This is a genomic window from Vibrio neptunius, assembly GCF_000967495.1.
Taxonomy (GTDB): Bacteria; Pseudomonadota; Gammaproteobacteria; order Enterobacterales; family Vibrionaceae; genus Vibrio; species Vibrio neptunius.
In genome coordinates, this window is the sequence record NZ_JXXU01000019.1 from 1 (window position 1) to 57,671 (window position 57,671).

The following is a 57,671-nucleotide window of genomic DNA, read 5'->3' on the forward strand; positions in this document are numbered from 1 at the left end:
CAGCTTCATCTGAAGAGCAGGTGCGACTTCTAAAACACTTAAAGCAATTGGTGAATGTTATAGAAGAAGAGTAAGTAGTAATAGGCTCCCTAAACAGGGAGCCTGTGTATGTATTGGGGTTCAGCAACTGTTGGTGAATCACAAAGCCGGAACCTTAATTGAATTAGTTTATCAGCTTTGTAACAGTTTAAAGCTGACTGACTTTCTGCATTATCTCTCTGCCTTCAGTCTCTACATAGTTGAGGAAAACTTTAGCGAGTGGTGATAAAGGTGTATTTTTCGCCCAGTAAAACGACCATTTAGTTTTAATGGGTAAGGATTCCACGTTAACCACTTTTACATTGTAGACGTTACCAAAAGCCAAAGTATGTGCCGACAGAATCGAAACACCCAGTCGCGATAAGACCGAGTGAATGATGGCTTCGTTACTGGCTATAGTCATTTTAATGTTGGGCTGATACGGGTGGTCTTTAAAGAATGCTTCTGTTGCATATCTTGTCCCTGAGCCAACCTCACGAATGAGAAAATCCTCCTCACAGAATTCTTGCAGCGAAACGCTCTTTTTTTGGGCAAAAGGATGACTGGCTTCTGCGATCGCAACGAGATCGTTTGACATGAATTCTATCTTTTCAAGCTCCTGGCTGTCTGGTAAATGGCTAAACACGTAAAAGTCATCGACTCCATTTTCATAACGATCAATAACTTGCTGCCTGTTGGCTATCGTGAGCTGAATATCTATCCCCGGATAGCGCTCACGAAATGGCCCCAGTAGGTGCGGTGTGAAATACTTGGCCGTCGTGGTAACAGCCAACCTCAGAGTTCCTGATTCCAGTCCCCTCAAACTGGAAAGAAGCATGTCCAATTCTTCGCAACTGTGTAGTATTTTTTTTGCCGTTTCTACCGTTGCCAGACCAGCATCGGTAAACTTCATTTTTTTGCCTACCTGTTGATAAAGTGGCAAACCGATCGCTTCTGTTAGCTTTTTTAGCTGCATAGAAACCGTCGGCTGAGTTAAAAACAGCGTCTCTGTTGCCGATTTTATGCTGCCCCCTTCATAAACTGCGAGCAAAATTTCCAACTGACGAAACGTTCCGATATATGCGTGTAGCCTCGACGCCATAATCCCTCCGACAACAACTGATAATATAGATAAAAGTAGATTATTTTCATTAATATTATCTATTTTAATCTATTATATTTTAAAAGTAACATGCGCTGAAAATTTAAGGAGACTGTTATGAATTATCGAAATATGGCCCTGTCAGCGATCACTATTGTTATGTTGACTATGTTTTATTTTTACGGTGTATCAATAGGTTATAAGCCATCTGGCTTCGTCACTATCGCCGTAGCACTGATGGGGTTCACCTCGTTGAACGCAGTCATATCTTGTATACGTAAAATGGGGTTCAGTACTCACACAGTAGCTGTGCCGTACTTGAGCAAGGGCAATTAAATTATGGTCATAGATGCGGTCGTTGCATTTTTCATTCTCGGTATCGTCATTCAATTGGTGGGAGCTAAGATCCCATTCCCCGAAAATCTGTATAAAGCGCTCAGTCTAGTTTTAATGATCGCCATTGGTCTCAAGGGAGGCATAGCGCTGCAAAAGCATCTTGACCCCGACCTTCTCACTATGTCAGTGGCGGTAGTGGCATTTGGCCTTACTATTCCATTAGTGGCTTATCCAATACTTAGGTTTTTCGGTCAGTTGGATAACATCAATGCTGGTGCGATTGCAGCCCATTACGGTTCTGTAAGTGTCGCAACCTATGCCGTCGCAGTCGCCTTACTAGAGGCAGGAAACATCAGTTATGAGGCTTACTTCCCACTTTTTGTCGTTTTACTCGAAATGCCCGCCATTCTGGTCGGTCTTTTATTAGCAAAAGGAAGCCTGAGGCATATCAACACGACCTTTATCCGCAAGGAACTAATCGCTAACCCAAGTATTCTTCTTATGATGGGTAGCTTAATCATCGGCTATATTGGAGGGGAAAGTGTACACAAACTCTCTCCATTGTTTATAGAACTGTTCTCTGGTGTATTAGCTTTGTTCCTGTTGAAAATGGGCCTAACGGCTGGCAAACAGTTAACTGCGTTGAAAAAAAATAGCCTATTTTTAATCAGCTTTGCGGTTTTGATGCCAATGCTCGGAGGTATCGCAGGTACAGCCCTTGGCCTAGCACTACAATTAAGTGCCGGAGGCATTACCCTAATGGCAGTATTGGGAGCCAGTGCTTCTTATATCGCCGTACCAGCAGCGATGAAAGAGAGTTTACCGGAAGCGAACTCGGGCATGTCGATTACCGCGTCACTTGGGATCACTTTCCCTTTCAACGTTTTGTTTAATGTCCCTTTCTTTATTGCCGTTGGACAGCACTTGGGCAGCTAATTTGTGCGTGCTTTAACCTGAGGTGATGAGGGTTTTCATCACCCTGTTTCAATAGACCAAGACGGCGGTAAATCTAAAACTTTGCGCGCCGCTTGGTCGGGCTGTATGTTCGAGGGGTTTCAGGCCACCTACTATCACCCACACAATACCACCCAATCTATAGCTGATTGAGTTCTTCCTGATCGCCATGATAGCGGGAAGTGAGATAGAAGAATGCGGCAGTTCTTGAGGTGTATGTCCTCGAGTTCTTGAGGTGTATGTCCTTAATTTCCTGCAATCGAATCTGTAAGTGTATTCGCCCTCGGATAGGAGCCTATTAAATATCGGTTAAAGTCGAAACCGGGTAGTATGAATGACGATCACATTCTCAAACCCTTGGTTTGCTCCAAGCTTTTCGAGCTTTTTCAATAAAGCGCTGTCCTTGGCCTTAAGGGGTGTCCAAGTATTCATCTTAAGCCCCAACGGTTTAATGATGCTATCAAGCAAATACTTGTCTACAAACTCAAACAGAGATATATCATAGCTCAAGGATCGCATCTGCTGAGACTTTAGTTGGTCTTGAAGTTGGCTCACATAAGCTAGGGTCTGCTCTTGGCTAGTTAGTCTCTGAGGTAATGAGGTTGGTAGGTAATAACTGGTTTTCCACCCCTTTTCACTAAGCTCTGAGATCCTAGGAGAAATCGAAGAGGTTTCGATCAGAGTTCTTCTTTTAAGCTGATATCGGCTATCAAGGTTTTCCAGAGTCTCAAGTACGAAAGAGAGGTTCTGCTCATTAATATTCTTGATGTCAAACCAGAGCGCTTCAAAATATCGATTTTCATACGCTAAATACGCTTCTAGACTCTGACCAGTTAAGGTTTCATGATCATGCCCAACTTGCATGATTCCATCACTAATAATTAAATCTAATTCTATACGTTGAAAGCCTTGATGTTTGGCGTCGTCCATCGCCCCAATAGTATTGACTCGATGCGCCATCAAGTTTTTATTTTTGTTAAGATTAACCTTGGTTTTATGCCGTGATAAGCTCGAGATTGGCAGGCTGGCATGCAGAGTTTTCGCTTGGTGGAGCGGCAAGGAGTAGCGGTCTGACCCTATATCGAGGTGTTCTGCTTTTAGATCGCTATTGATTTTGGTGATACCAAGTAGATAGTCAAACAATAGGTCATTAGTAAAGACTTTATCTTGATTGCTTACAAGGTTAGGCCTTGGCTCTTTGCTCCAAACCAGAAAAGGGATTTCAGCCATTGTCTCTTTAAACCGTCGAGAATCGTGACCTAACTTTTCAAATACTTCTTCTCCATGGTCGGAGAAAAAGGTCATTGAGGAGAAGTGAGGTGTATTGGAAACCAATTCATAAACCTGAGACAGGATCCGGTCGGCAAATGCTACCGTTTCATCATAGCAGTCGTTTTGTTTGCCCTTGTATAAATAATTAGGAGCTGGTGGAAGAGAACGTGCTTGCCCTTTTATTCGGTCACAATATGCAATATGACTTCCCATCATATGCAGAACGATGAAATGGTTTTTATTGAGGTCTTGCGTCGCTAGATAACCTCGCAGTTCATCTATCAAGGCATCGTCCTGCTTTCGGCTAAAGTCGGATCTACCAACATTGGTATTAATAAACCGAACATAGTCACTTTCAAAAGCAAGTGCGGATACGTGGTTGTCCCATTCACCAGCTGACATTTGATTGCTGATCCAAGCCGTTTGAAACCCTACTTGATTAAGCACATCAATAAGCGATGCACTGGCAAAGTAATCGAGTTGGTTATATTGATTACTCTGAGTAAGAGCTAGGGTTAGTACCTCCATGGTATGGGTGTGATTAGAATACGCATACTGCAATTGAATAGGCTGTGATTGTGCTATCCATGGTGTCGTTTCTCTACGATAGCCATAATTAAACATATGAAATCTAGAAAGCGATTCACCAATAACCAATAGATGCAGACTATTCTCACTACTTGTAGTAACGCTATATTTGGATGCTGAAGATTTTCGTTTGTCAATAACGGCGCGAAGTTGTTCAAGCTCAAAGTAATACTGCTCGATATGACTCAGGACATTGCTAAAGCCTTTGAACGTATTTGGTTGCAAGAGTGAAAAGAAACTCAAAGGAATGAGTACCAGTGCAAACAATGGCGAGTTGGCTCGTTTTTTATTGACTGAATAGCGTAACCAGAACCCTGTCAGCACAACACTTATTGCAAGTATAATGAATGCTTTGGGCTCTGCTATATAACCAAGAAATTCCGATGCTTCTTGAGTGTTCGTTTGAAGCAGAGCAAAAACGAATTCCTTATCCAAACTGCCGTAGTAAAGACCTGTCAGTAGAATCACAACTGAGCTAATTACAAATATCGTAACAAGCACTCTACTAGCTATTCGAAGCAACCCATATTCTGATTGGCTAGATAGATACAGCAACAACCAAGTATTACTGATGATCACAAAGGAGCTGAGTTCGAGTTTGACAGCAAGTAGCTCTTTATAAGCGGATAGACTAAGCAGGTTGAGCAGGAAAGTAATGAACAACAACTTAGTTTTACATGAGTAAAGCAAGCAGCAAGCAAGCCATAAAACGCCACTGCAAGCAACAAGGCCTTGCATGAATAAAGAGGCAGAATTGACGTAGCGTACGTTTGTGACTAGCAACGCAGTAAACAAGATCAAGAATAACAATTGTGGCAAGCGTGAGATAAAGCTTGAAAGAGACATATCCATACATCCCGTTATTTTCTTGGCGTTTTAAGTATTGGAGCAATGTCACCCATGGGGTACATCAGCAATTGTAGTCAATAATGGCTTACACTAACTTGTGAATACACGCGTGACCAAACTTTAAACTCAATATGCTCTTTTAATGCTCCTAGTTGGTTGACCTTATTGACATCTTTTATTCCATCGACAAAGCAGATGATAAGCATCGTGGTTTTCATGCAAGCCAGCCTTCAAAGCCCTATCCGAAGGGCTAAGGCTTTCAGGCCACCTACTATCATTCACACAATACCACCCAATCTATAGCTGATTGAGTTCTTCCTGATCGCCTTGCGCGTAACTACCAAGATGAGTAGAAAAGCTCTTGGTCTTAATCAGTTCCAGTACTTTATCTTTAAGCTCTTTCGGATACATACGTTTGTCGTTCAGTTCAGATAATGGCACCCATTGCACAGACTGGATGTATTCTTCATCGTTAAGCCCTGCAAGGTTCTCGATATGAGGCTCGCCATGATAGCGTGAGACATGATAGAAGAATTCGGAGTGATAACGGTTTCTGTGTGTTTCAAGAAACTCACGTACACAAATCAGTTCTCCGGCTTCAATATCTAGCCCAGCCTCTTCTTTAAATTCTCTCACGACACAATCTTTTGAGCTTCTGTCGCCCTCTTCCATGCCACCACCCGGTGGGATCCAATACTCTCCTGTAAAGTCTCTGACTTTCAAAAGCAGTATCGCGTCATTGTCGATGAGTATACCTGCCGCCCGAATTCTCTGTTCCATTGTTAACCTTTATTGATTGCCATAGACCTGAAAGGCCGCATTAAGTAGCTGCATGTGGATCGGTACCAATTCACTGTGATCCGTTCGATAACCGCCTCCAACAACACAACCTATCGGAAGTGAGTTTGTCTTTGCCAGCTCAAACATGGCAACGTCTCTTTGGTAAATAGCTTGAGTAGAAACATTGAAGTAACCCAGCTCGTCGTCTTGATGGATGTCCACGCCCGCATCATAAAGGATCAAATCCGGTTGATGCAGAATAATCGCCATTTCGACAACTGAGACAAACGAGCTAAGAAACTCTTCATCACAGGTTTCACGGGGTAAAGCCACATCCATATCTGAGTCTGGTTTGCGAGCAGGAAAGTTTTTATCACAATGAAAAGAGAGCGTTACTATGTCATCGTGATCGGCACATAATGTCGCTGTTCCATCACCATGGTGAACGTCACTATCAACAATCAGCACTTTGTCGATACTTTCATAGGTTAATGCTCGTTTCGCCGCCAAAACCAAATCATTGAGTAAACAAAAACCACTGCCAAAATCATAATGCGCATGGTGATATCCGCCACTTAGGTGGATAGCCACACCATATTCAATCGCTTTTTCAGCCGTCAGGCAAGTTCCACCTGCCGAGGTCAACGTACGTTCAATAAGGCACTCACTCCACGGAAAACCAATACGTCGCATCCGAGCTGCAGGCAAGTGGCCAGAAAACAGTTCAGACACGTATTGCTTACAATGCGTTTTAATCACTTCATCAGGGGTCAACGCTTGGGGCTTACAATAGTGAAAAAATGTTCGCCACTGCTCGTCACGAAAACGCACTTTTTCGATTTCATTGAATAACAGTCGGTACTTATGGATCGGGTATCGGTGACCTTGAGGTAACGGCAGCTCTGAGTAGATGGAGTGATAAATCAGTGGAATCATTGATATCCGTCGATATTTGAGTTTTTAGTATGGTAACAAGTTGCATCATGGTTTGAAATCACCTTAAATGATAATAATTTTCATTTAATTGATTTGAGATTTTGCATCGTCTGAAACTGTTTGTACTGCTAGGAGTCATCGTCGGTTCAGTAGGCGCTATATCTTTGTTTTCACTGATACTGTTCTCTGCTTGGTGGCTGGTTGATTTTACGTTGACCGCTTAGCAAAATAGCCTAAATACTTTTACAGGAGTTCTCCATGAAAACTGTTCTAATCACCGGAGCTAACCGTGGTATCGGGCTGAGCTTAGTCAAAAACTATCTTGCTCAAGGCTGGCAGGTTCACGCAACCTATCGCTCAGAGAAAAGCTCGCAGGAGCTCCTTGAGCTGGAAGGTGACAACCTGACGTGTCATCTGTTCGAAGTGACGGATTATCAAGGTCTGAGTGAGTTCGCCAACGCTCTACCAGCACTTGATGTACTGATCAATAATGCCGGCTATTACGGGCCAAAAGGATACAGCTTTGGTCATACCGATATCGACGAGTGGCGCAAAGTACTTGAAATTAACACCATCGCGCCACTCAAACTCGTTGAAGCACTTTTCCCCAATCTACAAAGAGGTCAGCTCAAAAAGATCGCCTGCCTCTCTTCTAAAGTGGGTAGCATGACGGAAAATACGTCGGGTGGTGGTTATATTTATCGCTCATCCAAAGCCGCGCTTAACTCGGTAGTGAAAAGCCTGAGTAACGACCTTTCCAGTCAAGGTTTCACCGTTTTAGCGCTTCACCCAGGTTGGGTACAAACAGAAATGGGCGGACCAAACGCGTTAATTGATACGCAAACCTCTGCCGCGGGACTGGTTGAAGTGATCGAGAGCGCCGATATCAGCCGCTCTGGTAAATTTATCAACTATGATGGCAGCGCACTTCCTTGGTAATATCTAAATCAACAAAAAGTATCACTTTTAACTAACATTAGATTGAATGTGATACTTTAAGGCCCAACAATTCAGATTGAGCTCGTTAAACTTACATAAAATCAGCCCAAACATCACTGACACAAACTATCACCCAGTACCTTTCCATCGCTCCAGCAGACGATCATTCTCTTGAAGGAGTTGCTGATCATTTTGGTATGAGCCGGGCAACGCTGATCCGAAAGCTTAAACTGGAAGGTAGTCAGTATCGGCAATTACTGGCGCAGGTGCGCCTTAGCCATGCATTGCAATTGATGCAAAAACATCCATATGATGGCTACCAGTTAGCGCAAATGTGCGGTTATCAGTCGGAGGAGCGCTTCCGTCAGCGCTTTAGAGAAAAGTTTGGCGTCACACCAAGAAAGTATCAGCGAACTATAGGCAATAATCATTAACTGCTCTTACGACGCGTGGTCGCACGTTTCTGGCCACCAGCTTTCGCACTGCTTCTCCGCTTACGCTTAAAGGCAGGTCGTTCCACCTTAGGAAGATGACGTAGCGACTCAGGCACTTCGCCGCCTTTGACTTGCTGCATTAAACCGTCAATACGCGTTTGCAATGCCTGCATAAATGGGCTGTAGGCTTGATTACGTTCAGCCATTCCTTGAAGCTGATGTTCCCAATGTGCCGTCATATCGGGATAAGTGGACTCGGAAGGCAATGCATGCACTAGCCCTCTTCCCGCTGGTGAACTGAGGATTGTTTTGCCCTGTCGTTGCAGCAGTTGACGCTTAAACAGCGTATCCAAAATCCCTGCGCGAGTCGCTTCGGTACCTAGGCCATCGGTTTCTTTGAGGATTTTTTTCAGCTCTTTGTCTTCAACAAAACGAGCAATGCCTGTCATCGCTTGCAGTAACGTCGCTTCAGTAAAGTGCTTGGGCGGCTCAGTTTTACGGTCTTTAATCTCGCCTTCGCGACAAGTCAGCACTGTGCCTTCATCAAGCGGGGGAACCGCGTCAACGCCTGTATCGTCATCGTCCACTTTTCCCATTAACGCTTTCCAACCAGCCGATACAAGCTGGCGACCTTTGGCAATAAAAGTCCCTCCAGCGATGTCAAACACCAGCTTCGCCTCTGCATAAACCGCGGCTGGATAAAACTGCATTAGATACTGGCGAGCAATTTGCTGATAGATTTTCATCTCATTACCTGATAGCGCATTAACGGAAGCCTTTTTAGGTGTGGGAATGATCGCGTGGTGCGCGTCCACTTTTTTATCATTCCATGCTTTTGATTTGAGGCTTAAATTGGCACCATGAACCGCCTGACCTAGCTCGTTGCAGTTATTCGATATCGCATCACAGACACTGTTGGCTTGTCCATAATGTTCCAGCGGCAGGTATCGGCAGTCCGACCTAGGGTAAGTAATAAGCTTGTGCTTTTCATACAAAGATTGACAGGTATCTAAGACCTGTTGAGCACTCATACCAAAACGCTTGGCAGCGTCAATCTGTAACGCAGAAAGAGAATAAGGCAAAGGAGCCGATTGCTTAGTTTGTTTTTGCTCCGACTCAACCACCTTGGCAGGCTGATTCGTAATGCGATTGGAAACATTCTCGACCAGTTTACGATTGAGAACCCGCCCCTCTTCATCTTGCCAAGGCTTACATGCTTCACTCGGTTTCCAGCGAGCACGGATATCAAACGCACTATTGCCATCCTGATAGGGGATCAAGGCATGCAAGGTAAAATAGTCACGAGGAACGAAGTTCTCGATCTCTTCATCACGACGAACCACCAACCCAAGCACGGGCGTCTGAACTCTGCCGACTGACAACACCCCCTGATAGCCCGCTTTTTGCCCCAGTAGCGTATAAGCGCGGGACATATTCATCCCATACAGCCAGTCAGCTCGGGAGCGAGCAAGAGCGGAGACCGAAAGAGGAATAAACTCGCGGTTACTGCGCATCTGATTTAGCGCGCGCTTAACTGCTGGTAAGTTGAGGTCGCTAATCAATAAGCGTTGCGTGGCTTCTTTTTTCGTCTTACTGACTTTGCAGTAATCCAACACTTCATCCACCAACAACTGACCTTCACGATCAGGATCGCCAGCATGAACGATTTCAGACGCATCTTTGAGTAGTTTCTTAACTACTGTCAGTTGTTTAGAAGCCGACTTGCGAGGACGTAATTGCCAGTGCTCAGGAACGATTGGCAAATCAGCCAGATTCCATTTTTTGTATCTGTCATCGTAGGCGTCTGGTTCTACCTGCTCTAGCAAGTGGCCAATACACCAGGTCACCACGTCGCCATTTCCACAACGAATAAAGCCTTGATCTTTCTTCTGCGGATTAGGCAGGGCCGCAGCGATAGCTCGACCCAAGCTCGGTTTTTCAGCAATAAACAGACGTGACATAAAACTTAATCAGGCAGATACAATAAGGGCCACATTATCGAATGTGGCCCTTAAAAATCAAGAAAAACTGTAAATTTAGACAGTGGTTTTCAGTTATTCTTCATCCGTACCAGCACGCTCGGCTGCTTCTTTGATAAGAGGCTGAAGTTCACCTTTCTGGAACATCTCAATAATGATGTCACAACCACCAATCAGCTCACCTTCAACCCAAAGCTGTGGGAATGTCGGCCATTGTGCGTAGGCAGGTAGCTCAGCACGGATATCTGGGTTTTGTAGAATATCTACGTAAGCGAACTTTTCACCACACGCCATTAGTGCTTGTGATGCCTGAGATGAGAAGCCGCAGCTAGGTAGCTTTGGAGAACCTTTCATGTAAAGAAGGATAGCGTTCTCTTCGATTTGTTGTTTGATTTTGTCGATGGTTTCCATTACTTCCTCTTCATGGAGTGACTGCCAGTGATTCGCCCATTTTAAACCATTGGCTGAGAATAAAAAGCCTATAATATCTGCGGTTTTATAGAAGAAAGAAATTTGTCGAGGCGCTTTTATTAAAGTAAAAACTTGTTAGACTATACCCAAGTCAGCAAAATTACATGGTTGGCTTTTGGCGAGCCATGAATAATAAATAACACTGGAAGCAATCGAGAGAGTTTAACTCTTTCATATCAATGGAGAATCGAGCAATGGCATTTGAACTACCAGCTCTTCCTTACGCAAAAGACGCGCTAGAACCACATATCTCAGCAGAGACTCTAGATTTCCACCACGGTAAACACCACAACACTTACGTTGTTAAGTTGAACGGTCTTATCCCAGGCACAGAGTTCGAAGGTAAATCACTAGAAGACATCATCAAGACTTCTACTGGCGGTGTATTCAACAACGCTGCACAGATCTGGAACCACACGTTCTACTGGCACTGTCTAGCGCCAAACGCAGGTGGCGAGCCAACAGGTGCTGTTGCAGACGCAATCAATGCTGCATTCGGTTCTTTCGAAGAGTTCAAAGCAAAATTCACAGACTCTGCTATCAACAACTTCGGTTCTTCTTGGACTTGGTTAGTTAAGAAAGCAGACGGCTCTCTAGAGATCGTAAACACGTCTAACGCAGCGACACCTCTAACAGAAGAAGGTACAACGCCACTTCTTACTGTTGACCTGTGGGAACACGCTTACTACATCGATTACCGTAACGTTCGTCCAGACTACATGAATGGTTTCTGGGCACTAGTTAACTGGGACTTCGTAGCAGAAAACCTAGCTAAATAATCCTTGCCTATAGGATGATAAGTTTAGTCGCTTAAAAAGCCAGCACTTCGCTGGCTTTTTTCTTTTCTAGTCAGTTATTTCCCCTAAAGTTCACCTCGATATTGCCGCTACATAGTCATCAAGCGAGGTAACATGCAAACTCAGATTCACACTCTAGACAAAGCAGGCATTATTAACGAACTTCAGTTCGGCAAGGGGATTAACCATGCTGTTCATGAAGGACGTCGCGCCGACTTCGCCTTGATTCTGTCGATGTTTTCTGACGACGTTCGTGATAACACACCTATCGAGAAAGTAAACGAACAAGATACGACAGAAAAAGCGTTGCGGCGTCGCTTCGAAATACAGCCTCCCCAGCAAATTCGTTCTGACCAAAGCTCCTACCCAATTTCAGCGATACAAGCCGATATGTTTCATCGCGCGGGATTGCCAAGCGCCAAACTCACTCACTACCTTCACCCAGAAGTTTTGGCCTACATGCCTGAAGATACACACGACCTTCCCGAAGAGATTTACAATAATTTATCTGGGCATCAGCGCCGACAACTAGACGAAAAAGAGGCTAAGGAGCTGATACCAATCGATCTCTACAACCAGTTGATCAAAGCTCAGCGCACCTTCCAGATCCAAACGCAAGTTTAAAGATCTAGCGAGATCACATAATTCTGTGGCTTACGCCACTCAATACTCAACCTGTCACTTATAAATGTGAATAAGCGCAAATTATTTGCTTTAAGCACAAGATATGCACAAGTTATTTGAGCTTATTCACACTTAAGCAACAACTAATCTACCATGCTATGTGGACAACCTTTTCAGCTATGGACGGAGGCTCTCTATATGGATATAAAAAGTGCCGTGATTTTAATCACTTCGGCAGGCTCACAGCTTGGTAGTACACTCGCTACGCACTTTGCTTCACTAGGCGCCACCGTCATTTTATGCGACAAAAGTGCAGTGCAATTGAACGAAACCTTCGTGCGTTGTAAAGCCATTTCCCCTGATATTTATCAATATGCTTTGCCAGATCATTCCATGGATTCTATCCACTCACTGTTCAGATTTATTGATCAATCGGTTCATCAATCACCCAATGTGTTGATCAATGCGTTGACCAGTCAGGCGATGCCCAAGCTCTTTGATGAGCGGGCCGGAGATGTTTTTACGCAGCATTTATCTCTAATGGCCGCAACATTGTTTAGCTTTGGCCAAGCTACGGCAGAAAAAATGCGTCAAGACAAAAAAAATGGCGTGATTGTAAATGTGATTGCTCACGCGAATTACCATGATTTATCAGGGTTTGAGAACGCAACCTCTATGGTTGCCGGCTTTACTCAGAGCTGGGCTAAAGAACTAACGCCGTTTAACATTCGCGTCGGTGGTGTGGTCCCTTGCTACGAACAAGAAGACACACAGTGGGCTGAAATCCACGATGAACTGATCCGCAATACAGAATACATTGTCTCAAACGATTATTTCAGCGGCCGCGTGATGGCCGCCTAAACTAAAGGGACCGAAGAAGCTTTTCTGACGCTTCTTCGATCAAGTCCAGCACCAATTCAAATCCCTTGTCTCCTCCGTAATAAGGGTCTGGGATTTCCTCTTCAGCGGCTTCGCCGAAACTAAGAAACAGTCGGATCTTACCTTGATGTTGCAAAGGGCATTGTGCTTTTAAATCGGCTAAGTTGTCTTTATCCGCTGCTAAAATCAGATCGAAATACTCAAAATCGTAATCGACCACTTGGCGAGAACGAATCCCTTGAAATGAGTAACCTCTTTGTTCTCCCGCAGCTTGCGAGCGGGGATCTGGAGGGTTACCTTGGTGGTAGCCAATCGTACCAGCCGAATCGACTTCGACATCTACGCCCATTTGCTCTGCTTTCGCTCGCAGAATCGCTTCTCCGGTTGGAGAACGACAAATGTTCCCCATACACACTACAAGTATTGATGGTTTATTTCTATTATTCATAGTGTTACTCCTAAAATTGTTATGCCCAACATGCACATTATTTTAGCATTAAAACCTGCTATCAAACTTCGGCTTAGATGAGGCATTTTCATCTAAAGTAACCCACACCATTGTTACAAAGTCAGAGCCCATCGTCTGTTTTTGCGCACATCGATGGATGATCTTTTTAGCCCAACCTTCCGTGGACCAAAGGGCAATTAAAGTCGCAACGACTGAAGAACCCGCATTGATTGTGACGCTCATAGAAGAGGGATAGCAAAATGTAGAAATCGTGTACGACTTGGTCTTAAATACATGAGTGGGTCCCGACCGGGCAATACTAGTCGTAACGCTAAATCTCACAATATCAAGCTTTCTCACTAAGCTGATGGCCATAAAATATCATCGACTTTGTCACAGTGAATGAACGTTTGCTACTTGCAAGAGAATGAACGAGTTTACCGACCCACTTTGTGACTCATAAACCGGATAGGACATCAACCATGCATTACGTCACCGTCAGTATTGGCAGCAACATCGACAGGGAATTTCACGTTAGTCAAGCGTTGAGCGCACTTGAGCACTTTTTCGCGCCTCTAACCGTTTCCAACTTTTACGACTGTGTTCCTGTGGGTTTTAAGGGCGAAAACTTCCTCAATTTAGTCGTAGGATTTGAGTGCTCTCAATCCGTAAGCGAACTAGCAAAAATACTCAGACAGATTGAAGATGATAGTGGTCGTATACGAATTGGAGAAAAATTCGCCTCCAGAACACTGGATCTCGACATACTTACTTTCGATGATCTGGTCGGTATCATTGATGGCGTAGAACTCCCACGAGGAGAAATTACTGAAAACGCCTTTGTACTTCGCCCGCTTGCAGACATTATCCCTGATGATATCCACCCGCTCACAACAGAGACCTATGCACAACTTTGGAGAGAGTACGACAAAGACACTCAACAGGTAACAAAGACTGATCACATATGGCATAAATCATCACTGAAGCGTGCTTAGATTCACATCTACACCTTTCCAAATGCAAACTGATCTCAGCAAGCTACTATTACGTAGAGATTACCGTAATCCTAAATTGGGAAGTTAAGATGAATCACAATGCCATAATAACAATCACTAACCTCAGACTTCGTACCTATATCGGGTTCAACGAAGAAGAGAAAACCAAGCAGCAAGACATCATTATCAACGCAGAAATTCACTACCCGGCTAACAAACTGTGCTTAGAAGACAATATTGACAACGCTTTGAATTACAAGACCATCTGTAAAGGCATTATTCACCACGTCGAAAACGGCCGTTTCTTACTGCTGGAAAAATTGACCAGCGATGTTCTTGGGATCTGTGTCGATCACCCTTGGGTCTCATATGCTCAAGTAAAAATCGACAAACCTCATGCTTTGAGATTTGCAGACTCTGTTTCTCTTACCTTGAACTACAAAGCACAAGCAGGAGAGTAAGCATGATTTCACCAGAAGCGCACAAAGTACAACAAGCGTTAATCGCACGCGGGTTGGAAACACCACTCGTTCCATCCGACATGACGCCAGATGAAAAGTACCATCGTATTCGAGGCCTACTTACTGAAGTAGTCAGTACATTAGGGCTAGATCTTACTGACGACAGCTTGTCTGAAACCCCCCACCGCATTGCAAAAATGTACGTGCATGAGATTTTCTCTGGTCTGGATTACCAAAACTTTCCTAAGATCAGTGTGATTGAAAACAAAATGGCCGTGGATGAGATGGTCAAAGTATCAGATGTGAACCTCACCTCGACCTGCGAGCACCACTTTATCACTATCGACGGCCTAGCTCAGGTCGCCTACATCCCAGACAACAAGATCTTAGGTTTGTCCAAAATCAATCGTATCGTACGCTTCTTTGCACAGCGTCCACAGGTACAAGAGCGTCTCACCCAGCAGGTCTTAGTCGCGATTCAGACCCTGACGGAAACAGAAAATGTTGCGGTGTCGATAAAAGCAACGCACTACTGCGTCAAGTCCCGAGGTGTAATGGACACCAGCTCGGAAACATCGACTACAGCACTGGGCGGTATTTTCAAAACCAATCCACAGACCCGTGCGGAGTTTTTAGGATGAAAGGAACGGTAGTGATCACGGGCGTTGGTAAAAGATTGGGGTTAGCCTTAGCACAAGATTTTCTTGCTAATGAGTACAGGGTCGTTGGTACTTATCGTACCGACTACCCTGAGCTCGAATCTTTGCAAGCGCAAGGGGCCGATTTACATCAGGTTGACTTCTATCATCAACAAAGCATTGATGCCTTTATTCAATACCTCAACAATGAATACGCCCAGCTAAGGTGCATTATTCACAATGCTTCAGACTGGTACCCTGATAAGCCAGCGGATTCTAGTAATCACGCTCAAATATTACAAAAAATGATGGCGATTCATGTCAGTGCCCCGTATCAAATGAACTTGGCACTGCAAGGCTTACTCAATCAGGGGCCAGACAGTAGTGACATTATCCACATCAGTGATTATGTCGCTGAAAAAGGCAGTAAAAAGCACGCAGCCTATGCTGCAAGTAAAGCTGCGCTCAATAACCTAACACTTTCATTCTCAGCTATGTTAGCGCCAAATATTAAGGTGAACACCATTTCCCCAGCCCTGATCAAGTTTAATCAGCATGATGATGAAGCCTACAAACGAAAGGCCCTCGCCAAAGCGCTCATCCCCAGAGAAGCAGGCTTTGAAGAGATAGTAGAAGCCGTTCGTTTTATCATGTCTAGCAAATACATGACTGGCAGGAATATCCATCTCGATGGTGGTAGACATTTGAAATGACACAATGATTGCTGGTATTTAGCAGCATTTTTTTTGGTTATGATAAGGCTAAACTCACTTAGGGAATGATTCATGCCTGATCAAAATTCAAAGCAAGAACGACATAAAGCGCGTCAGCAAAAAGTAAAAGAGCAAATCGACGCAAAAGTAGCGGCTGCTCAGGAAGAAAAAGGTTTGCTACTGGTCATCACGGGTAACGGCAAAGGTAAATCCACTTCCGGATTTGGTACTATTGCCCGTGCTGTAGGTCATGGCCTCAAGTGTTCCGTCGCCCAGTTTATTAAGGGGACATGGGACAACGGTGAGCGTAATTTGCTAGAGAAGCTCGGGGTTGAATTCCAAGTGATGGCGACGGGTTTTACTTGGGAAACTCAGAATAAGACCACCGATACTGAAGCCGCACAAAAAGTCTGGCAAGAGTGTAAACGAATGCTGACCGATGAATCTATCGATGTGGTTCTGTTCGATGAACTAACTTATATGGTCAGCTACGGTTACGTTGAGCTTGATGAAGTCGTAGAAGCATTGAACAAGCGACCCAAAATGCAATCCGTTGTGATCACTGGTCGTGGCGCACATCGCACTTTGATCGAAATGGCAGATACTGTCTCTGAAGTGAAGAACGTTAAGCATGCCTTTGAGTCCGGAGTGAAGGCACTTAAGGGTGTTGATTGGTAATCATCTGCGGTGTTAAAAAATGAAGACTAGGTGATAGAACAACGTTTTCATTTTCCCTCCCTTGAACCTAGGCACATTCGTCCGGTGAATCTGCAAGCATTTATGGTAACGTTATAAACGGACGCCAAATAAAAAGCGCACCCTTGGGTGCGCTTTCAACTGCTATCCAAATCGATTAGTTGAACAAACCTTTCAGTAAACCATTGATCACTTCTTTGGTCTTTTCATCTTTGATTTTGTCACCCAGCTTCTCATCAAGTTTCTTCAGACCGCGATCAATTTCTTTCTGCGCTTTTTGCTTCAGAACATCATCGAAAACCAGCTTGAATTTAGGCTGCTGCCAAGAGCCAGAAATGTTGATTGGAATCGTCACATCACGCAACTCATCAATGTCTTTGCCACCCTGCCCCTCTAAAGAACCGACAATTGAAGTACTGACCGTGAAATCAACGGTTTGAGTCAGGTAATTGGCACTACCGTTGCCACGAATACGCAACAGTGGTGATTGCATCGTTAAATCGTTGGTCGAGACATTACCCTTGTTCAGTTTCAGCGTCGCCTTCATCGCACTAAAGTCCGTCTTTTGTGTCTCATTGCTAGACTCAACTTTCTGGCCTTTTATTTTGGCGTAGTTTTCACGAATCAATTGTGCAACGTTGATACCGTTAACGGCGCCATCGGTGAAGTTAATACCTACAGTCCCGACCAAGTTTTTCTGAATACCCGTTGGGGTCAGACTGGTGCCTTTAACGTCAACATCAATGTTGCCCGTACCTTCCAGCATGTCATTGTTTGCCACGTCTTTGAGTAGTGGCAGAACTTTAACACCTTTGATTTGCTTCTTCGCTGTGTAAGACGCTGGGCTCTTACGTGCATCCAATTTAGCGGTTGCAGTAATTGAACCTTGGTACAAGTTTGACGAGAACGATGTCAACTCTGCAACCCCTCGATTGACATAGAAGCTCGCTGTAACGTTTTGCATTCTGGCGTTGCTGGCTTTGAACTTATCAATAGTGATATCACCTTTGACGTCCAACGTCTTCAACGCTGACAAATCAGGTTCTACTTCAGCTTGTGGCTTACTTGACGATGCGGCAACACTATTTGTGGATACAGGGTCGCTATTAGAGCTTGTCGAGTCTGTATTTGCTGGAACCGATGTATCAGGTTGTGAAGCATTCTCTGCTGGCTTATTCAGACCAAGAAACTCATCCAAATCGATGTTAGGACTGTGCAGAGCAAAACGTACTTTTGGAATATCACCTAGCGTTACATCCGCTTTACCATCAAAAGCCAGAGCATTGGCGGTTAATTTCTCTAACACAAAGCTCAAGTGGCTTTTCGTCAGATCAAACGTCAAATCAGAGGCCATATCCACTTTCATTGGCGATTGAGGCAGTGCATCACCTTTGAATGTCGCATCCAAAGTCAGCTTATTCATCACCACTTTAGAAATCGCGGTGTCTATCGTCAGCGCACCTGCACCTTTCATATCGATGTCGAGACCAGCAGCTGTACCTGCAACGCTGTAAGTCAAAGCGTTTGCTTTATCAAACTCAAACGTTTCTAACCCAAGCTTGATTGAATCCATCTTGGTTGCTGGATCACTAAAGCTCGCATTGAGAGCAATATTGCGCAACGCATACTCAGCAAAGCCTTTTGCTAGCTTAAATTCAGCACTGCCTTGCGCCGTGAATTTTTGCTGGTTGTTTTCGCCTTTGGCAGCAAATTCTGCTTTGGTCCAAGTGTCGATAGCAAACTCAGACAAGTTAAGCGATACGTCGTAAAGCTTAGTGTAAGAGCCTGCCTGTTTATCTTGGATTTCAACCGCAGCATTGGAGACGGTGACTCCTGCAAGATTAATCGTCCAAGCAGAGACAGGACTTGGGCTTGACTCTGACGGAGCGTTTTCCGCAGATGCTTCGGGGCTTGGTGTATCCGTTACCGTTGCGGCGGCCTCCACCTGCGTAGTTTGAGCCTGAGTCAATACATCAATGTTCTTTCGACCATCTTTGAGTGTTTCGAGGTAAAACTCAGCACCCGTGAGAGTAACATTGCCAATTTCAAGTTGTTGACTGAGTAAAGGCATAACAGAAACATCTACGCCTACTGTGTCAACTTTAAACATATTTGGCTGGCTAAAACCCTGCGGATTACGCAGTTCTGTTTTGCCTAGCTCAAAGCCGATAGACGGGTAGAATTGCCAGCTGATATCGCCTTCAATGATTAGCTCAAGGCCTGTTTGTTTTTGCGCCTGCTCAACAATGAGGGGTTTAAATTGGTTTGGGTTAACCAACAGCACCAGTGCCAATAGTGCACCGATAATGATTACTAGAGGAATCGCTATATATAGCAACAGTTTCTTCATCAGCATTGTCCTTGCTATTCGGGTATTGGTGGACAAATACCCCAATTATAAGTCTTGTCGAAAAACGTTTATGAAACATAAAAAGAAAGTGGCACTTAAAGTGCCACTTCTTGCGTAAAAAATAAAGCGTCTGAATGAGACAAAGGGTTAAGCTTTCAAAAGTTTTGCAATGTGCGCTTTCAGTACGTCGATCGCAATACGGTTTTTTCCACCACGAGGGACAATGATATCCGCGTACTGTTTTGACGGTTCGATAAACTGCATAAACATTGGACGTACCGTTTCTTGATATTGCTTCAGCACAGATTCCATAGTACGACCACGCTCTTCCACATCACGCTTCACACGGCGTAGCAGACAAATGTCGAGAGGGGTGTCCATAAACACGGTCGCGTGCATCAAATCACGTAAGCGTGGATCAGTCAGGAGAAGAATACCTTCCAGAATGATCACCTTTTTTGGTGTCATCGATGAGGTATTGTCTGTGCGTGTGTGGTGCGTGTAGCTATATTCTGGTACTTCGACAGCTTCACCACGAGTCAGCATTTCAAGATGCTCACACAAAAGATCGTGATCCAGCGCGCTCGGGTGGTCGTAGTTGGTCTTAACACGCTCTTCCATGCTCAGGTGACCCTGATCGTTGTAGTAGCAATCTTCCGTAATCACACCAATTTGATGATCGCCCACTTTCTCACGAAGTTCGTTATAGATAGTACTGGCGATTAAACTTTTTCCAGAAGCAGACGCGCCAGCAATACCGACGATGACGCATTGATTATTATCAGACATTATTCTTGCACCCGATGAATTGAATTGGTGTCATATTCTAATACTAGCAGTGTGCATAAAGCGCACATTGTGTATTAGTGTGTAATAGATAAACCGCCTGATTATAGGGAGTTCGGCTTGCAGTTACTAGTGAGTATTTAACCCAAACCTACAAATGGAATAAATAAGCTCAACGCAAACGTTTACAGGCCATAAGATGAAGAAACGAGTGCTTAAAAAGCACTCGTTTTATCGTTACTCGACCATGGTAAATTGGATAGAAGCGGGCTTTTCTTTACCATGCCAGTACATTCGAGCACAGACAGATTCAGCTAGTTGAATGTATTGAGCGGCATGTTCGGAGTCTGGGCGCGCAGCCACCGTTGGACAGCCATTATCAATGTCTTCACGCATAGAGATGTGCAAAGGAATTTGGGCCAATAAGTCCAGACCATACTCACTCGACATTTTCTCAGCCCCTCCAGCACCAAAGATGTGTTCTTTACCACCACAGTGACTGCAAATGTGATAACTCATGTTCTCAACTAACCCTACTACAGGTACTTGTACCTTCTCAAACATAGCCGCACCTTTGCGCGCGTCGGCTAATGCGAGATCTTGTGGCGTAGTGACTATCACAGCTCCAGTCACTGGAATTTGCTGCGCAAGTGTCAGTTGGATATCTCCTGTCCCCGGCGGCATATCGATCACCAAATAATCTAGCTCTGGCCATTCCGTCTCATTCAACAGTTGAGCCAGCGCTTTGGAAGCCATCGGCCCGCGCCAGATTGCTGCTTCATCCTTCGACACCAGATAACCAATCGAATGTGTATAAATGCCATGCGCAGCAATAGGCTGCATCCACTTGTCATCGCGAACGACTGGTGTTGCCTGTTGCTGACCTAACATCATGGGTACGGACGGGCCATAAATATCCGCATCAAGTAGCCCGACTTTTGCTCCAGATTGCGCCATGGCAAGCGCTAGGTTAACTGAAGTTGTCGATTTGCCGACACCACCTTTCGCAGATGTGACTGCAATGACATTTTTGACACCTTTGACTTCATGAACAACATGAGTTTCCAATGGTTTAGGTTCAACAGAAACCTCACACTCAAAAGCGGTGACCCCACCACTTTGCTGCTGATCATGAACCCACTCTGACAAATCGCTAACCAACGCTTTGGCGGCGAAGGGAATCGCGATTTGGATAGCGTTAGCTCCAACCGTGACAATATTTGCCACAGATGCCCATTGCGGAGCTAAACTCGGGTGCTCAAATTGGTTTAACCAAGTACAGAAATCTTGCTTTGAAGTGAACTGACGCATAGGTCCTCCTTATGCATCTAATCGTAGCACTGAGCGGCGCAGGACTGAACCCCGAAAAAACTAAGGTAATCACGCTGATGACTCCTTGGAGTCATTGGTGGGATAAGGTAGTATTACTCTCTATTTTTATACACCTTAAGAAGCGATTATTAAGTATGGCAAACGATCCAAGAAAACTACTGGTCACTTGTGCCCTTCCGTACGCTAACGGTTCGATTCACCTAGGTCATATGCTTGAGCACATTCAAGCTGACATCTGGGTTCGCTACCAACGCCTACGTGGCAACACTGTAAACTTCATCTGTGCTGACGATGCTCACGGCACGCCAATCATGCTAAAAGCACAACAGATGGGTATTACGCCAGAAGAGATGATCGCTGCAGTAAGTGAAGAGCACCAGAAAGACTTCGCTGGCTTCGATATTAGCTTTGATAACTACCACAGCACACACTCTGAAGAGAACCGTGAGCTGGCTTCACACATTTACCTAGAGCTGAAAAAGAATGGCTTTATCTCTAGCCGCACTATCTCTCAGCTGTTTGACCCTGAAAAAGAGATGTTCCTACCGGACCGTTTCGTAAAAGGCACTTGCCCTAAATGTAAGTCAGAAGACCAATACGGTGACAACTGTGACAACTGTGGTGAAACGTACAGCCCAACTGAACTGATTGATCCTAAGTCAGCAGTATCTGGTGCGACACCAGTGATGAAAGACTCTGAGCACTTCTTCTTCGACCTACCTCAGTTCGAAAGCATGCTCCAAGAGTGGACCCGCTCTGGCTCACTTCAAGCTGAAACAGCAAACAAGATGCAAGAGTGGTTTGAGTCTGGTCTTCAACAGTGGGACATCTCTCGTGATGCGCCGTATTTCGGCTTTGAAATCCCAGGTGAGAAAGACAAGTTCTTCTACGTGTGGCTAGATGCCCCTATCGGCTACATGGGTTCATTCAAAAATCTATGTGACAAGCGCGATGACCTAGACTTCGACGAGTATTGGAAGAAAGATAGCACAACTGAGCTTTACCACTTCATTGGTAAAGACATTGTTTACTTCCACTCGCTATTCTGGCCAGCAATGCTTGAAGGCAGTGGTTTCCGAAAGCCAAACAACGTATTTGTGCACGGCTACGTAACCGTAAACGGTGCGAAGATGTCTAAGTCGAAAGGCACATTCATCAAAGCCTCGACTTACTTGAACCACCTAGACCCAGAGTGTCTACGCTACTACTACGCCGCTAAGCTAAACAGTCGTATCGATGATCTCGATCTTAACCTTGAAGACTTCACTCAGCGTGTGAACGCAGACGTGGTCAACAAGATTGTTAACCTAGCGTCTCGTAACGCCGGCTTCATCAGTAAGCGTTTCGAAGGCAAGCTGTCTGAAAACTTCGCTGAGCCAGAGCTATACAACGAATTCGTTGCTGCTGCTGATCGCATTGCAGAGCTTTTCGAAACTCGTGAGTTTGGCCGTGCTATCCGTGAAATCACGGCACTGGCAGACAAAGCCAACCAATACGTTGATGAAAAAGCACCGTGGGTTGTAGCCAAAGAAGAAGGTAAAGACCAAGAGCTACAAGACATCTGTTCTGTGGGTATTAATCTATTCCGCGTTCTGATGACTTACCTAAAACCAGTCATGCCAGAGCTTGCTGCGCGAACGGAAGGCTTCCTAAACGAAGAACTGACTTGGGAAGGTATCGCTGCACCACTAACGGGTCACGAAATCACTAAGTTCAAAGCACTGTTCAACCGTATCGATCCTAAGAAGGTTGAAGCCATGGTTGAAGCTTCAAAAGAAGATGCAGCAGCAGAAGTTGCAGCAAAAGAAGCGGCAGAAGCAGCAAAGAACCAAGCAAGTCAGACTGAACTCGATAAAGAGCCAATTGCAGATGAAATCGAATTCGATGACTTTGCCAAAGTTGATCTTCGTATCGCTAAGATCGTTGAGTGTGAAGAAGTGCCAAAAGCAAACAAGCTTCTCAAATTGCAGCTGGATATCGGTGGTGAAGTCCGTCAGGTATTTGCGGGTATTAAGTCAGCTTACAAACCTGAAGATCTGATTGGTAAGCACACGGTTATGGTGGCAAACCTTAAACCACGTAAGATGAAGTTTGGTATGTCTGAGGGCATGGTACTAGCAGCGGGCCCAGGTGGCAGTGATCTTTGGATCCTTGAGCCGCACGAAGGTGCCCAGCCAGGCATGCGCGTCATGTAAGCCAGCTGACTTTCAGTTACTCAAGCCCCGCTTTTATAGCGGGGCTTTTTTGTGCCCTATTTCACACTTTTGGTGAGTTCGTGCACCTTCTGAGAGCATAACTGCACACCTAAAAACAATAAGTAATTGAAATATAATAGATAAAATTCTGGCATCAAAGCTGCTCCTAGCATTGAGAGGTATCAAGCAACAAGGAGTCAGTCATGTTTGTACTCATTTCTCTCGTTATATCCATTGGCATTTTGCTGGCGATGTTTCACTTTTCAAAACACCGTCAAACGACACTACAGAGAAAATTCGACATTCTCGTATTACTTAGGCAAGTTTTGCTGCTGAGTCGACAGCACAGATCGCTCACTCATCAAGCACTGTCCCTTCAAGATCAATCTCAGAGCTTTCCTGAGTTAGAACGAATCTATGACCAAATGATGGAAAAATCGGGAGAGCTTATCGCTGTGGCACAGTTTGAAAACAAACCTATGTATCGAATACTGCAGCTCAAACTGAAAGGACTGCATAAAGAATGGTCCCAACGTTCTGTTGCGCGCAATCAAGTCATTCATGGGCATGCCATCCGTCATTGTATGTTCATGATGGATGAGGTGGCTATTGCATGGCTGATTGAATCCGGAAGAGAAGAATTGAGTGACGAATACCATCTAAACTGGCAACAAGTGTTAGATAGTATGGAAGTGCTTACTCAGTTACGCGTATGCATTCAAGAAGCACACTACCCGGAGGGAATGCTAAGAGTTAAATACTATTGTGAGAAGTCGAGACGAAAACTTAATCAACTCTCTTTAATTTGTCCAATGTCGATTGCCTCACCGCTAAGCTCAAAGTCCATGCATACTTTGTCCGAAATAGGTGCTTCTGATGATATGGCGCTTTCAGTGGAAGAGCTCTACCAACTGACGACAGATATCTCCCTGATTATTTCTCAGGTGTATGACCAAATGTTGTCGAACATGACAGAAAGTTTGTATTTACCTCTCCCTAAAGTGGCTTTTAGTTAGCCGAACATCCCGTTACAGGTGTATTGCGAGAAAAAAAGCCCTGCTCAAAGAGCAGGGCTTTAGAAAGGGAAAATTTTGCTATTAAAGCATCTTGCGTGCAGCTTCAACCACAACTTTGATTGAACGCGCTTCTGTCTCTTTCAGCGTTGAATGGTCTGGGATCTCTTTCTGAGTACGGTTGATGATAACACCCGCAACACAGCCCGCTTTCAAGCCTGAGCTTGCACACATGGTAAGTAGCGTCGCAGACTCCATTTCAAAGTTCAGCACGCCCATATCTTGCCATTCTTTCATCGAGCCTTGGAAACGCTTGACGACGCGACCTGAGAATGTATCGTAGCGTTCCTGACCTGGGTAGAAGGTATCACTAGATGCAGTAACACCCATGTGTACATTTGCACCAGACTCTTCAACAGCGGCTTTCATCGCTGTCGCCACTTCAAAATCAGCCACTGCTGGGAATTCCATCGGAGCAAAGTGAAGACTAGCGCCATCTAGGCGTACAGAACCTGTTGAAACAATCATGTCACCAACGTTAACGTGTGGCTGAATTGCACCCGTTGTTCCTACTCGTAGGAAAGTACGTACACCTAGTTGCGCCAACTCTTCGACAGCGATCGAAGTAGAAGGACCACCAATACCAGTAGAACAAACAACAACCGGCTTACCATCTAACTCAGCACGGTAAAGTGTGTATTCACGGTGGCTCGCCAAAAATACCGGATTCTCCATTTCTTCTGCGATCTTTTGAACGCGTGCAGGGTCACCTGGGATGATCGCCAACGTGGCACCAGCAAGATCAGCTTCAGTAACGCCTAAGTGAAATACGGCTTGAGACATAGGGGGCTCCTTAGTTTGACGAAACTTGATTCAACACACGAACCTGTTCGTTCTATAAATTTCATTGGGTACTGGAATACTTTATCTGACTCACGCCCACCAAAGAGTGATAAAACTCACATTGATGAGCGCAAACAGTATTAACATTACACATAAAATCGTTTGGCATCACATTTTTATACAAATAGGCTACTCATGTTGCATAAAAAACAGCCTCTATACCATGGATACAGAGGCTGAGAGTTTAGTTAGGAATGTAATGAATCGCTATTCCTGATGGGACTTAAATTTCAATAGTCGAAGTGCATTCAAGGTCACAATCGCTGTTGCCCCACTATCCGCTAATACCGCCACCCAGAGACCAGTAATCCCCAATAAACTCGTGACTAAGAAGACACCTTTCAAACCCAGAGCCAAGAATATATTCTGACGAATATTGTTCAGTGTCGCCCGCGACAGCTCTATCATACCTGCTAACTCCATCAAACGATTGTGAGTAATTGCAGCATCCGCGGTTTCAAGAGCCACATCTGTTCCGCCCCCCATAGCGATACCGATACTTGATGCCTTCATCGCAGGTGCATCATTGATACCGTCACCGACCATAGCAACGTTTGCATTAGCGGAAAGCACCTCAACATAGGTGACTTTGTCCTGAGGCAGAAGGCTGGCTTTGAAATCAATGTCGATCATTGAACTGATCGCTTGCGCGCTGCGAGGGTTATCACCTGTTAGCATAATCGAATTGATACCTAAACCTTTCAGCGCTTTCACAGCTTTGGCGGAATCTTCTCTTAAAGTATCTTGCCAAGCAATCAAGCCCAGTACTGTGTCTTCGTTTTGGACAGCAACTACCACTGTCTTACCTTGCTCTTCCATCTGCTGAATACGAGACTCGATGTCACCGCTCAACTCAAACCCAAGCTTACTTGGTGCAATCGCTTGATACACAACCCCATTCACTACACCTCGAACACCACTACCAATCAACGCCTGTTTGTCCGAAGCCTCTGGTAAGTTAATACCCGTTGATTTTGCTTTGTTCACCAGCGAGACTGCCAGTGGATGGCTTGAGCCCACCTCAATAGCCGCGATACTTTCGAGCACTTCCGACTCTCGAACATCACCCAAGGTGATGATGTCGGTCACTTCTGGTTTGCCTTTAGTCAAAGTACCCGTCTTATCGAAGGCGATGGTTTCAATCTTTCCAAGCTGTTCTAACGCCGCTCCGCCTTTAATTAGAGCCCCACGTTTTGCTGCTGCAGCCAGCCCCGATGTAATCGCTGCTGGTGTGGAGATCACCAGAGCACAAGGGCATGCAATCAATAGCAACGCCAGACCACGGTAGACCCAAGTCTCCCAAGGCTGAGCAAAGAACATGGGCGGTACAATGATCACAAACAGTGACACTAGCATCATGAGTGGTGTGTACCAGCGGCTAAATTTATCTAAGAAACGTTCCAGAGGTGCTTTGCGTGACTCAGCTTCTTCAATTAAATGAAGAATACGATCAATGGCGTTCTCTCCTTGTTTGGAGGTAATCGTAAAACGTACAACCTTATCGACCACAACAGCCCCAGCCATCACAGATTCATTTTGATAGCGCTCGACTGGAATCGCCTCACCAGTGAGTGCACTTTCATCGAAACTGGCGACATCACCGATCAATTTACCATCTGCAGGCAATCTTGCTCCGGGCGAGACCTCGATGATATCGCCAGGTTGCAGCTCACTGGCAGAGACTTCAACACGTTGGCCGTCAATAATTTTGGTCGCGGTTTCCGGCACCAATTCCATCAAGGCTTGCACGCCGCTACGGGCACGAGAAGCTGCAAAAGCCTCTAACTGCTCACCAATCAAGAACAGCAGTAATACCATGGCCGCTTCAACGGTCTCCCCCAGATAAAGAGCACCAAGTGCTGCCACACTCATCAGAGTTTCAATAGCAAAGGGCGTACCTGATTTGGCTAATACAATCGCTTTCTTACCGATGGGATACAGGCCAGCTAAACACGTCAGGATAAACATCCATTCGCTGACTAGAGGAAGAGCCGGTTTGAGCACTGCTGCAACCGCCATCGCCGATGCAATAGCAATAATCTGGGTGTTTTGCTTGAAGATATGTTTCCAACTAGAAGTCGTTTTTTGATTAGAAGAAGAGTTGGGACTGGCAAAGCTAAAGCCAGTATCAAGAATCGTTTGTTCAACCAGTTGCGCCACACCAGAGTGGTCTACTTTTACAACCAATTTTTCTGTCGCAAACAGAACTTTTGCTTCAACAACACCATCAACTTTGTTAACGGCAGTTTCAATTTTTCGCGCGCAGGATGGGCAGTCCATACCACCGATTTTCCAGCTTTGTGTCATTCGAGGGTTTTGTGACAGGCCGGAGTCACTTTCCTCATCGGCTGGATCAGTGCCACTGCCACAACGGTCTGAGCTACAGCAGTCCGAATCTGACGTTTCAACGCCTGCCATCTTAATGGTCGAAAATTTTGGACTGGCACAAGAGTGAGTATTTGATGGGTTAACCGCTACTTTGTCTGAACGACATGCTTGATGTTTAGTGCACATAAACTTATCTCCATTGAATGTACACCTTAATCATAAACCTTGGAGTCAGCTCCAAGGTCAACTATTTTTTATGTCTTGAGGAGAAATTTTTTTCTGTCTCGCCACTTCATCAATCAAGACAGCGTCATGAGTGCAAAACGGTTGCGAATTAATACTGGTGATCGAGGGGTCCTCCTCCACTAGCTCTGCAGTCCCACCTTTGATTAAGTCGGCTAAATGCATGCGCAATGCCAAAGTGGCTAGGATGCCGAACACAATCGAACCAAGCGCTTGACCATACAGCACGCCCAATGCCCCGAACCAATTCGATCCTAAATAGACAAACGGTAACGTCCCTAACGTCGCTTTACCTAAGTTTAGCGCTGTAGAATAGAGCGGTTTACCGAGATTGTTAAATGAGGTATTGGCCACAAATTGAGCGCCATTAAAAATAAAGCTTGCGGCCACATAGGTACAAAAGGCAGAGACAATAACCGCCGCATCTCCTTTTAAACTGAACCCAGAAATCACTAAAGGTTGTGCGAAGTAGAGAATAAGACAAACCAAAATCGTGTAAGTGGTCGTAACAATCAGCGAGTTGTTTAACGTATCTCGTACCCGATCAATCCGCTCCGCTCCGAAGTTTTGACCTATGATAGGCCCGACCGCACCCGACAAAGCAAAAATCACAGCAAAGCACACTGGGATCAAGCGTCCGATTACCGCATAACCTGCAACAAAATCTTCGCCGTATTGTGCAATCGATGTAGTGACAATCGCGTTACCAATCGGAGTCGCGATATTAGTAATCACGGCCGGAATTGCAATCGTCAGAATAGCTTTAAGGTTGTTGCTCCACGCAGATAGCGAAAGTGGTGCCACCAACCGATGAATACGAATTAAAGGGGTGATGGAGAAAAACAGTACGGTAAAACGAGCAAAAACAGTGGCAATAGCCGCACCTTCCACATTCCAGCCAAAACCAAAAATGAAAATCGGATCGAGAATGGCGTTTGCAATACCGCCAGCCAAGGTCGCCCACATTGAACGCTTCGCATCTCCCGCAGCTCTTAAGCCCGCGCCCGCGGACATAGCAATCGCTATTACTGGCCCACTCGGAATAAGAATCCTCAAATAAGCTTCTGCACGCTCTGCTACGTACCCTTTTGCACCAATCGCGTGCAGCAATTCAGGAATGTAGAGAAACATAACCACGCTGACCACACTACTGATAACAAAAGCCGTGGCAATAATACTGCTACTCAATCGCCTTGCATGATCACGCTGTTTAGCCCCTATCGCTTTAGAGACTAATGCCCCCATAGCGATCGAGGTACCAATAGAAATAGAGGTGGAGAAAAACACCAATGTACCAGCAAAACCGACCGCAGCAGCTAATTCAACTTGCCCTAACATGCTGATAAACAACATATCCAGTAAGTCGACAACAAACAGGGCCATTAAACCCACAGAGCCTGCCCCTGACATCACTAGTATGTGGCGCATGGTTGAGCCTTCAACAAATTTAGCGCTCTGATCCTGCATGCTCCTCCTAAGGGTTTTGCTGATATCAATAACAACAAGAGGCGCATCGTTGCGCCTCTTTCTAAAATTTATAACACGCCACTATACTGGATGTTTAAAGCAATCGTCGAGATTCTTCGCCACCGCTCTGAGTACATCACGACGTGTAATAATGCCGACGAGTTTGCCGTTATCAATCACCGGATACACTTTCGGTTTACCCACTTGCATCATATCTGCCAGCTCAATAATTGAGGTATCAGGTCCAACCGAAATAACATCAGGATGCATGCAGTCCGAAACAATGTGAGTATCCTGACAGTAGTAACTGACCTTAACCAGTTTATCTAGCAAGTCATGCCCTGAAAGAAAACCAATCACTTGTTCTTTTTCATTAATAACCGGTCCACCGAGATAACTCGACTTCATCACTTTTTCCAGCGCAGCACTTAATGACATTTCAGGTTTAAACGTCACGGCTTGCAGTGTCATGTAATCTCTTACTTTCAATGATTCCATTTGTATCTCCTTAAAGAGCAAGTCACGCTTGCCATATTGTAATTGTTGTCTAATTTCTTGATTTTACTAAATTGAAAACAACAATTTTTCCAATAGACGTTACCTATCACAGAACTAGTCGCCGGGACAGTTGGACTGCGCATCACGTGTGGCCAGCCAACTACTGAACAATGAGACACAAAACGGGACACAATAGGTCAAAGACGCTTTGACCCAGTTGACAGAGCCTTCCCCAAGAATCGCATCATACTGGTTGATGAAATTGAGTAACGTGCCGACTACGGCCGCAATGATCAGCGCTCTTTTGGTCATTTGTGCATTCATATGAGCAAGCCTTATGTTTGTATCAATACTTGGTGACCTAACTAAACTATAGTTAGAAGATTTAAAGCAGTGAAAGATTCCCCCTCGCCCAACATGCCAGCGCGACACCAAACATATAGCTTGAGCAAATACAAAACAGGCCCATCATCAAGAGGGCCTGTTTTTTATGATTTCCAACGCTCAGCAGCTTTCGTATCCGACTCTCGGGATTCAACCCAACGAGTCTCTTCTGTTGTGCGTTCTTTTTTCCAAAACGGTGCTTGGGTCTTGAGATAATCCATGATGAATTCGCAGGCTTCAAACGCCGCACCTCGGTGAGCACTTGAAACACCAACGAAAACTATCTGATCGCCAATATCTAAATCACCGACACGATGAATGACACGAACATCAAGCAAAGGCCAGCGCTGCTCGGCTTTGTGGCAAATTTCGTCGAGTGCTTTTTCTGTCATCCCCGGATAATGCTCCAGAGATAGCCCAGTGACCTTATCGCCAAGGTTCATGTCTCTTACTTTGCCAACAAATGTAACGACGGCGCCAGAGGCTGTGCCCTGTGCGAGAGCTTCGTACTCAGTGCCAACAGAAAAATCTTCGAACTGAACAGACACACGTTCCATGATTAACCTCCTGTCACAGGAGGAAAAAAAGCCACTTCATCACCATCACTCAAAGGGTGCTCAAGAGACACAATAGACTGATTCACTGCTGCCAGTAATTTGCCCGGTTCCAACGCTAAGTCCCATTTACCTTCGCGGGCTGCAAGGTCCGCTCGTAGTGCTTCTACGGTCTCAAAACGAGCTTCTAGTTCAAGTTCATCAGTATCAACCAATTCACGGGTTTGAGCAAAAAACAGAACTTTAATCATGCATCCACCTTAAAATGACCTGACTTACCACCCGTTTTCTCCAGCAGACGAACTTGGCCTATCACCATGTCTTTTTGTATAGCTTTACACATGTCGTAGATAGTTAATGCGGCCACTGATGCAGCGGTTAGGGCCTCCATTTCAACACCGGTCTTACCTGCCAACTTACACACAGACTCAATACGAACCATATTTTCAGCTTCGATCGCTTCTAGCTGCACTTCAACTTTAGACAGCAATAAGGGGTGGCAAAGTGGAATTAAATCCCAAGTTTTCTTCGCGGCTTGAATACCGGCAATACGCGCGGTCGCAAACACGTCACCTTTATGATGAGAACCAGACACAATCAATTGCAAAGTCTCAGGCTTCATATGAACAAAAGCTTCAGCGCGAGCTTCTCGTACCGTTTCTACTTTGGCCGATACATCAACCATGTTTGCTTCACCAGAAGCGTTGATATGAGTGAATTCGCTCATTAACTACTCCTGAAGGTTAAACCGTTAGGTGAGGCATAAAGTTACATGGGCGGTGGGTTGCATCGAGTTGCTGCTTAATGATCTTTGTCCAACCTGTACGACAAGCACCTGTCGAACCCGGCATTGCAAAGATGACAGTATGGTTCGCAAAGCCCGCAATCGCGCGTGATTGAATGGTCGATGTACCGATTTCTTCGTACGACACCTGACGGAACAGCTCACCAAAACCTTCTACTTCTTTGTCAAACAGAGGCTTAAGTGCTTCAGGTGTACTATCGCGAGAGGTAAAGCCCGTACCACCGGTAATCATCACAGCTTGCACGCTTTCATCCGCAATCCACTGAGAAACGATCGCACGGATTTTGTACATATCGTCAATCACGATCTGCTTGTCCACCACGTTGTGACCCGCTTCTTTTGCGTTCTCAACCAGATACGCGCCAGAAGTATCATTTTCTTCTGTACGTGTATCAGAGACGGTTAACACTGCAATGTTTGCTGGTTGAAATTTGCTTTCTGCGTGACCCATTTGTTCACCTACCTATTTCGATTTGTTCAGATTGCGCCAAGCTGAGGCTTAGCCCAACATAATATGATTTGAGAATTGAGTATCAGCGTTTAGCCGCCTATCGATGCGAGATGCGGTGTCATGCCCGCATTGCCATCATGAAGGAAGTGGCTCACTGATTTCGTCTGTAATTGAGCCTGAATACGCTCAATCAACGCATTTTCTTGCGAGTCTTGCTGCAATAAGTCACGCAGCTCAACACCATGTTCACCAAACAGGCACAAGTGCAATTTGCCTTTAGCCGAGACACGTAAGCGGTTACAGCTCTCACAAAAGTCTTTTTCGTAAGGCATAATCAGACCGATTTCACCTTGATAGTCAGGATGGATAAACACCTGAGCAGGTCCATCGTTGTTTGCACGCGCTTTAAGTAACCAACCATTGGCAATCAGCTGATTACGAATCGCTACACCTGAAACATGATGATTGTGGAAGAGCTGATCCATCTCACCCGTTTGCATCAGTTCAATAAAACGCAGCTGAATTGGGCGGTCTTTAATCCAACCTAGGAACGCTGGTAATTCGTGAGAATTGAGGTCCTTCATCAACACCACGTTTACTTTGATCTGCTCGTAGCCAACTTCAAAGGCGCGATCGATACCGGCCATCACTTGTGCAAACTTATTTTCGCCAGTAATTTGATGAAACATTCGTGGGTCAAGACTATCAACACTGACATTAATGTGGGTCAATCCAGCTCGTTGCCAATCCGCGACCTGCTTTTCCATCCGGTAACCATTGGTGGTGGTGGCGATCTTATCAATACCTTCGGTCTCCGAAACGGTACGAATAATATCGGTAAAATCTTTACGCAAGCTTGGCTCACCGCCAGTGATACGGACTTTCGACGTGCCACAGTCAGCAAACGCTCTAACCACACGTTTGATCTCTGGAAGCGTTAAAAAAGACGAGTTTTTCTGTCCCGAGGGTTGATAACCATCAGGCAGACAATATGTGCATTTAAAGTTACAGACATCTGTAACAGAAAGACGCAAATAGTAAAACTTGCGTCGAAATCTATCTTCGAATTGTTGCGCCACGGAACACCTTTCCAAACACGGGAGGCGATAATCATTTCCAATTATGCCCTGGTGACAATCAGTCACTGGCTCAGCACGCATATTCATTATGAACTTAGCCCGATGAGCTCGGAGTTATGGCAACTGCCTATTAAGATCTGCGCTTAAAGACAGCAGCTGACGATAAAATACTTAATAATTGTGTGTGTTTCTACCCTAAACAGAAAAAAATCACACCCAGCGCCCAAAATACCTCGTATTGAGTACTTTCAGCAGTTCAATTATTCTAGATTGTAGATGAATATGATCAAATAAGAACAAAATTGATGACTCTGTACTGTACAAAAAAAGTGGTCGCCATTGGTGGTGGCCACGGCCTAGGGCGTATGTTGGCGGCTTTGAAAGACTTTGGTGGAAATGCGACAGGCATTGTTGCTACTACAGATAATGGAGGCTCGACCGGAAGGATCCGTCACTGTCAGGGAGGCATAGCTTGGGGTGACACCCGAAACTGTATCAACCAATTAATTACCGATCCTTCAATCAGTTCGATGATGTTTGAATACCGCTTTAAAGGTTCAGGCGAATTAGATGGTCACAACTTAGGCAACTTAATGCTAACTGCACTCGACAACCTTTCGGTTCGGCCTTTGGATGCAATTAACCTTATTCGTAACATGCTGAAAGTAGACGTGAATATCATTCCAATGACAGAGCACCCCGCTGATTTGAAAGCACTAGCTCCAGACGGCCAGTGGGTGACCGGAGAAACGAGTGTCGATGAAATGCCAGAGAAACTGATACGACTCGACTTAGAGCCCGAAGTTCCCGCGACCACTGAAGGCGTGCTGGCGATAGAGCAGGCTGACGCAATCATTCTTGGTCCGGGCAGTTTTCTAACCAGTATTATGCCGCCGTTGTTATTATCTGAAATTGGTCGAGCCATTGAGAATAACAAAAAAGCTCAACTGGTTTTCGTTGAAAACCTCTCTCCAGAACAGGGGCCAGCCAGTAAGTTGACCCTTAAAGAAAAGCTAGAATGGTGTCAGCGTGCTTGCCGCGGGCGTAAAATTGATGTGGTACTGGGTGAAGAAACGCATCCCGAATTAAACGACTGGAATTGCGTGACGACGCCTCTGGCTTCACCGAATCGAGACTGGCGACACGACAGAAGCAAATTGCAATCTGCCGTAGAATCGCTATTTTGTCAGTAATGCTCTGTAACGCTGTTGGGTTTCACTCAACAGCGCGACCATTTGCAGCTGCGTCGCTGAGACATCGAGTTGCTGACCCGATTTAGCCTTGGCATCCACTTCAACAGCGTATGCACAGAGAGATTCAGCGCCAAAGCTCGCTGCACTGCTCTTTAGCGCATGACTAATCTCTTTTAGATAGGCATCTTTATCCAAATCTTCGTCAGTGCTTAGCTTCTCAATGTATTGCACCAGCTCCCCGAGAAAGATATCGAGTAAAATGGGGACATTATCGGCACCAATTTCACTGGCCAATCTGTCTATTTTGGTTTGATTTAAGACTTCCATGATCGATTACTGTGTTTCCTTAGTGTTCCAGTTTTGTAGCTTACGATAAAGCGTTGATGGGCTGACATCTAAGTAACCCGCCGCTTTAGGAATATTTCCTTCACAGGCCTTAATCGCTTGCTCGATGGCTTTCTTCTCTGTTAACCACAGAGGGAAAATGTCATGCACAGAAAAGCTGTCTTTGTCCTGCAGTTCAATCCTTATCTGCCTCTCAACTGGCTGGTTAAGTGGTGGTGGCAACATATCCATCGAGATATTTTCACCATTGTTGAGCACCACTACATTTCTCAGCACGTTTTGTAACTGACGCACATTGCCTGGCCACTCGTATTGGGCAAAACGACTAACAACTTCTGGTGCCAATCGGACAAAGTCCTTTCCTTCCTCTTTAGACATAAAGCCTAGCAGAGAGTAAGCAATTTCTATGACATCATCACCACGCTCTCTCAAAGGAGGTAAGTGCAATGGGATCACGTATAAACGATAGTACAGATCTTCACGAAAGCGCCCTTCCTGCACCTCTTTCCATGGATCGCGATTGGTCGCACAAACAAAACGTACATCGACACTCTTCATTTTCGAGGAGCCCACTTTTTGAAATGTGCCCGTTTGGATAAAGCGTAGCAACTTAGTCTGCAGATCTAAATCCATTTCACACAGCTCATCGAGAAAGAGAGTACCACCATCGGCAAGTTCTGCTGCGCCTTGACGATCAGTAGCAGCCCCCGTGAACGCGCCTTTCACGTGACCAAACAACTCGCTTTCAATCAGATCTTTGGGAATGGCTGCACAGTTGATCGCAATAAAAGGTTTGTCACCACGCTTACTAGCAGCGTGAATAGCTTCAGCACACACTTCTTTGCCCGTACCGCTTTCTCCAGTAATAAAAATACTGGCTTTACTCGCTGCAGCGGAGTCAATGGTGCGATAGACAGCCTGCATAGTGTGGCTACTGCCGATAAAGCCTTGATAGTTCTGATTACCAGGATTATCTGCTTCATTTTTCAACTTCGTCGCTTTGCGAATAGCGTTGTTGACCGTGACACGAAGCCGGTCAGCTTCACATGGTTTGATAAGGAAATCCTGTGCACCATGACGCATCGCTTCTACTGCCGTGTCAATCGAGCCGTGAGCCGTCATGAAAATCACTGGAACATCAGGGGTTTTCTGTTTTACTGCGTGTAAGACATCCATACCAGTCATGTCTGGAAGTCGTAGATCCAACAAAATTAAATCTGGAGTGCGAAAGTTGAGACTCTCGATAGCATCACGCCCAGTGCCAACGATATTAATATCGATGCCCAATGGAGTGAGATAAGAACGGTACAACGCCGCGACTGACGCTGTGTCTTCCACCATCAAAAGATATCTTGACTTTTGTGTTTGCGTATTTTGTTGCATAACCTAGCCGAATTTTTCTTCGCAATTTGTATAAATGATTGCATTGCGCTTTGCATTTTGCAAATTTATTGTTTAAAAAACGAGAAACGCCCTAAAATTGGCGTAAAAAAATTGGCACGTTAAATGCTGCTCAAACAATGACCCTTTGGGTCACCTAGCCAACTGACGTTGTTAGTGAACTTAGTTTTCACAACTTACAGCCAATAGGATGTTACCTACTGGCTATTTTTTTGCCTGTCAGAAGTTCATTCAGCTATTCACTATGAACTGCTGGCGCAATTTCTCTATCTGATCTCGTTTTTCAGCTGCCGCTTCGAACTCCAGATCCTGAGCATGCTGATACATCTGCGCTTCCAACTTGCTGATCTCTTTTTCAAGCTGTTGGGGTGTCATCGCATTATAGGACTGGGAGGGCTCAGCAACTTCAGACAACGGGACCTGTTTATTAGTTCGTTGTTTTTTGCTCTTAGCAATATCACCAAGTTCCATAATATCTTTGATATTACGCTTTAGTGCCTGCGGCTCAATGCCCATCTTAGCATTATAGGCTTGTTGTTTCTCTCTACGACGGTTGGTTTCTCCCATCGCCTTATGCATAGATTTCGTTACAGTATCGGCATAGAGGATCGCTTTACCACTAATATTCCGTGCCGCACGGCCTATGGTCTGAATTAACGAGCGTTCCGAACGTAAGAAGCCTTCTTTGTCGGCATCAAGAATAGCCACCAGTGAAACTTCTGGCATATCCAAACCTTCTCGCAACAAGTTGATACCAACCAAAGCGTCAAACTTACCTAGTCGTAAATCACGGATAATTTCCACACGTTCGACCGTATCGATATCAGAATGGAGATAACGAACGCGAACATCGTGTTCCGTTAAATACTCAGTGAGATCCTCTGCCATTCGCTTTGTCAACGTTGTTACAAGGACACGTTCGTCTTTGGCAGAGCGAAGGTGGATTTCAGACAATAAGTCATCTACCTGTGTCGCTACAGGGCGAACTTCTAATTCGGGGTCTAACAAGCCTGTCGGGCGCACAACTTGATCGGCAATTTCACTATCCGATTTTTCCAGTTCGTAGTTACCGGGTGTAGCAGAGACAAATATCGTTTGGGGTGCGAGAGATTCAAATTCTTCAAATTTAAGTGGACGATTATCCAGCGCTGAAGGCAATCGAAAACCAAATTCCACCAAGGTCTCTTTACGAGATCGGTCTCCTTTATACATGGCGCCAATCTGCGGTACCGTCACATGAGACTCGTCAATCACTAACAAACCATCATCGGGCAAATAGTCAAACAAAGTTGGAGGCGGCTCACCTTCACTACGACCACTCAGATAACGTGAATAGTTTTCGATACCAGAGCAAAAACCAAGCTCGGTCATCATCTCAATATCAAAGTGAGTCCGCTGTGAGATGCGCTGCTCTTCAAGTAACTTGTTGTTGTCCAATAAGTATTTCTTGCGACTTTCCAATTCAACTTTAATGTTCTCTATCGCATCGAGGATCTTATCTCTGGGTGTGACGTAATGCGTTTTGGGGTAGATAGTAAAACGCGGCAAATCGCGCTGTTTCACTACCCCAGTGAGAGGGTCGAAAACACTGATACAGTCGATTTCATCATCAAACATTTCAATCCGGACAGCATCTTGATCAGATTCTGCTGGGAAAACATCAATCACTTCACCACGGACACGGAACTGACCTCGCTCAAAAGCGACATCATTGCGGCTGTACTGCAACTCAGCCAGTCGACGCAGAATATCACGTTGATCCATCACGTCACCACGACGCACATGCAGCATCATTTGTAAGTAAGACTGAGGGTCACCCAGACCATAAATCGCGGAAACAGAAGCCACTATGATAGCGTCTTTGCGCTCAAGTAAGGCTTTGGTCGCTGATAGACGCATTTGTTCAATGTGGGCGTTCACAGAGGCATCTTTCTCTATAAACGTATCCGTTGTCGGTACGTAGGCTTCAGGTTGGTAATAGTCATAGTAAGAAACAAAGTATTCAACCGCATTGTTAGGGAAGAATCCCTTCATCTCTCCATAAAGCTGTGCTGCCAGTGTTTTATTCGGTGCAAGCAGGATGGCCGGACGCTGTGCCTGTGCGATAACATTAGCTAGGGTAAATGTCTTGCCTGAACCTGTTACACCCAACAAGGTTTGATGCGCGAGCCCCGAATCTAATCCGTCCAACAACTGGCTAATCGCGGTTGGTTGGTCGCCTGATGGCTGGTAATCCGACACTAAATCAAAAACTTTGCTCATTGGCACCTCATCCGTACATGAAGAATAAATCGGGTCTATTTTGACTGTATGAATATACAGAAACAATAGCTAAAGAAAAAATAACCGCCTGTTTTAAATATTTTGTCCTCATAACGCTAGATCCTAATATTCAATCCTGCTACCATCTTTGGCCCTAAACTGTGTGCGCTCTAATCTTTGCGTAAAAACTCATTCACAGCTTACTCACATCTATGGTTAATCAACCAGTTTATCCACACGATTCAAAAAAACCTCTACCATCATCAGTTATGTTCTAGCCTGCTACTGAAGCTTTAATGTACAACAAGTTACCACTGAACTTTTATTGGTTACTTTTTCATCTAAAAATCGATTGCTTCGACGTTATTTCATTTATCAAGTTTAATTAACACACTTATCCACAATTTTGGTGGATAAGTAAACCTAACCTTTACGCTTCAAGGGCTAAAAAAAAGTAAAGCACTTTCTAACAAAAATATTTAACTCAATGAGGCGATTTTGAGGTTGACAGAGTCTCATCCCGTAGATAAGATTCGCAGCGCTTAAACGCAATTCCCCCTTAGTTCAGTTGGTAGAACGGCGGACTGTTAATCCGTATGTCGCAGGTTCGAGTCCCGCAGGGGGAGCCAAATTCAGAAAAAAGCTCAATCGAAAGGTTGAGCTTTTTTCGTTTTCAAGAAGATTGCACGCCCTAACGATCGTTTCCCAACGTTTTGCGCAAACATTACCCACTTAGCAGTACTTACTCGTCCCTGTTGTTTATTGTCATGCCTATAGGAGCGATGGCTGGTCATTGTTGGCGGCCTGCGACAACAATCGAAATTTCATCTGCATATTTATTTGCCAAAATAATTTTGGTTTTCCTGTACTACAAGCACTACTCAATTGCGGTGCAAAGCGAAGAAAAATGACTTCCGATCCGAGTAGACAGAAATCGAGAAGCTCAACAGAATGAAGCACTCGTTTATAAAACCAATAATACGAGTTTCAAAAAATAAAATAAAAACATGAGACAACGTGCGGACAATGAATACTTTGCCCTGTGGCCCGCTTCTCAATACTCCAATGAAACATGTGTGCATTTAGCTGACTAAGCCGTATTGAAGGGTACCAACTATGAACTGCGTTGACTCAAAATTTCAATCTGATTGCTCTCAAGCCACATCGTGTGCAACTAGCCAATCTTTACGCTCACCGATAAAACCGACCTGCCAATCATTCGGCGGGTGCTTGGGATGTCAAATTCATACCTTATCTGGATATGGAGGCTGCACAGCCTACGAGACTCAGCCTGCAGAACCTACCTGTTGCCTACGCATATTAACCGTTTTGCGCGGTGAACGATTGCTTTGGCACAATGGTCAAGATCAACCGCTTGAACTGGAACCCGGTAAGAGTGTTCTTATTTTATCCACCGACCAGTTCAATGACGTTTTTATAAGTACAGAAGAAACCTTTGTTGAGATCGCCGACATTCGGTTTGAATGTCACTACTTGGGCAAGATTCATCACCAAATTCAAGAAGTGCTAAAAAATCGTAGCCTTGAACCTCTCGCTGACAATCGACCTTGGGTATTTGATACAAGCTTTGATATTCAGCGCTTTCTCAGTCAGCTCGATATCAATGAAACAACCCATACACAAGAGACAACAACACCCCTGTACACTGTTTCACAAGCCTATCAGTGTTTGTCAAAGTTACTAGGGCAGCTGGAGATGATTCAGCCCAACCGAAAGACTGATGATAGCGCATGTTTATCCAATCGAACTCTGAACAAGATCCGTAAAGCACATTCTTTAATCGAGCAAGAACCTGGCAAAAACTGGAGTATTGCAGAGCTATGCAAAGAAGTGGGTACCAATGAAACGAGCTTTAAACGAGGATTCAAGTTGCTCTTCAATACGACATTCTCCAAGCGGCTACAACAAACACGAATGGATATCGCTGCAACAGAACTCGAGTTCACTGACCAGCCTATTATAGATATTGTATACAAAGTAGGCTACTCAAGCCCTTCTCACTTCACCAAACTGTTTAAGCAACATTTTGGACAAAACCCTCTTCAATATCGTAAGTGCCGCCAAAGAGCCTGATATTACCCTTCTGTCTTTCCCTCTGGTAGCAAGTTGAGACCAGCCCCGGCGTACGTCGGGGTCTTTTTACTAGAGTGTTTGTACTAATGCAATAATAGACATAATAGCCAATAAGTGATAATGTTTCTCATTATCAAAAAATAATTATTAATAAAACTATGGCTTACTACCGTATTCCTTTCCACTTAGATCTCATGGAGGAGTCTATCCAAACCAATGGAAACATTGTATTTAAACATCCTAGATGTGAATTTTCCCTAAGGTGTAATCAACTTAATGATGATGTGGTGCTGAGCGAGTTCCATGGCCACTTCAGCTCTCCTATCCAACTCGATACACAAGACAAAACTGAGTTCGATTCTGTTACCATCATGCTTAACTTTGGCAATGCGGTTTACTATTATATCGACAGTTTAGCCACCCCTCGTATCCTCCCCAGCCAAGCATTGGCCTTGTGCTATTCTGATGCGAGAACAGGTATGTGCCGATACCAACCTCAACAAACCCATCTATTTGCGATACAGATGCCGAGAAAAGTGTTGATGGAATATCTGGATGTCATGCAAATCGGCGACGACATCCAAGACAAGCTTCGACGTAGGGAACCCTTTCTGACAATGAAGCCCGCAACGGAGACATTCAAACGATTCGCGGATCGCCTATCTCTAGCATCTACGTTCAATGACACGCTGCACCATCACTTATCCTACTCGTTTATAACGGAAGCCACCCGATACCTGTTTGCAAATGATGATGTCCGATGTACACGTATAGACAATTGCAATGGTCTCGAAAGAGCCATCGATATTCTTGATAAAGAATACATGGTGCCCACGACTATCACACAACTGGCCCGACGAATTGGCACCAACGAAACATCACTCAAGCAGTGGTTCCGCAAAGAGCTAAATACCACAGTGCACCAATACATTGTCCAACAACGTATGGCCAAAGCAGCCGAGTTGTTAAGTATGCATGCACTCTCCATTTCACATGTTGCGCAAGAGGTAGGCTATGCCAATCATGGCCATTTTGCCGCGGCATTCAAAAAAGAGTTCGGCTGTGCTCCCTCGGCTTATCCGTCAGAGTCCCCCTCGACACAGTATCACCACACACTGTAAGTAACGCTTAACACAATAATCACGGCCGTTTGAAATCTAGAAAAAGAACAAAAGATCTCTTAAAAAGTGCTTTAAATACAGCGCGTTAAATACAAAAGCCAAGATATATGCAAATTTCCTCTAAAAGCTCGCGTTTGAATTTTACTCATTCATTGTCGAAAACGCCTATTCGCGCGTTTTTTTCCCCTGATTGAGTTAGCGCCTCGACGATGAGATTTGCACCATAGACGATAAAATCATAAATAGAAGGATTCCGTAAAATGTTCAGGCACCGTTTCTCACTTTCTCCGCTCTCACTCGCAGTGTTGACGGCAATACTAAGTCCAGCCGTTGCTGCCAGTAACCAGGGTCAGGAAGTGATGATCATCGAAGCGACTAAGCAGGACATTCCCTTAGAACGTGTCGACAATGCCATCTTAATCAAAACTGGTGAGGAGCTTGAGAAAGCGGGGATCCACGAAGTGAAAGATTTAGAGAAAGCATTTCCGGGGCTGATGATTCAGACACGAGGTAACCGCACGTATGCCAATACAACCGTACGAGGCGTTAGCTCACCAGACTATTATTCACCCACAATTAGTATCTACGTTGATGGTGTACTGCAAGACAGTGCATTCCTTACCCAGCAGTTATTGAACGTAGAACAAGTCGAATTACTCAGAGGTCCTCAAGGCACGCTATACGGAGGTAATGCTCAAGGTGGTGTCATCAACATTACGACCAAAAAGGCTACCGATGAGACCCTAGCTTCAGCAGGTGTTACCTACAGCAATCGAAGTCAACAGCTTGATGGCTCAGCCGCCGTCGCGATTAGCGAAACAACCTATGCTGATGTTGCAATCCGCTCATTAAAAGACGAAGGAAACATTCGTCATATTCCAAGCAATACGGATGACGCCAATGAAACCGAAGATTTTAGCGGTACTGCCCGATTCCACTATCTGCCTGAGCAATCACCACTCTCCCTCACCTTTTCAGTATCTTCTGCGCACTTAGACAGCCATGAAGAGTGGTATTTAACTCAAGAGGAATATAACAACAAGGCGACCAGCCAAGACATCCCTGAACTTAAACGTGTCGTCAATAGCTATGCTTTAAATGTGGGTTACGATCTTGGGGCTACCCAGTTAACCAGTATCACGGCGTACCAGAACCGCAACGTTGACCGTCAGTTTGTCGGTGGAAAATGGGTTGAAAATCAAAACACCTTCAGCCAGGAGATTCGTGCCAACACTCGATTCAACGATGACCTTTCTGCACTAATCGGCGGCTACTACGAGAATAGACGCTTTGATGTTAACGCGGGTGCTCACAATGACATCAAGACCGATACCTATGCTCTATTTGGCCAAGCAACTTATGCGCTAACACAAAGTGTCGACCTCACTGGCGGATTACGCGCATCTAGATTCTCCTCCGAGTCCGACTTTGGCGGTAACTCCGCTTGGATGATTGACAGTTACCAATCGGAAAAGTCGGAAAGTGTGGTTTCACCAAAAGCGGCGCTTGGCTGGCAAGTGGATGAGGACTCGCGAATATTTGCCTCAATAACCAGCGGTTACAGGCCTGGTAGCTTTAGTCCAGTTCCACGCAGCTCAGGCGATACCAATGGCTATGATGCAGAGAAATCTCTAAATGGTGAATTGGGATGGCGAACCATCTTGCTCGATCAAACGCTACACTTTAGTGGCGCTCTATACTGGATCGAAACCAAAGATATTCAATTGTACACGGGCAACCCCAATAGTCAGGTCCTAACCAATATGGGCGATGCTCAAAGTAAAGGCATTGAACTCGACCTTGCTTACTACCCAACAGATGATCTGACGCTGACACTAGGTGCCACCTTCGGTCAGTCGACATTCGAATCGGGCAACAATGGTATTCAAGGCAACACTCTGCCGTATGCACCGGATACAACCGCTGTAGCTGGGCTTGAATATTACTTGCCTCAAACCTGGGTAGAGGGCGATATTTCAATCATTACCAACGCACGATACACCTCAAAAATCTACTTTGATGAAAACAACACGGTGGCACAAGACGGCTATGCTCTCGTTGACGTAGCTATTCAGTATACCATCAATGACAACCTCTCTTTCCGCTTGTTCAGTCATAACTTGACCGACAAAGAGTACGTCACCTATGCGTACACTCGAAGCAACACGCGCTACAGCAACTACGGTACTGCGCGAGAGGTTGGCTTGAACATGAAGCTGGAGTGGTAATACCATGAACACCGCTCAAACAACGCTGGGCCTCAAACCACTACTGGCGGTTCTTGCTGGCGTATACACCATACAAAGCCTCGTTGGGATGTTTACACTGCAAGGGCTACCTGCCGTGTTGCGCTCTGAGGGTATCTCAACCTCTCAAATCGGCTTGTTTTATTTAGCGATGCTACCATGGGCGTTGAAATTCTTATGGGCACCCTATGTGGAAGCAATGCGAAAGCGCCGCGGACTGTTGAGCCATGGGAAACTGATTGGTTTTGCCCAATTAGGCGTTGTTGTCATCCTCACTGGAATGGCTTTAACTTCAGCGATACAGCTCCCTGCCCTGTTGTTTATCAGCGTGTTTGCTCTGGCTTTATTCTCTACTGTTGCAGATATCAGTACGGATGGCTTAGCGGTCGATCGATTGCCGCAAAGAAGTCGTCATTTAGGCAACTCAATGCAAGTCGGAGGCGCTTACATCGGTGCTCTATTTGGTGGTGGACTTTTCATCTATATGATGGGGGTCTACCAATGGCAAACGGCGCTGTATGTTCTGATGACACTCATTGTTGCGATGTCACTACCAACAATTGCATTGTTTCGTAAAGAGGTGCCTTCACCACAACTTCAAATCGAATCGTGTCACCCTTCATTGCTCAGGGCCTGGAACAGTTCCAGCGTTCGTTTGGGGTTACTCATGGTAATAGTATGCCAAATAGGGACACGAGGCGTGCAATCAATGATGATGCCTTATCTGTTTGATCAAGGTCTTCAATTGACCGATCTAGGTGTACTTGCCGCAGGAGGTGGTGCCATCACTGGACTGATCGGGGTACTAGTCAGTGCCATATTAATGAAACACTTTTCTGCTCGTACCATGCTGCTAACCTGTTTAAGTTTAGAAGCCTTGGTCTTTGCCTGTTTCTTCCTCGATACGCAAGAGCTCATCATAAGCGCATTCCATTTACCGATCCTCTACGTGCTAAGCTCAGCAGTAGCCGCCGCGAAGTTTGTGGCCCTTTATACCCTGATGATGGAATGGGCATACGGCAAGCAAGCTGGTGTGGACTTCACCCTCTTCCAGTCCACAGACATGGCGGTTGCCATTCTGATGGCACTGGCAAGTGGCATTGTCATCGCCAACTTAGGTTATGGCGCCCACTATGGCATTGCGGTTATTGCAACTGTCATTGCTTTTGGGCTTGGTTTTCTTCGCCTCTCTACACCAAGGTCATCACCCCAACCTCAAGTTACCTAATCCCATAACGCCCACCAATGGTGGGCAAATTTACCCTCTCCCATCAGCCACATGAACGCATGTGGCTTAGGGAGGCTCAACCTAAATTTGATAAAAGTAAGATGCCAACATGTCGAATAACACTGATCTAATTACCCAGTTTGAACAGGCGCTCTGCGATACTTATGCACTCTCTCATGCTGCTCTCAATGACGAAGAAAACATGTTCTCACTAGGCGTGGATTCAATGTTTTTAATGCGTATGGTCAGTCAGTTTAGGCGGGCAGGCTGTAAAGTTAGCCTCAAGCAGCTCTATGCCAGTCCAACACTAGGTGATGTGCGCGATCTACTTCGTTTACACGCAAGCGGTCAAAAACACCAGCAGGCGCAATCAGAAGTCTCGCCTGCCCGTTTGCCTAGTATGCTCGATGGTCAGCCGTTTCCGATGACACCAGTACAGCATGCGTATTATGTCGGTCGCGACCCGAATCAGCCGCTGGGAGGCAACGGCTGTCACCTTTATCAAGAGTTTAATGGACATCAGCTCGATACCGTTCTCTTAGAACGCGCTCTAAACACTTTAGTCAAACGCCATCCGATGCTGAGCGTCGCATTTCAAAGCGATGGTATGCAACGCTGGCAAGCACCAACGAGTCCGATAAAGGTCATTTGTCATGATTTGACAGACATGCCTGCTGAGCAGGCAGACAGTGCCTTGCTCGACTTGAGAGCGAAACTTAGCCACCGTCCGTTAGACGTACAAAATGGCCAAACGATAGAATTTCACTGTTCTTTACTGCCTCAAGACCAATTCAGAGTGCATGTCAGCATCGACCTCTTGGTTATGGATGCCGCGAGCTTTAGCCTGTTTTTTAATGAACTGTCACAACTATTACAGGGCATGCCGTTATCGCCTCGCTCAAAGCACTATGATTTTTGCAGCTATCTGGCACAGGAGAAAGCGGAATTGGCTACTGTGCGCCAAGCCGCCAAACAATTCTGGTCCGAGCAAATAGACTCGCTACCTACAGCGCCAAAGTTTCCTTTGACAAATGAACCGCATCAAATTGGTAAGCCCCAGTTTCATCGTCGTCGCCATACTCTAAATCATGAGCAATGGGCGATATTTCAGAAACATGCTTCGGCACATCAAGTCACACCAACCATGGTATTGGCAACCGCTTATGCAGCCGTTCTCTCTAGATGGAGCGGTCAAACCGATCTCCTACTCAATCTAACCTTGTTTGATTGCTACCCATTTAACGAAGATGTACAGCACTTACTTGCCGACTTCACCAACATTCTTTTGTTGGATATGCGCCTCGAAGAGAAAAGCATTGTCGAGTTGGCTCAAACACATCAACAACGCTTCGCTGAAGTCTATGAACATAGGCATCATTCTGGTGTAGAGGTTCTTCGAGAGCTGAAAAAAAAGGGAACCCATCCGCACGGCGCACCTATCGTCTTTACCAGTAACCTGAACCACTCCCTGTTCGGTGACGATGACTCATCGCCTTTGGGCGAACCTGGTTGGGGCATCTCACAAACACCTCAGGTCTGGCTCGATTTTGTCGCCTTTAAGCACAAAGACGGCATCATGTTGCAATGGGATAGCGTGGACGCACTGTTTCCGTCAGGCTTTATGGATAGTCTATTTGCAGCTTTTGTTCAGGTTGTCGAACATCTGGTTGCCAAAAACACAAACTGGTCAGAACCTTTCCCTGATCTCTTACCGCAGCAACAGAAACGACAAAGGCAAGCTCGTACTCCTCTACCGACTCAACTGCCTGACGGGCTGCTTCACCAACGCATTTTTGATGTTGCTTCGCGCCACCCAAATGCGATTGCAGTCGTGCACGACGGGGAGACGATTAGCTTTGAAGCACTGACATTTCGTGCTCAATGCCTCGCCAACCTATTAATCAAAGCGGGCTTAGAAAAAGACGAACGTGTCGCGATCAGTATGGAGAAAGGTCCTGGCCAAATCATTGCTGCACTTGCCATACTCTACGCAGGAGGCATTTATGTGCCTATTGCTCCCGACCAGCCTTTGAGCCGCCGAAAAACTATATTAGATAGCGCGAACATCCGATTTGTATTGCGTTGTCAGAACACACTCTCACGCTACGATTGGACAGATGCCGATCATATCGAGTGGCAAACCGCTATCGAGTCTCCGTTGCTATCTCCCCCTCATCAATGCACACCTGATGACACCGCGTACATCATCTATACATCAGGCTCTACGGGGATACCTAAAGGTGTCGTGATCTCTCATCAATCGGCTCTGAACACATGCATTGATATCAACCAACGGCACCAAATCAGCACAAAAGATCGCGTCTTGGCATTATCTGCTCTGCACTTTGATCTGTCTGTTTATGACATATTTGGCGTGCTTTCAGCGGGGGGGGCATTAGTCGTTCCACTTGAAACACAACGACGAGATCCTATGGCTTGGGCAGCTCTAGTTGATAAGTACCATGTCACGCTTTGGAATACGGTACCCGCTCTGTTTGACATGTTTTTGACCTACTGTGAAGGTATGGGCCTCACGACTCCATCTCATCTCAGAACTGTGATGCTCTCAGGGGATTGGATCGATTTGTCTCTCCCTGAGCGCTACCGTAAGTTTCGCCCGCAGGGGACGTTCAGTGCCATGGGAGGCGCAACGGAAGCAGCCATTTGGTCAAATGAGTTTTTGGTCGATAAGGTTGATCCAATGTGGCGTTCCATTCCCTATGGCTACCCTTTAAGTAATCAAGCCTATCGAGTCGTTGATAGTGCAGGTCGTGATTGCCCTGATTGGGTAGTGGGTGAACTCTGGATTGGTGGCGTGGGGGTTGCACAAGGTTACTGGAACGATCCTGAACGTACTGAAGCACAATTTATTGAAACTCATGACTCAGTCAGTGGCGAACGTCAGCGATGGTATCGGACCGGCGACATGGGATGCTACTGGCCTGACGGCACACTTGAGTTTTTAGGACGTCAGGACACTCAGGTCAAAGTCGGCGGCTATAGGATAGAGTTAGGTGATATTGACGCCGCACTTAATCGCATAGATGGTGTTCGTCACGGTGTGAGTTTAGCCCTCAGCCCTTGTGGGGGAAAAGATCGTCAATTAGAAGTGTTTGTTGTCGCTGAAGGCAATCAACTTTGCGCAAGTTCAACCCCAGACAACAACCTGCCCACAAGCTACAGCGATCTATTTCCTGCCTCGAGTCGTCCGGCGAACCAGCTTGGGGCAAACGAAGTCGCTCATTTTCTGCTCTATCACCTTTGCACCAGCATCCCTGCAAGTGAAGCATCACGTTCATTCGAGTCTTGGTGTCATGCTTATGGAGTAGCAGAAGGCTACCAGCCACTATTCAAGCAATGGTGGGCGTTACTCTGTCAGCAAGGTTTAGCAACGCAGTCAGAAACCCATTACCAATTGCACAACCCAACCGGTCAGTGTCCAAACTGGTTTGAAACACCTTCCGAGTTTACGCACAACAGCGAATTGCTGAAAGCCATCATGACAGGAAGCAAGCCAGCGCCAGCCCTGTTAGATAGCATACTCTCTCCTGAAGCGTTAATGACTCACAGCCCTGCGTTTCAGGCGCAAATTGGTGCTCTTGCTCAAGGCATATCTAATCTGTCATCTCAACTTGGTCGCCCTGTCGTTCTCGCAGAGTATGAAGCCAGAAGCGGTCGAGTCGCGCACGCACTATTGGAACTGTGTGGTCCTGACACCCTTCACTATCACGCAATGGACACGTCTTTGTCCCTCGTTCAATCAGCCCAATCAAGATTAGCGCGCTTCTCTCATGCCAGCGTGCATCATTGGGATAACAAGGACAACCAGGAGTTGTTCGGTCAATCAGACATCGTCCTGCTCAATAATGTTCTTCACCGACTCAAAGAGCCACAAGCAGGGCTCACCAACGCTCAAAAACTGCTGACGCCACAAGGCTTGATGCTGGTACTTGAAACTTCCGCGCTAGGAGAAGGTGCACTTATCAGCGCTTTGGTCATGGACCCTGCCCTCTCAACACTCCCCACTCAGAGCGAACTGCTCACTTGGTTCCAAGATGCTGCCCTGCGTCTCGAGCATAAGCTAGATCAATGGCCTTTGATGGGTTATGCCCTACGTAATTTATCTCAGGTCATAGTTCCTGATAGTGAAATTCTAAAAGCAAAACTGGCAGAGCTTTTACCTCAATATATGCTGCCCAAACGCGTCCATTTCCTGACATCACTGCCACTGAGTCCAAATGGCAAGGTGGATCGCAAGCGATTGGCGCAAAACAATACATCAATGGACGAAGCGCAACCACTTGAATCACCGCTGCAAACGGAGAACGAACGCGTTTTGGCTCAAGTCTGGCAATCGCTTTTCCCCAAACAGACTTTTGACCGCCACAGTGATTTTTTCTTGCTCGGTGGCGACAGCCTGATGGCTACCCGCTGTATTGGCGCGTTGCAAAAGCTCGGATACATTGCCGATCTCACTGATCTTTTCACTCACACAAGGTTAGAAAGCTTTGCCGCCAAATTGACTCACGCTGAAGCTCAGAAACAGCCGGCCCAACTGATACCAAACCCAGAAGAACGCTACAGACCATTCCCAATGAACGAAGTACAAGAAGCCTATTGGATTGGCCGACAATCTGGTTTTGCTTTAGGGAATACAAGCGCGCAGTTCTTCGTCGAATTTCGTGTGTCTGAGTTTGATGCACCAAGGTTTAATCAGGCGTTTAACCAACTGATTAACCGCCATGATGCACTGAGAACGGTCGTACGCAATCATCAGCAGCAAGTCTTAAGTGACGTTCCTGCTTTCTCAATCCAATGCCATACCTTCGCTGATATTGACTGTCATGAAGCCGACCTAATTCGCACTGAACTATCCCACCGAGTGAATGACCCTGCATTGTGGCCACTGTTCACAATGGAAGCCCTTGTATCGCCAGAACACTCCGATGCTCGACTCTGTATCGGATTAGACAACATGATGTTGGATGGGCTGAGCATGCAGATTTTCTTCTCAGAGCTCGAAGCTTTGTATCTGAACCCAAGCATTCAGCTTCCGGCGATCGAACTGACATTCCGAGATGTACTTCAGTGGCAGAGCAATCACCGCTCGCCTCAAGCAGAAGAGCATGCCAAGACCTATTGGCAGCAGCAACTGACTAATCTTCCGCCGGCAGCAACACTTCCATTGCAAGCCGACCCTGCAACTTTGAGTCGCCCGAAGTTTATACGAGCAGCTGGGACTTTATCGCCACATGAATGGCAAGCTCTCAAAACACAAGCAAGCCGGCATCAGGTAACGCCATCCGTTATTTTAATGGGTGCATACGCTGCAACGTTAGCAGCATGGGGACGCCAGTCATCGCTAACCCTAAACCTGACTCTGTTTGATCGCCCTGATGTACACCCACAGATTAATCAGGTGATGGGTGATTTCACCACATTGCTCCTATTGGCTTGGCATCAGGAGGCTAATTGGCTCAGTAGTATCAAACGTCTGCAACAACAACTGGCTCAAGATTTAAAACACAGTAATGTCTCCGCCGTTTGGGTAATGCGAGAGCTCGCTCGTCAACAGCACTTATCCAGTGCAAGCATGCCCGTCGTATTCACTAGTGCACTGGGGACTTCCGATGGCGACTTTTTGTCGGATAAAGGCTGGCTAAAACCTGTCTGGGGTATCTCTCAGACACCTCAAGTCTGGCTTGACCATCAAGTCTATGAGTCCGAAGGAATGTTGTGTCTAAACTGGGACGCGGTTGAAGCACTATTACCTCAACCACTGCTGGATCAGATGTTTGGACACTATGTCGCATTGTTAAAAACACTGGCTAATCAACCTCAGAGCTGGTCCCAATCTTTGGCCACTCTGCTGCCTGAACATTCGGAGCCGGTCACCTCTCCGATCCCCCATGCTACAGGTCAACCGTTGGTCTCTCAATCTAAGAGTAACCGAGGCAAACCAGAAAATGTGCAACGGATTCAGGCAGCCTTTGGTCAAATTGTCTCGACACCGATTGGTGAAAACGACAACTTTTTCGATGCCGGGGCAAGTTCATTGCAGTTAGTCCAACTGCATGGGTTACTCACCCAGCAAGGCGATACGATCTCGGTTACAGACCTGTTTACTTATCCTTCACCAGCCTTACTTGCTGGCGCGTATGAGGTATCAACAAAGGGTTCTGAACCTCACTCTGCACGCACCCAACGTCAGCAGAGACAGACTCAACGCAAACTCACACGCCGACAACGCGTTAACTAAAGACTAGCTCGAGGTGAGTGCTATTGAGCTCTCACCTCGCAATGAGAGAATAACCATGGACAACAACCACTTATATGACAATTGTGACCCAATCGCGGTCATCGGAATGGCGTGTCGGTTGCCTAAAGCTCCAAACATAGACGCTTTTTGGCACAATCTGACCAATGGCATTTCAGGTCAATCTTTCTTCAGTATTCAAGAGTTGCAAGCAGCAGGGGTCAATGCTGAGGTTTGCAATCGGGAGCACTTTGTTCCAAGCGGTGCCGTTATTGATAAACCCGAGTACTTCGATGCCGCGCTTTTCGGCTATTCGCCTGCAGAGGCAACCTCTATTGACCCACAGCAACGCCTCTTCTTGCAAAATGTATGGCATGCGCTAGAACACGCAGGTTATGCCCCAACGCAAGCGCCATCCAGAACAGGGGTCTTTGGCTCGATAAGAACCAGTACCTACCCTTCTTTTGAAGCATTCGATGTCACCCAGGTAGGTCAAGTAAAAGGATTGCAAGCTTTACTGGGCAACGACAAAGATTATCTCGCAACCCGAGTTGCCCATAAATTCAATTTCACAGGTCCCGCTTTTACTGTTCAAACCGCCTGTTCCAGCTCGTTGGTTGCTGCGCACCTTGCTTGTGAAAGTCTCAGGTCTGGTGAGTGTGATATGGCTATCGCTGGTGGCGTAGCGGTGTCGTTCCCGCAAATTTCAGGTTATGAATATCAGCCGGGTATGATTTTCTCACCTGATGGCTTATGCCGTCCTTTTGATCAGCAGGCCAACGGTACTTTTGGTGGTCACGGCGTTGGCAGTGTTGTGTTGAAGCGCCTAGATGACGCTATCGAAGCTGGAGATACTGTCCTCGCGGTTCTGCGTGGTAGCGCCATCAATAATGATGGGCAGGATAAAGTTGGCTTCACCGCTCCTTCAGTGAATGGCCAATCTCAGGTTCTGGCAGAGGCACTCCACCTCGCAGATGTTCAACCTGATGAAGTGGAGATGATCGAGACTCACGGAACAGGCACAAAACTCGGCGATCCTATCGAAGTCACTGCCATCAAGAATGCTTACTCACGTAGCTCTGGAGCACCAGTATGTCACTTGGGCTCAGTAAAAAGCGGGCTGGGACATCTAGATACCGCAGCAGGTATTGCTTCACTCATTAAAACGGTATTGTCGGTATCACGAAAAAAGATCCCGATGTCACTGAATATTGCTCAAGCCAACCCTGAACTTGGCTTAATTGGTTCCAGCTTTGACTTAGCAACACAAACACTGGACTGGCAAAGTCCAGTGCGCACCGCCGCAGTCTCCTCTTTTGGCATTGGAGGCACTAACTGCCATATGTTGGTGCAATCTTCGTCACAGCCAAACCAAACTTCTCAGCCAACCAGAGCAGAAGACAAAGATATTCCTTTGTTCCTGTCGGCCAATTCTCCTAAATCTCTTGGTGACATCGCTCGTCGTTACTCTGAGCATTTGGAGCAACACCCTAATTGTGCCGACATTGCTTACTCGGCCTTGAGCACTCGTTCATTAGACTTACCGTATCGATTGGCCGTTTTAAATGCTAATCAAGCTAAACCCGCACTGCGTGCATTTGCAGAATCGGGGGAGGCTTCCCATCAGATTCGTATAGGCCATGTCCAATCGCGCACCAAGCTGGCATGGACATTTACCGGACAAGGTAGCCAGTTTGAAGGAATGGGTGAAACTTGGTACCAAACCAGTGAGGCTTTCCGACACAGTATCGATCTCAGCCAGTCCTATACAAAAGGCAAGCTTGAAGTACCGCTAACTGAGATCATGTTTGGCTCAGAAAAAAAATGGCTTTCACGCACCGATGGCGCTCAAGTTGCCATTGTCGCCTTTGAGATCGCTTTAGCGGCACATTGGAAGTCGAAGGGAATGACTCCAGACGTTGTTTTAGGCCACTCAGTCGGTGAGATCTCAGCGTGTGTCATTGCTGGCTATCTGAGTCACCAGCAAGCGATCGAACTGGTGATCGAGCGTGGTCAGCGAATGCAGCAATGTACTCAAAACCAACATGGCGCCATGCTAGCGGCTTTCGCGCCATTGGAGCAACTGAACACCATTTCATCACTAGCAGAGCTGGATCAAGCGGCTCATAACGGTGCTGCGCATTGGGTGTTCTCTGGAGATATCGAGAAGGTCGAACAGGCCAGCAAAGAACTCGAGGCTGCCGACATTACTTACCATCAATTGGATGTTCCTTGCGCTGCACATTCAAGGCATCTCGATTCGATGTTGTCATCTTACGCCAACTTCACTCAACACCTGACTCCGACTCAAGGTGAGATCACGCTGATTTCAAGCGTAACAGGCCAAGTCATCCGTTCATTGAGCGAGCTTAATGCTGACTATTGGACACGCCATGTTCGAGAGACCGTCCAGTTTCAACCGGCGATCGAGCAAGCACTTGCGTTAGATTGTCATACCTTTGTGGAAATCGGTCCTAAACCTCACCTTACGTCCATTGGTCGCCGTGAAAGCTGGAGTTTAAAGTCATGCTGGCTTCACGCTGCAGATGAGAATGTGTTAAGTGAACTGTTTATACTCGGCATTGATGCACCGTGGAAAGAGATGCTCGACATTGCCGGAAGACGATGTGAATTACCACTATATGCCTTTGACGAACAACAATATTGGGTTGATTCTCGCCAAGATAAAAAACCGCAGTCGCTAATCACTCCAGAACCCGTAGCAACATACCCTCTGGAACCGTTAACACTGCGTTGCGCAGTCATAAACGACTTCCTGAGAACTTGTACATCTCGTAAGTCATTCAGCCTGATCGACATTATTCGAGGGGGAAGAATACTCCCTCGCCATCGAGATCATATCAAGGCGCTGTTAGATCTCTTGCTATCACAGGGGTATTACCACAAGCAAGGCAAACAGTGGGTGTCGTCTGAATCAGGGCTGCCAAACGCCGACATCATCGCTCAGCATTGGCGCTCTGAAACAGAGGGCCATCACTTGGCCAGTGTCCAGCGTACCTGCACACAGTTACTAGCTATAGGGCAGTCCCTGCCAGAGTTAATGCGCCAACTCGAACACGCCGAAAACCTAAGCAAGCACCTAGCGCCATTACTGGATGGCGATAGTGCAACATCAGTCAGCCCAAGCCATGATGCCGACCTAGCATGGCAAAACACGCTCTCAAGCCTCACCTATCAAGACTGGTCGCAATGGGCGGAGCATAGTGATCTACGCACAGCCATTAAGCACCAATGTTCAACGTTTCTACCCTGCGGTTGCAAAGATGTCGATCTATCGGTGTCGGCTAAAATTGGACTCAACAATGTATCAAGAGTTGCCATCAATCGACTCAGTAAAATGTGGGGACAAGATATTTATCATTTGCGAGCACAGGCCCCTCAAGGACACTGGGAATGGCTTGCTCGAATTGAACCTCAGGCGACAAAAAAAGATGACCCAGCGGAGCTACTCCCTTCACCGCACAATCGCTATCACTGGCAAGTACGTCCTATTGAAGCAGACCAACCGCTGAATCCTATCACCGTTGAACAGGTGGCATCGGCATTTAATGAGCGAGGTACTGTCCACAGAACGGCAGCCGATCAAGGCATACTGGTTTTACCTTCAACTCCCTTATCAGAAACGGCCACACTGCTCGCACAAGGCTTAAGCAATAGTCCTGATAACTTATGGATACTGACTTGTGATGCGATGAAAACGACGCCTAATGACACCACAGAGCCTACCGCAACGGCCCTGTTGTCTCTGATACGCGTCGCACGTACAGAGTATCCTAACAAGCGCTTTTGTGTCCTAGATACATCAGAAAGCGACGCGGAAGAAGTTACACAAGTACTGGCGCATGCACCGTTTGTATCGGCTAGCGAGCTAGCCTATCGAGACAATCAATATTGGGCTTATCAACTTGAGCACGCTCCAACCAATGATAACTCCATTCCAGCATCTTGGTTCAATGCCGAAGGCAGTCATCTTGTGACGGGTGCAATGGGAGGAATTGGCCGCTTAGTGATTCGTTGGCTAGCCTCTTGCGGTGTCAAACGCGTCATAGCAATTGGCCACCACCAACACTCAGACTGGTCAGCGTTTTGTGCTCAGATGGCTATGTTCGGCTGTCAAATTGAAACACATTTGGTCGATTTAACCTTGAAAGGAGAACTGACTAAGCTGCTCAACCAACTCGCAGATAATCGGCCTGTCGCAGGTGCTATTCATGCTGCTGGTAATCCTCATCATGGTCTGATCGACCAATGGGATTCGCTGACGGCAGAACAGGTAATCCGTGTAAAAGCAGAGACCTTCGAAACGCTTTATCAGTGGTTAGAAGCTCGACAGGCTGGTTACCTGATCGGCTTTTCTTCGGTCGCAACTCTCGGCGCACCGACACAAGGGCTATATGCTGTCGCTAATGCATTCATTGACGGTTTTGCTCAGTCTCATCATGCCAATGGACACTGCCGCGTCATGAGTCTGGCTTGGGGGGCATGGGATCACGTCGGCATGACCCGTGACGCAGCACTAGTTGCCAAGCTGGGTGAGGAAGGTATGCATACACTGACACCAGCCGAAGGCCTATGGCATCTAAGTCAAAGCTTATTAATGGGTACCAAGCATGCCTTTGCCATGAATATAAGTTCAAACTCGCCTCAATTTAGCCAACATTTTACCTTGGAATCATCAGAGAGAGCCGCTGCCGATTGTGCCTCTTTGGTCGTAGATACGCTAGCGACAAGCACATGGCTTGAGGATCGTATTCGATACCAGCTAGGCTTGGCTGAAAATGACCTACTAGAGCCTCAACAAGACCTCATGCAGCTAGGTCTGGACTCGTTGCAATTCCTTGAACTCAACGCTGCTATACAAAAGCAATTTAACGTTAAACTCACCGCTGAAGAAGCGTATCAAGCAATGACCATTCATGGGCTTGAAGCATTAATCGATAGTAAAAGCCATCATGCAGAGCCTCAGCAGTCCCTGCCTTTTGTTATCCACCCGGATCAGCGACATCTGCCATTCCCACTGACACCGATTCAGCACGCCTATTGGGTAGGGCGTGAATCTTGGGTGCCTTACGGAGGCATAGCATGTAACGTCGTGTTTGAATGGGATCTATCACACTCTCAGTTTGATATTCAGCGGCTAGAAGCGGCATGGAATGCACTGATACAGCGTCATGACATGTTGAGAATGTCCGTCTTACCCACTGGTGAGCAAGTTATCTTAGAAGAGGTTCCAAATTACACGTTTTCGACTCAGGACCTATCCCGTTTAGATAACAACGCCAAAACACAAGCACTGGCAGAAACGCGTCAGACAATGAGTCAGCAAGTCCGTCCAGCCACTCAGTGGCCTTTATTTGATGTACGTATCAGCAGCCTCTCTGAGCACCAATACCGACTTCATATGAATCTTGATTTGCTTCAGTTTGATGTTCAGAGTTTTAAGATCATGATGGATGATCTAGGTCGTGCTTACCACGGCGAACATCTGCCACCGCTATCACTTTCATTCCGCGACTATGTGGTCCATGAACAGGCGTTAAAGAACCAACCAGATTGGCAAACTTCTTGGAACTATTGGCTGGATCTGTTGCCATCAATCCCCAAAGCACCTCAACTACCACTGGGTAATGTGGCTAATTCGTACAAGCCCGAATTTGTTACTCGGAAAGGCAGTTTACCAAAATCCCAGTGGTCGAACCTGAAATCACACTGGCAACAAGCTGGCATTACGCCATCGGCAGGCTTGCTGACGTTATTCTCTCGCATACTTGCTAAGTGGTCAGAATCCCGTGCTTTTACGCTGAATATGACCTTCTTCAACAGACAACCATTTGATCAGAACGTGCAAGATCTAATTGGTGATTTCACATCCGTTCTTTTGATGGATTTTGATTGGTCTCAAGATCTGAACCTGAAAGAACAATTGTCTCGTACTCAGGAAAAGCTTTGGACCCGTCTAAGTCATAGTCAAGTCAATGGTGTTGAAGTGATGCGAGAGCTAGCAAAATACCGCAAAGCCGAGCAGCAGATGACGGAACAGGAAGCATCACTCCCCATGACACCCGTCGTGTTTACCAGCATGCTAGGCATGTCGATGGACGGTATGGACATTGAAAAAGCAATGACACACTTGCTCGGCGATCCCGTTTATGTACTCAGTCAAACGCCACAAGTCTGGCTAGACCACCAAATCATGGAGGTTGATGG

General features: G+C 46.0%; 43 protein-coding genes, 1 tRNA gene, 1 pseudogene and 1 riboswitch (1 of these 46 running past the window's edge). Of the genes and pseudogenes, 22 read left to right on the forward strand and 23 right to left on the reverse strand.

All coding sequences use genetic code 11. The features are described 5' to 3' along the window. Nucleotides 1–187: 187 nt before the first annotated feature. A complete protein-coding gene (locus TW84_RS07170) occupies nt 188–1,120 on the reverse strand; it encodes a LysR family transcriptional regulator (RefSeq protein ID WP_045974976.1) in 933 nt (310 codons plus the stop codon). Nucleotides 1,121–1,237: 117 nt separating this feature from the next. Between TW84_RS07170 and TW84_RS07175 the strand changes: the two genes are divergently transcribed. Together TW84_RS07175 and TW84_RS07180 are read left to right on the forward strand one after the other, a co-directional pair. Further along, entirely contained in the window at nt 1,238–1,456 is a 219-nt protein-coding gene (locus TW84_RS07175; RefSeq protein WP_045974977.1) for a hypothetical protein, read from the forward strand. Nucleotides 1,457–1,459: 3 nt separating this feature from the next. After that, entirely contained in the window at nt 1,460–2,392 is a 933-nt protein-coding gene (locus tag TW84_RS07180; protein WP_045974978.1) for a sodium-dependent bicarbonate transport family permease, read from the forward strand. Nucleotides 2,393–2,719: 327 nt separating this feature from the next. Here the strand turns inward: TW84_RS07180 and TW84_RS07185 are convergent, their stop codons facing one another. The 3 genes from TW84_RS07185 to TW84_RS07195 form a co-directional block, all read right to left on the reverse strand. Then, nucleotides 2,720–5,116 (reverse strand): phosphoethanolamine transferase, encoded by a 2,397-nt coding sequence (locus tag TW84_RS07185; protein ID WP_162197121.1) that lies wholly within the window; start codon nt 5,114–5,116, stop codon nt 2,720–2,722. 300 nt (nt 5,117–5,416) lie between these two features. After that, nucleotides 5,417–5,899: an NUDIX domain-containing protein gene (locus TW84_RS07190; protein WP_045974980.1), complete on the reverse strand. Its 483-nt coding sequence runs from the start codon at nt 5,897–5,899 to the stop codon at nt 5,417–5,419. Between the two features lie 9 nt (nt 5,900–5,908). After that, complete coding sequence (locus TW84_RS07195) at nt 5,909–6,835, reverse strand: histone deacetylase family protein (protein ID WP_045974981.1); 927 nt, start codon at nt 6,833–6,835, stop codon at nt 5,909–5,911. A gap of 258 nt (nt 6,836–7,093) precedes the next feature. Between TW84_RS07195 and TW84_RS07200 the strand changes: the two genes are divergently transcribed. Next, nucleotides 7,094–7,774, forward strand: a complete 681-nt coding sequence (locus TW84_RS07200) for an SDR family oxidoreductase (protein WP_045974982.1) — start codon at nt 7,094–7,096, stop codon at nt 7,772–7,774. A 101-nt stretch (nt 7,775–7,875) separates the two neighbouring features. After that, nucleotides 7,876–8,208, forward strand: a pseudogene (locus TW84_RS07205) (helix-turn-helix transcriptional regulator); the annotation flags it as partial. Here TW84_RS07205 and TW84_RS07210 read toward each other — a convergent pair. Beyond that, complete coding sequence (locus tag TW84_RS07210) at nt 8,205–10,169, reverse strand: DNA topoisomerase III (protein WP_045974983.1); 1,965 nt, start codon at nt 10,167–10,169, stop codon at nt 8,205–8,207. The pseudogene TW84_RS07205 and the gene TW84_RS07210 sit on opposite strands and share 4 nt — an antisense overlap. 93 nt (nt 10,170–10,262) lie before the next feature. Then, nucleotides 10,263–10,598 carry a Grx4 family monothiol glutaredoxin gene (locus tag TW84_RS07215; protein WP_045974984.1) on the reverse strand — a complete coding sequence of 112 codons (336 nt, stop codon included), beginning with the start codon at nt 10,596–10,598 and terminating at the stop codon, nt 10,263–10,265. A gap of 254 nt (nt 10,599–10,852) precedes the next feature. Here TW84_RS07215 and sodB point away from each other — a divergent pair, with 254 nt between their 5' ends. From sodB to TW84_RS07230, 3 genes are all read left to right on the forward strand, one after another. Beyond that, nucleotides 10,853–11,437: a superoxide dismutase [Fe] gene (gene sodB / locus TW84_RS07220; protein WP_045974985.1), complete on the forward strand. Its 585-nt coding sequence runs from the start codon at nt 10,853–10,855 to the stop codon at nt 11,435–11,437. Nucleotides 11,438–11,569: 132 nt separating this feature from the next. Further along, nucleotides 11,570–12,079, forward strand: a complete 510-nt coding sequence (locus tag TW84_RS07225; protein WP_045974986.1) for a VC2046/SO_2500 family protein — start codon at nt 11,570–11,572, stop codon at nt 12,077–12,079. A 198-nt stretch (nt 12,080–12,277) separates the two neighbouring features. Continuing rightward, nucleotides 12,278–12,940, forward strand: coding sequence for an SDR family oxidoreductase (locus TW84_RS07230; RefSeq protein WP_045974987.1), 663 nt, complete (start codon nt 12,278–12,280; stop codon nt 12,938–12,940). 1 nt (nt 12,941) lies between these two features. Here the strand turns inward: TW84_RS07230 and TW84_RS07235 are convergent, their stop codons facing one another. Further along, on the reverse strand, nt 12,942–13,406 hold the full coding sequence (locus TW84_RS07235; protein ID WP_045974988.1) for a low molecular weight protein-tyrosine-phosphatase: 465 nt from the start codon (nt 13,404–13,406) through the stop codon (nt 12,942–12,944). Nucleotides 13,407–13,888: 482 nt separating this feature from the next. On the opposite strand from TW84_RS07235, the gene folK reads away from it, so the two are divergent. From folK to cobO, 5 genes are all read left to right on the forward strand, one after another. Continuing rightward, the gene (gene folK, locus TW84_RS07240) at nt 13,889–14,401 is read left to right on the forward strand and encodes a 2-amino-4-hydroxy-6-hydroxymethyldihydropteridine diphosphokinase (RefSeq protein ID WP_045974989.1); all 513 of its coding nucleotides are present in this window, start codon (nt 13,889–13,891) and stop codon (nt 14,399–14,401) included. 89 nt (nt 14,402–14,490) lie between these two features. Beyond that, the gene (gene folX, locus TW84_RS07245) at nt 14,491–14,862 is read left to right on the forward strand and encodes a dihydroneopterin triphosphate 2'-epimerase (protein ID WP_045974990.1); all 372 of its coding nucleotides are present in this window, start codon (nt 14,491–14,493) and stop codon (nt 14,860–14,862) included. A 2-nt stretch (nt 14,863–14,864) separates the two neighbouring features. After that, complete coding sequence (gene folE / locus TW84_RS07250; protein ID WP_045974991.1) at nt 14,865–15,503, forward strand: GTP cyclohydrolase I FolE; 639 nt, start codon at nt 14,865–14,867, stop codon at nt 15,501–15,503. Next, nucleotides 15,500–16,213 carry a dihydromonapterin reductase gene (gene folM / locus TW84_RS07255; protein ID WP_045974992.1) on the forward strand — a complete coding sequence of 238 codons (714 nt, stop codon included), beginning with the start codon at nt 15,500–15,502 and terminating at the stop codon, nt 16,211–16,213. The genes folE and folM overlap by 4 nt, the downstream gene beginning before the upstream one ends. Nucleotides 16,214–16,285: 72 nt before the next feature. Further along, nucleotides 16,286–16,891: a cob(I)yrinic acid a,c-diamide adenosyltransferase gene (cobO, locus tag TW84_RS07260; protein ID WP_045974993.1), complete on the forward strand. Its 606-nt coding sequence runs from the start codon at nt 16,286–16,288 to the stop codon at nt 16,889–16,891. 175 nt (nt 16,892–17,066) lie between these two features. On the opposite strand, the gene TW84_RS07265 is transcribed toward cobO, so the two are convergent. The 3 genes from TW84_RS07265 to apbC all read right to left on the reverse strand — a co-directional run bounded on the left by TW84_RS07265 (nt 17,067) and on the right by apbC (nt 21,356). Continuing rightward, nucleotides 17,067–19,259: an AsmA family protein gene (locus TW84_RS07265; protein ID WP_045974994.1), complete on the reverse strand. Its 2,193-nt coding sequence runs from the start codon at nt 19,257–19,259 to the stop codon at nt 17,067–17,069. A 147-nt stretch (nt 19,260–19,406) separates the two neighbouring features. Then, a complete protein-coding gene (gene udk / locus TW84_RS07270; RefSeq protein ID WP_045974995.1) occupies nt 19,407–20,048 on the reverse strand; it encodes a uridine kinase in 642 nt (213 codons plus the stop codon). 234 nt (nt 20,049–20,282) lie between these two features. After that, on the reverse strand, nt 20,283–21,356 hold the full coding sequence (gene apbC / locus TW84_RS07275; RefSeq protein WP_045974996.1) for an iron-sulfur cluster carrier protein ApbC: 1,074 nt from the start codon (nt 21,354–21,356) through the stop codon (nt 20,283–20,285). A gap of 155 nt (nt 21,357–21,511) precedes the next feature. Between apbC and metG the strand changes: the two genes are divergently transcribed. Together metG and TW84_RS07285 are read left to right on the forward strand one after the other, a co-directional pair. Further along, the gene (gene metG, locus TW84_RS07280; RefSeq protein ID WP_045974997.1) at nt 21,512–23,572 is read left to right on the forward strand and encodes a methionine--tRNA ligase; all 2,061 of its coding nucleotides are present in this window, start codon (nt 21,512–21,514) and stop codon (nt 23,570–23,572) included. Between the two features lie 203 nt (nt 23,573–23,775). Then, on the forward strand, nt 23,776–24,588 hold the full coding sequence (locus TW84_RS07285; protein ID WP_045974998.1) for a hypothetical protein: 813 nt from the start codon (nt 23,776–23,778) through the stop codon (nt 24,586–24,588). Between the two features lie 81 nt (nt 24,589–24,669). Here the strand turns inward: TW84_RS07285 and udp are convergent, their stop codons facing one another. From udp to moaA, 10 genes are all read right to left on the reverse strand, one after another. Next, on the reverse strand, nt 24,670–25,428 hold the full coding sequence (udp, locus tag TW84_RS07290) for a uridine phosphorylase (RefSeq protein WP_045974999.1): 759 nt from the start codon (nt 25,426–25,428) through the stop codon (nt 24,670–24,672). A 267-nt stretch (nt 25,429–25,695) separates the two neighbouring features. Next, nucleotides 25,696–28,002: a zinc/cadmium/mercury/lead-transporting ATPase gene (locus tag TW84_RS07295; protein WP_045975000.1), complete on the reverse strand. Its 2,307-nt coding sequence runs from the start codon at nt 28,000–28,002 to the stop codon at nt 25,696–25,698. A gap of 57 nt (nt 28,003–28,059) precedes the next feature. Beyond that, the gene (locus TW84_RS07300) at nt 28,060–29,526 is read right to left on the reverse strand and encodes an MATE family efflux transporter (RefSeq protein ID WP_045975001.1); all 1,467 of its coding nucleotides are present in this window, start codon (nt 29,524–29,526) and stop codon (nt 28,060–28,062) included. Between the two features lie 81 nt (nt 29,527–29,607). Further along, nucleotides 29,608–30,024 carry a CBS domain-containing protein gene (locus tag TW84_RS07305; RefSeq protein WP_045975002.1) on the reverse strand — a complete coding sequence of 139 codons (417 nt, stop codon included), beginning with the start codon at nt 30,022–30,024 and terminating at the stop codon, nt 29,608–29,610. A 114-nt stretch (nt 30,025–30,138) separates the two neighbouring features. Beyond that, nucleotides 30,139–30,348 carry a nitrate/nitrite transporter NrtS gene (nrtS, locus tag TW84_RS07310; protein WP_045975003.1) on the reverse strand — a complete coding sequence of 70 codons (210 nt, stop codon included), beginning with the start codon at nt 30,346–30,348 and terminating at the stop codon, nt 30,139–30,141. 164 nt (nt 30,349–30,512) lie between these two features. After that, nucleotides 30,513–30,968: a molybdopterin synthase catalytic subunit MoaE gene (moaE, locus tag TW84_RS07315; protein ID WP_157634011.1), complete on the reverse strand. Its 456-nt coding sequence runs from the start codon at nt 30,966–30,968 to the stop codon at nt 30,513–30,515. Beyond that, nucleotides 30,968–31,213, reverse strand: a complete 246-nt coding sequence (moaD, locus tag TW84_RS07320; RefSeq protein WP_045975005.1) for a molybdopterin synthase sulfur carrier subunit — start codon at nt 31,211–31,213, stop codon at nt 30,968–30,970. Before moaD ends, moaE begins: the two co-directional genes overlap by 1 nt. Further along, nucleotides 31,210–31,689: a cyclic pyranopterin monophosphate synthase MoaC gene (moaC, locus tag TW84_RS07325; protein ID WP_045975006.1), complete on the reverse strand. Its 480-nt coding sequence runs from the start codon at nt 31,687–31,689 to the stop codon at nt 31,210–31,212. Before moaC ends, moaD begins: the two co-directional genes overlap by 4 nt. Nucleotides 31,690–31,705: 16 nt before the next feature. Beyond that, on the reverse strand, nt 31,706–32,218 hold the full coding sequence (gene moaB, locus TW84_RS07330; RefSeq protein WP_045975007.1) for a molybdenum cofactor biosynthesis protein B: 513 nt from the start codon (nt 32,216–32,218) through the stop codon (nt 31,706–31,708). An 89-nt stretch (nt 32,219–32,307) separates the two neighbouring features. Continuing rightward, on the reverse strand, nt 32,308–33,297 hold the full coding sequence (moaA, locus tag TW84_RS07335) for a GTP 3',8-cyclase MoaA (RefSeq protein WP_045975008.1): 990 nt from the start codon (nt 33,295–33,297) through the stop codon (nt 32,308–32,310). Further along, nucleotides 33,286–33,423: riboswitch (molybdenum cofactor riboswitch) on the reverse strand. Its footprint overlaps the gene before it by 12 nt. 179 nt (nt 33,424–33,602) lie before the next feature. On the opposite strand from moaA, the gene yvcK reads away from it, so the two are divergent. Further along, the gene (gene yvcK, locus TW84_RS07340; protein WP_045975009.1) at nt 33,603–34,490 is read left to right on the forward strand and encodes a uridine diphosphate-N-acetylglucosamine-binding protein YvcK; all 888 of its coding nucleotides are present in this window, start codon (nt 33,603–33,605) and stop codon (nt 34,488–34,490) included. Here the strand turns inward: yvcK and luxU are convergent. From luxU to uvrB, 3 genes are all read right to left on the reverse strand, one after another. Beyond that, on the reverse strand, nt 34,476–34,820 hold the full coding sequence (luxU, locus tag TW84_RS07345; protein ID WP_205622474.1) for a quorum-sensing phosphorelay protein LuxU: 345 nt from the start codon (nt 34,818–34,820) through the stop codon (nt 34,476–34,478). The genes yvcK and luxU overlap by 15 nt on opposite strands. A gap of 3 nt (nt 34,821–34,823) precedes the next feature. Beyond that, nucleotides 34,824–36,218 (reverse strand): quorum-sensing sigma-54 dependent transcriptional regulator LuxO, encoded by a 1,395-nt coding sequence (gene luxO, locus TW84_RS07350; RefSeq protein WP_045975011.1) that lies wholly within the window; start codon nt 36,216–36,218, stop codon nt 34,824–34,826. A 249-nt stretch (nt 36,219–36,467) separates the two neighbouring features. Then, nucleotides 36,468–38,498: an excinuclease ABC subunit UvrB gene (gene uvrB / locus TW84_RS07355; protein ID WP_045975012.1), complete on the reverse strand. Its 2,031-nt coding sequence runs from the start codon at nt 38,496–38,498 to the stop codon at nt 36,468–36,470. 553 nt (nt 38,499–39,051) lie between these two features. On the opposite strand from uvrB, the gene TW84_RS07360 reads away from it, so the two are divergent. From TW84_RS07360 to TW84_RS07390, 7 genes are all read left to right on the forward strand, one after another. Beyond that, a tRNA-Asn gene (locus TW84_RS07360) sits at nt 39,052–39,127 on the forward strand. Nucleotides 39,128–39,614: 487 nt separating this feature from the next. Further along, nucleotides 39,615–40,592, forward strand: coding sequence for a helix-turn-helix transcriptional regulator (locus tag TW84_RS07365; RefSeq protein WP_045975013.1), 978 nt, complete (start codon nt 39,615–39,617; stop codon nt 40,590–40,592). Nucleotides 40,593–40,750: 158 nt separating this feature from the next. Continuing rightward, entirely contained in the window at nt 40,751–41,713 is a 963-nt protein-coding gene (locus tag TW84_RS07370; protein ID WP_045975014.1) for a helix-turn-helix transcriptional regulator, read from the forward strand. A 260-nt stretch (nt 41,714–41,973) separates the two neighbouring features. Continuing rightward, nucleotides 41,974–43,941, forward strand: a complete 1,968-nt coding sequence (locus tag TW84_RS07375) for a TonB-dependent receptor (protein ID WP_045975015.1) — start codon at nt 41,974–41,976, stop codon at nt 43,939–43,941. 4 nt (nt 43,942–43,945) lie between these two features. Continuing rightward, a complete protein-coding gene (locus TW84_RS07380; protein ID WP_045975016.1) occupies nt 43,946–45,187 on the forward strand; it encodes an MFS transporter in 1,242 nt (413 codons plus the stop codon). A 109-nt stretch (nt 45,188–45,296) separates the two neighbouring features. Next, entirely contained in the window at nt 45,297–51,446 is a 6,150-nt protein-coding gene (locus TW84_RS07385; RefSeq protein ID WP_045975017.1) for a non-ribosomal peptide synthetase, read from the forward strand. Between the two features lie 55 nt (nt 51,447–51,501). Next, nucleotides 51,502–57,671 carry the 5' portion of a hybrid non-ribosomal peptide synthetase/type I polyketide synthase gene (locus tag TW84_RS07390; protein ID WP_045975018.1) on the forward strand. 5,809 nt of this gene lie beyond the right edge of the window, so the window shows 6,170 of its 11,979 coding nt (coding positions 1–6,170); the start codon lies at nt 51,502–51,504; its stop codon lies beyond the right edge, outside the window.

Coding starts and splice junctions, on each gene's coding strand:
- TW84_RS07375 (WP_045975015.1), top strand. CDS start 41,974: ATGTTCAGGCACCGTTTCTCACTTTCTCCGCTCTCACTCGCAGTGTTG.
- TW84_RS07210 (WP_045974983.1), bottom strand. CDS start 10,169: ATGTCACGTCTGTTTATTGCTGAAAAACCGAGCTTGGGTCGAGCTATC.
- TW84_RS07265 (WP_045974994.1), bottom strand. CDS start 19,259: ATGAAGAAACTGTTGCTATATATAGCGATTCCTCTAGTAATCATTATC.
- TW84_RS07225 (WP_045974986.1), top strand. CDS start 11,570: ATGCAAACTCAGATTCACACTCTAGACAAAGCAGGCATTATTAACGAA.
- luxO (WP_045975011.1), bottom strand. CDS start 36,218: ATGCAACAAAATACGCAAACACAAAAGTCAAGATATCTTTTGATGGTG.
- TW84_RS07295 (WP_045975000.1), bottom strand. CDS start 28,002: ATGTGCACTAAACATCAAGCATGTCGTTCAGACAAAGTAGCGGTTAAC.
- TW84_RS07185 (WP_162197121.1), bottom strand. CDS start 5,116: ATGTCTCTTTCAAGCTTTATCTCACGCTTGCCACAATTGTTATTCTTG.
- TW84_RS07235 (WP_045974988.1), bottom strand. CDS start 13,406: ATGAATAATAGAAATAAACCATCAATACTTGTAGTGTGTATGGGGAAC.
- udk (WP_045974995.1), bottom strand. CDS start 20,048: ATGTCTGATAATAATCAATGCGTCATCGTCGGTATTGCTGGCGCGTCT.
- folX (WP_045974990.1), top strand. CDS start 14,491: ATGAATCACAATGCCATAATAACAATCACTAACCTCAGACTTCGTACC.
- TW84_RS07190 (WP_045974980.1), bottom strand. CDS start 5,899: ATGGAACAGAGAATTCGGGCGGCAGGTATACTCATCGACAATGACGCG.
- TW84_RS07385 (WP_045975017.1), top strand. CDS start 45,297: ATGTCGAATAACACTGATCTAATTACCCAGTTTGAACAGGCGCTCTGC.
- moaC (WP_045975006.1), bottom strand. CDS start 31,689: ATGAGCGAATTCACTCATATCAACGCTTCTGGTGAAGCAAACATGGTT.
- TW84_RS07170 (WP_045974976.1), bottom strand. CDS start 1,120: ATGGCGTCGAGGCTACACGCATATATCGGAACGTTTCGTCAGTTGGAA.
- TW84_RS07380 (WP_045975016.1), top strand. CDS start 43,946: ATGAACACCGCTCAAACAACGCTGGGCCTCAAACCACTACTGGCGGTT.
- apbC (WP_045974996.1), bottom strand. CDS start 21,356: ATGCGTCAGTTCACTTCAAAGCAAGATTTCTGTACTTGGTTAAACCAA.
- sodB (WP_045974985.1), top strand. CDS start 10,853: ATGGCATTTGAACTACCAGCTCTTCCTTACGCAAAAGACGCGCTAGAA.
- TW84_RS07365 (WP_045975013.1), top strand. CDS start 39,615: ATGAACTGCGTTGACTCAAAATTTCAATCTGATTGCTCTCAAGCCACA.
- TW84_RS07180 (WP_045974978.1), top strand. CDS start 1,460: ATGGTCATAGATGCGGTCGTTGCATTTTTCATTCTCGGTATCGTCATT.
- nrtS (WP_045975003.1), bottom strand. CDS start 30,348: ATGAATGCACAAATGACCAAAAGAGCGCTGATCATTGCGGCCGTAGTC.
- udp (WP_045974999.1), bottom strand. CDS start 25,428: ATGTCTCAAGCCGTATTTCACTTAGGCGTTACTGAAGCTGATCTTGCT.
- TW84_RS07230 (WP_045974987.1), top strand. CDS start 12,278: ATGGATATAAAAAGTGCCGTGATTTTAATCACTTCGGCAGGCTCACAG.
- TW84_RS07195 (WP_045974981.1), bottom strand. CDS start 6,835: ATGATTCCACTGATTTATCACTCCATCTACTCAGAGCTGCCGTTACCT.
- uvrB (WP_045975012.1), bottom strand. CDS start 38,498: ATGAGCAAAGTTTTTGATTTAGTGTCGGATTACCAGCCATCAGGCGAC.
- TW84_RS07215 (WP_045974984.1), bottom strand. CDS start 10,598: ATGGAAACCATCGACAAAATCAAACAACAAATCGAAGAGAACGCTATC.
- TW84_RS07175 (WP_045974977.1), top strand. CDS start 1,238: ATGAATTATCGAAATATGGCCCTGTCAGCGATCACTATTGTTATGTTG.
- folE (WP_045974991.1), top strand. CDS start 14,865: ATGATTTCACCAGAAGCGCACAAAGTACAACAAGCGTTAATCGCACGC.
- folM (WP_045974992.1), top strand. CDS start 15,500: ATGAAAGGAACGGTAGTGATCACGGGCGTTGGTAAAAGATTGGGGTTA.
- TW84_RS07285 (WP_045974998.1), top strand. CDS start 23,776: ATGTTTGTACTCATTTCTCTCGTTATATCCATTGGCATTTTGCTGGCG.
- TW84_RS07305 (WP_045975002.1), bottom strand. CDS start 30,024: ATGGAATCATTGAAAGTAAGAGATTACATGACACTGCAAGCCGTGACG.
- metG (WP_045974997.1), top strand. CDS start 21,512: ATGGCAAACGATCCAAGAAAACTACTGGTCACTTGTGCCCTTCCGTAC.
- TW84_RS07370 (WP_045975014.1), top strand. CDS start 40,751: ATGGCTTACTACCGTATTCCTTTCCACTTAGATCTCATGGAGGAGTCT.
- yvcK (WP_045975009.1), top strand. CDS start 33,603: ATGACTCTGTACTGTACAAAAAAAGTGGTCGCCATTGGTGGTGGCCAC.
- TW84_RS07200 (WP_045974982.1), top strand. CDS start 7,094: ATGAAAACTGTTCTAATCACCGGAGCTAACCGTGGTATCGGGCTGAGC.
- moaD (WP_045975005.1), bottom strand. CDS start 31,213: ATGATTAAAGTTCTGTTTTTTGCTCAAACCCGTGAATTGGTTGATACT.
- cobO (WP_045974993.1), top strand. CDS start 16,286: ATGCCTGATCAAAATTCAAAGCAAGAACGACATAAAGCGCGTCAGCAA.
- TW84_RS07300 (WP_045975001.1), bottom strand. CDS start 29,526: ATGCAGGATCAGAGCGCTAAATTTGTTGAAGGCTCAACCATGCGCCAC.
- moaB (WP_045975007.1), bottom strand. CDS start 32,218: ATGGGTCACGCAGAAAGCAAATTTCAACCAGCAAACATTGCAGTGTTA.
- folK (WP_045974989.1), top strand. CDS start 13,889: ATGCATTACGTCACCGTCAGTATTGGCAGCAACATCGACAGGGAATTT.